Genomic DNA, 51,874 nt, shown 5'->3' with positions numbered 1-51,874 from the left:
AACTGAAAACTCAAAAGACAACTTACATATCTGGAATGCAGTTAAGCAAACGCCTACCAATTTTCTTAAGAAAATTGAGTTTGGTTATTTAAAAGGTAAATCAGATATTAACCCTCAATGGCGATTAATGGCTATGACTCAGGCCTTTGGTCCTGTTGGTCATGGCTGGACTTATAGACATGTACGTTTATGGTCTGAAACCGCGCCAGATGGAACCATTATGGCTTTTGCTGAAGTAGCAGTAAAAACCAAGATTGATGGTGTTTGGGGTGAGGAATTTTTCGGCAACGGCGGTTCAGCAATTGTTGAAGTTCAAAAAGGCAAATTAGTAGCGATTGATGAAGGTTATAAAAAGGCCGTTACTGATGCTCTTGGTGTAGCGTTTAAGGCTATTGGTGTGGCAGCTGATGTTTACCTCGGTAATTTTGATGGTAGTAAATATCTATACAACTATGACTATGCTTATCAAGAGCAAAATGCCTCTACCCCAGCAGGTCAAAATACAAATCAGAATAACCAGACAACCGCTCAGGGTGGTAACCAGAAGCCACCTCGTACTCAGGATCAACTATATCAAGATGCTTTGAAAGCAATTAAAGATGCTCCAGACACTAACATCTTAAATGCTGCAATTAAGAAGTTTAAAGGCACTACTTATGAGGCGGGTATCAATAGAGCTTGCCAAGCACGTGCTGATCAGATGGGTTGGGCCCCTAAAAACAATCCTCAGCAAGTTCAGCAACAACAGTCGTTACATCACTAAAAGGAGAGCTTTTCATGTCTAACTTAATAACTGCAGCTGAAGCATTTGCAGCTCTTCAAAAAGGTAAAACTGTACTTTGTCGTCCTATTGGAGACATGTTGGACTTTTCTGATTTAGATCAATTCCCCGCTTCTGTGTTTGGTAAACCAGGTTTTGAATTCTGCATCAAAATCGAAACTATTGAACTGGCTGGCATTACATTCACAAAGCCATTAACTATTGATGAGTATGAAGACGGTCAGGAAGTTTTTGTAATCAGTACATATTCACCTACGGTCTATGTTTTAGATTTCAAAACTAACTCATTAATTGATTCTATTAACAGTGGCTTCGTTCAACGTGATGCAGAAAACGCCAAGCTTCAATTAAAAGCACTATCTAAAGCGTTAGGTTTTGAAGTTAGTGACGATTTAAGTGTTATTCGCCTAGGTGAGGAACCAAAAAAACAGCGTGGTAAAAAATCAAAAGCTGAGACACCAGCTAAAGTAATACCTTCTGAAGTTTTTCCTACCAATAATAAGTCAACGATTGTTATTACAGAACAAACTAATGTCACAGCTTCCGAGGATCTATTAACTCCAGTATCTAATGAACTTGAATCAGATCCAGAATATCAGAAGACATTAGATACCCTTCTCCAGCGTGTTAAAGAGTCAAAAACACCAGCTGAGGTAAATGCTGTTTATCGATACACCCGTACATGGTCAGATAAACAAATGGAGCCTTTGCTCAAAGCTACTCACAAACGTTTGACTGAGCTTGCAGATGAAAAGCCTGTAGAGAGTGAACCACCTTCATTAATGGTCCAGATCCAAACTGCACCGGACCTTACTACGTTAGATGCTTTGGAAATAGATGTTGCCGCACGAGATCCACAGATTCAATCACGACTCATGGATTTTGTTAAGAAACGCCGCTTTGAGTTAGAAAATGCAGCATCAAACGAACCTGATTATTTACTGGAGGAACCTTTCTAATGTCAAAACAAACTACTCCAGAGTTTCTTTTCGAGCCAAAGCTGCTACCAATGCAGCTTTTCGAGAAGTTCATTGTGTTCAACGTAAATGCCGGGTATCGCGGGAAAGGCACACCGCACGGCGTGAACTTAATTAAAGGTAATAAAGGCACCCTTTCAGTAAGCAACGAAGGTGTGATGAACAAAGCAGCTCAAGAGCGATACAAACTAATGCTTTTGAAATATTTCAAAGAAGGTCGCTCTGCAATGGATGAGCTGGACCATGAAGTTAAACGTATTTATAGAATGGTGGCGTGAATGCTAAAAGATTTGAGAAATCTTTCTGAAAAAGAACAGCAAGAATATTTGGATCGTTTCATTATGGCTAATGAAGAGCAAAAATTCCCCCAAGAAGTTGTGGCTCTTTATTTAGATTGCTCACCATGGACATTAGCTAGAATGCGTTGTGATCAATCATCACTGCCTTTTTCGAAAATTGGAAGACGTGTTTCATATAAAAAGAAGGACGTTTTGAAGTATGAGCAAAGCAAGACTGTGCTTAATACAGCACAACTTGCAACAGTTTAAGGCGGTTAAACCGCCTTTATTTCTTTTAATCTTTCTGCCCAAACAGATTGGTAATTAAAGCAATCAATCTTGCCTTGATACACCGCTTCAATCATGTTCATTGAAGCTCTTAATTCCTCATCTGGAATTTGAACATATCCACCTGTGACATCAATTCTTGGTTTAGCCGTGTGATTAAGAAGTCTTTTTGTCACATAAATATTAAATCTTAAAAGGTTGCATATAGTGGCAAATGTACGACGGAAATCATGCATTGAAACGTAATAGTCAACTTCCTTACCCACTCTATTCAATAATGTATCTACCTTAGTTGCATGCATATTCCACGAAGTAGGCATTTTAGTAGCTGGGAAAACCCAATCGTTTTCTCTTAATAACCAACGTTCACGCAAAATACTGTGTAGATGATCACCAATAGGAAAAGTATGATCTGAACCATTTTTGGTATCTCTAAAAGTTAAGGTACCATTTTTAATATCTACATCAGACCACTTTAGACAACATGCCTCCTGTTTACGGCATCCCGTATACATGCACATCAATACGATATCCCGATGCGTGTTTGACCTAGCAGTATTTTCCAGATTTAACTCATCTTCATAATGAAGCACTGCATTGTAATATTTGTGAATGATGTCTTTATGGAGATGTCTATCCCTACTTGCTATTTTATTCCAACCTCTTGTTACGGAAATAATGTCAACTGGATTACTTTTAAGAATCGGGTTCTCATCTGTTGAATAAAGAACATGAATATACTTCCATAAGGTACCTAAAAGAGATACAGCACCATTTGCTGACGACTCACTTACTTCTGATACCTCAATAAATCGATCCAGTACTTCTTGCTTAGATATCTGGAAAAGCTTTTTGTTGCCCCACCCCAAATATAAATCAAAGTACTTACGGTACTGCCTAATTGTTTTTGGCCTAAAGTCATTTCTATCAATATAAATTTGAAGAGCTTCATTCACTGTAATATCTAAAGGATTAGCAACATTCTTTAATTTGATAGGCTTTTCATATTCATTGTTTGAAATTTTCGCCAGAATCATCTGAGCTTTTGCTCGAGCATTTGTTGCAGGAATATCGGTAGTTTTACCAATTGTCACTCGATAGAGTTCACCTTCATGCCTCCTTTCAACAATATAGGTTTTACTTTTATTAGTTACCCGAACAGCAAAACCGATCAGTTCTGCATCTCTATATATTTTTTGACCTTTTTCAGTTAATGGAATAGCATCAACAGTAGATTTGTTGAGTTTCATGTCTTAAACCTGTTTTAGCGAAATTTGATTTAACCATGTTTCTCAACAGTCTACAAATAGTCTACAAGCTTTTTCAGTTAACAATAAAATACGTCATTTTTTGATTATAAATTATTGTTTTCATTTACTTTAATAAAAATACAAAAACCACAGGTATATTATAAAAAAAGTAGAATCCACCGAGTCTGGTTTGAATTGTAAGTGATGGGAGCAACTGATAAACCTTATATCTTCAATAAGTTAGAATTTCAGATAATTGTATGTATATCTACATTAGCCTTACTCGCAACTCAACAATCTACACACAACCTCAAAAGGATGCATCATCAATTGCATATTAAGTAAGAATACACATCAATTTACTGACCGGCGCAATTCTATCATCTAGATAAAAAACTAATAGCTTTATTGCTTTTTAAAATACAAAGCATAAAGCTATCACTATCAATCTTTAATCAAATTTTAATCTCACTTCTTCAATTTTTAGGTCTAGATAATCAATTTATTAAAAGGCTTTTATGTGAAAAGTTTGGCTATAGATAATTAAACAATGGGTAACTTTATTTAAAAGTAGATATACTTCACGCCAAAGTTTGTTCGATACTTCTCAACATGCCTAACACCCCTAGCTTTTGGCGCAGTCTTTTCCGTCTCGTACATATTTACGCTGGTATTTTTATTGCCCCATTTATATTTATTGCGGCATTTACAGGTCTTCTATATGCAGTTACTCCTCAGATAGAACAATCTATCTATAAAGATGCACTATATGTTCAGCCTTTAAATAAAGATATGCACCCACTAAGCCAACAGGTTGAAGCAGCAAAAAAAGCGATGCCCGAATCTGCACAAATTACAGAAGTTAGGCCGGCACCAAGTTCCATACAAACAACACGAGTTATTTTTTCTGATAAAGCTCATCATTTATATAATGAAGCTATTTTTGTAGACCCTTATACCCTTTCTATCAAAGGTCAGCTTGCTGTATATGGAACCAGTGGAGTATTACCATTTCGCACATTCTTAGATCAATTGCATAGTAATTTATTACTTGGAAAATGGGGACGTTTTTATAGTGAACTTGCAGCAAGTTGGCTCGGCATTTTGACTCTGACCGGACTATACAGTTGGTGGAAACGTCGTCAAAACTTCAAAATTAGACAAACGCGGAAAAACTATTTATTAAAGTGGCATAGTTCTATTGGCTTGACCTTATTACCACTTTTATTGTTCATTGCGATTACGGGCCTTACATGGTCCCAGTGGGCCGGTGATAATATTCGTATTGCTCGTCAATGGCTAAATTGGCAAACGCCAACATTAGCCACAACTTTAAATAATGCCCCATTACCAAAAATGTCTCATGATGAGCATAAAGAACATCATGGTATGGTCATGGAAACTTCGGATTTAGAGATCATGCCAACCGAATTCGATTCTGTATTAGCAATTGCTAGAGCAAATGGAATTCATTCAGCCCAAATACAAATAAAACCACCAGTTGATGCAAATCAGGCTTGGACTGTTACTGAACTACAGCGCAAATGGCCAACACAGGCAGACAGTGTGGCTATTGATTTACATCAACAAAAAGTCATCGATAAATTAGCTTTCAAAGATTATTCATTATTTGCAAAGCTTACACGCTGGGGAGTCGATGCTCATATTGGCGTGTTATTCGGTTGGGTCAATCAGCTTATACTGGCTTTATATGCACTTGGACTATGCGCCATGATTATTTATGCATATAAAGCTTGGTTTAAAACATCTAATTTAAAACTTACGACTAGCCATTTTGTTAGCCAAACTTTGTTGGTCTGGAAGCGTGCAAGCAAGCAACAAAAAATAATCACAGCACTTACACTTATTATTTTAGGAATTAGCTTGCCCATTTTCGGATTTAGCATATTGATCACACTGTTTATATTGCTAATACGAAAACAAAGCTCTCTAAAAACCAACTAAAAACCTATGATACTTGCCAACTCACCTTCTTAATTAAATAAATAGTGAGTTGGCAAATAATTAATAAGTCACTGTAACAACTATGCTATCTGAATAGTTACCAGGCGTACTTGAAATAGCGGTTCCTTGCGGAATTTTTCCATATACATTTGAAATTTGACTAGTGCCAGATCCCGTCTTTGATACTCCTCCAGAACCACCCACAGCAGTTATACCACCTGTAGTATCCCATACTGTGCTATAAGCAGTATCTTTGTATAACTGATAAGGAATGTATTGACTACTTCCATTGGTCATACGTCTAAATCCACCGCTTATACGATTATTGCCGTCCCCCAAGTAAATGCTATAAGGTGTTCCATTGTTGCAAGTTGCATTAATCGCACCTTGAGCCGTGTAGTCACGACTTGTTGTACCAATATCACCAATATTGCCAAAATCGACATTTGATGTGGAATCTAACTGACAGAAACTTGGTACTACATAGTTAGCTGTAATCGTCATATTACCCGAGTCCCAGCCACCGCCACTATCACCCTCACATACACTGCTTGAATTTGCTTACATGTCCCAAAATACTTGAACGGAGCCAATATAAGTCCCTACCGGATAGGCTGTTAAAGAGCCCGATCTTGCTGGAACTTTAATACTTACTGAGTAACTAATAATATTATTTGGTGCCACCGTAGTCACAGGACCATACCAAAAGTTTGAAGTTTGATTTGCAGTAGAAGAACCTGCTCCGCCTACAGTTGCAATAACCGTATAAGGTAATGAAACATTACTATTTGAAGTAGTTGCTCCAGTAAATACTGTCTTCATGCACATATATCTTGATATTTGAGCAGTACTCCCAACATTCGTACACCGAATAGTTCCAGTATAAGTAATGGTAGCGTCACTATTAATCGTTGCTGCTGTATAATTATAAGTACTATTTGTGGTTCCAGTTACCGTACAGCCAGCATGTGCTGAACTAAAAAAAGCATAAAGCACAAATAACAGTAAACTAGCTAAAACATACTTTAAAGTAGATGAAATTTTTTTGGCTAGCATGTAGGAACTATGACTTACAATACTTATTGACATACATAAGGCCCCAATTTTTTAGCACTGTATTGCTTACTTTCATAAGTGAAATTAATTTGACAAGTACCATGATCGAGAAGATCTACTTCAAGTTTGTTTTGTCTTAATAAGTTTGGAACGAATACTTCACCATCGTAGCCCACTACAGCATCTTGCTGTCCATTAATTCGAACGCTATAGCCTGGTAATAATGGCGTGTTGTTTTTATCAACTATTCTCACCAAGCCTGAAATAACCCGATGTGCACCAAAGTCAACCAAGGTTCCTTGACGATAGCCCACAAGTGCGGTCTGATTGGTAGTCGTCACATCCCATTCCAATGGTAAATAAGATGGATCTAGATAAATATTATGAGATTGATACGGTCTTAAATTCGCAATTAAGAATCTTCCAGACTTATCAGTCTCTCCTAAATTTACTCCACCATTTATAATCTGGCTTTGCGGTCCGGCATTGGTAACAACAGCATAACCATCCCCTATTTCATTGGCCGCAAATATACGTCCTGCCGCCGCAACCAACGATCCGGTCGCTGAAAGTGCAACCTGGTCATTATCCCCAATTCGGTTATAACGACCTGTCAGGTACGCAGCCCTTGCTCGGTACGAACCATAGATCGATGCATTGTTAGTATGCGCATCCTGATCTCGCTCTACATATCCACCCCATCCAAATGAGCCAATGTGTGGATCACTAAATCCATTTACTTCTTGTCTATACGTTGTTTTACCACTGTCATTAGAAAAACTTGTTATTGCATTAACTTTTATAGATGGCGTATAGCGCAGCGCAAAGTAAATGCCATAGTCCTTATGGTTTTCATAATCCTTATAAGCTGAACTATAAAAACCCCAGTTCTTGTTTAAACTTCCGCTTAAGTTCGCAGACAGTAACTTATACGAGTTATCACTGTACTTGATCTGGTTATAACCGACATAAACACCATAGCCTGCATAAAAGTTATAGTTAATCCCTGCCCTAATAATCTCATCTGCCAGCGCGCTATAGCTAAGATAGTTCTGTGGCTCACCACTAATCTGGTTATCTTTTAAATACCGGATTTGAGACACACGGGCCAGATCAAAGTAGTTATCAAATACTTTGCGGTAACTGGTGTTAAATGAAATGTTCTTGCTAATACGCCCCTCTAAACCAACCAGAGCCGAATAGCCGTTTTCATCCTTATACTGACTGGCGGCAATGTCGGCATTAATCACCCCCACACCAAACAAATTCTTGGCGAAACCTGTGCCGAGATTCGTCAAACCATCTGTTGAGGCTTCCACACCCCCACTTAAGGTTAGTGAATTGCTATAACCATAACGAATTGCACCAGAGGCAAAAGTGACATCATCATAATCGTTTGAGTACAGCCCATAGTTGTAGCGTGGAACCCCAACATCTACTGAAAACTCATTTATGCTTTTTGCCAGAATCTTCGATGAAAAGTAGTAAGGTTTTTTAGTAATGATTTGCTGACCTGTGGCATCAGTCGTTACCAATGTGACTTCATTTCCGGAAATAAACGGCAGCTGCTTAATGTCAAACGGGCCTGACGGAACAAGTCCTGAATAAATCTTTTGCTGGTTAACGTATAAGTCCAGTGTTGAAGGCAGTGCTGCCGAACCGGAAAATTGCGGCAACGCCGAGGTAACAATATCACCACGCTGGGTATAGGCACTCGACCACTGGAAACCGGCAAGACGAACACTACTGCCCCAGTCCGAGCTGTTAGAAATAAAGTCACCTAGGGTATATATCCTGACTTTTTCAGGGTCTACATATTGCCATTTACTTTCCAGACGCACCCACTTCTCATGGCTATAACTGTTTTGATTACTACCGTTATATAAAACGCCTGATGAAAAATTACCGAGTGCACTATTAAAAATTCCTTCAGCTGAACCTGAGAAAATACTCTCATCATTGGTTATGGTGTGGTACAGGCTATAATTCAGGATTGCAGCATTTAAGGGTTTCATTTTCAGCAAGTTAGTGTTTGTAGTCGATTGACCATTTAAGTCAACGGAATAGTCACTCAACATGCTCGAAGGAACTTGTAAGTTCAGAGACTGCTCATTTTCCAGATATTTAAACTGGATTCCTTTAAGTTCATTAATACATACCCATTGGCTATCTGGAATATGCTCATCCATTTTTAGCCTTAAAGCTTTTAGGTCACGGGCACGAACATATAACTTTTTATCTTGATCTTGGTGTACCGATATTAAATCAGTAGATGTATTAGAATTGATCGAAATATTTAAAAATAGCTGAATATAGCCTTTATCAGAACCAGATGCCTGAAAAGCGGAGTTTGTTACTTCCGGAATATTGGGTAAAGCAGCATTGGTGTTATCTTGTAATGATTCAGCAAAAGCATGAATCGGCAAGTACATAACACATAAAGCACTTACGAGATATTTCATATGTGCCTCTTTAAAGAGATGCTGGCTTACCGTTAATATTCAATGAAATATTATATTTATGATCAGCTTGAAATTTAAAATCAGAACTAATATTAAAGTTTCTTGATTTTCCGGAAAGAATATAACCATTTACGGTATTTACTTTAATCGGATAACTTTTGTTTGAAGTAGTATCTACAAGCGTTAAATTATTTAACAGTGCATGGCGATTGCCAATATTATTAATGGAAAGATAAGCACTATTTTGTTCTTGTTGTATTGACCAAGTCAGCTTAGTCATCGCATCTTTATTGACTACAAACACAGGCAATGATAAGCGAAGCAATACATTTACACCTTGAGAAGCTTTTCGGCTATCAATAGGCTTAGGTAATTCATCAATAATAATACGGTAGGTTTTTTCACCAGAAATTGGTTCCGGCTTAATTCTAACTACTCGTAAATTATAAGAATCATTAGGTTTTAATTTTAAAAAAGGTGGGCTAATTGCAATATCATCTGTAGGAATTAATTGATCTTGCCCAGCATTTTGGGTCCATTCAAATATACGTACCTGTAAATCAGCACTTTCATTTGACTGGTTATACAAGCTAATTGAAGATGCAGTCTGATCACTCAATATTTCAACATTTACAGGAGAAAGACGTATTGAGGCAGCATTTAACATACTAGGCAAAAATAATAATAAACTTGTAGCAACAAAGATTTTTTTTCTCATGATTTGCCCAGAATTACTTTTCTCAAATTAAACTTAAGGTAGCTCTTTCAAATAAGAGCTAGCGTCAACAATGAATAGAACTTATTTAAAATTAATAAGTAACAGTCACAGTCACAGTATCAACATAACTACCTGCACTTGGCAAAGTTGAGCCAGCAGGAATACGGCCATACACGTTCACTGTTTGTACTGCGCCAGTACCTGTACCACTATAGGCTGTTGTTGAGATACCGATTGCTGTTGCACGGTTAGTATCAGAGAAAAGGTTATAAGGGATATATTCGTTACTTGTTGCGCCGCCAATCATACGGCGTTGAGTTGTTTGAGCATTTTTGCCTGCATCAAAAGCTAAAGTCCATGGCACAGTATTGTTACATAACACTTTAATAGCTGTACCGCCCGTAGTAGTCGTATCTGCATCTACATTGCTAGCAAGAGAGCTTAAAGTACCAAAATCTAAAACAGCATTAGCAGTGGTACCCGTAGCTGATGTATTCAATACACAACTATTTGTAATTGTTGCTTTAACAGTTAATGTACCTGTAGCCGTTGCAGCATTTGCGGCATTGATAGACATTAACCCCATAGCAATTGCTGTTAAACCGATGAGAGATTTTTTCATGATTGAAAACCTTTTTACATTACGCCAATAAGAATTAATAGATGTAAAAACTAGCCTTCCCCAATCCAATCACTAGCTTTTCTGACTGTTTTTTCAAAGCGTCTTTTTTTTTACTCTACTGTGGGCGCATCATACAAAAAAACAACAAAAATACTGATATTAGTTTCATTTTAAATATCTATTAATAATTCAAAATCCGATGGATTTCTCAATTATGTGTTTTTATATGGTCTATACCACTTTTTGTAGAAATTTCCGGTAATTTTATTCACTTTTTTATTAGTTTTAATAAAAAATCATAAAATTTCATTAGTTAAATTTTACCATCATTTTTTATAGTTTATCATTTATTAAAATTTCCCTTCCACTAGGAGAGCAAAATTTAAGCTTTTGTTTGTTCTATATATTTTAAATGAATAAGAAAATAATATTCTATGAATAAGAATTCTAAGGAAGTGAAAGGTGGTTTAATCACTTTTCCCAAAATTGAGGTAAGAAATGTCATCTAGCTTTAGCAAAAAAGATAAATATGCTTTAAGTATTTCTAAAGACTAAATGAAAAATGAATCCTAAAATTCCCCCTACCATTGCAAAGCCCAGTTGTACATAAGCTTTACCATACCAAGCAAGTCTATTTAATTGATAATTTTCTTCATTTACATTAATCATCCACATATTTTTAATATCCCAACTATGGAATCCTTTTGGTCGTTCTGCAAAAAAATCAAGAATAGGTGTAAATCCTAAAATGAATAAAATGCCCAACAATGGATAGACGATACAACCAGGAAAAATAGGTTTCTTCTTTTGTTCCATGGAATCAAATATTAGGGCAATAATAACTAGTAAAGTTTCAGCTAAAGCTACTTTTTTAAAAGTTTCGAAGTCATAGCCAAGATAGAACATTAAAAACAATAAAAAAATATCAGTAAAAAAAACAGAAAATGTTAAAAATTTCCAGCTCATTTCAAACCCTTACTTGATTTTTTAGAATGCTATATAGTTGTAATAAAATCTATTGAAAATATCCTTTCAATTGACAAATACTATCAAAAAATGTTTAAAAAAACATAAAGCCATTAACTTAAAAGCTAGATTTTTGATCAAACTCATACAAGCAAATTTCAGACTTGATTAAATTTATAAAGTTAAAAAACTGTTTAGATTAATTCCCAGATTTATTTAGATTTTTTTTATTAACTAGCTTTTTAAGTAATAGCAGGCTTATTTAAAAAATCTAAACCATAAAAAACTCTCATATATTTTATAATCAAAGCAATAATTATAAAAGTTCATTATTTATAAAACCAACTTTATCTTAAAATTATTACGCCCCAGCTTATAGAAAATTAAATACACTCTATTCAATTTAATCTTAAATATAATCATTTACTATTGATATATGCTCTTATAGCTAACAATTCCCTACTTGTAGTTTAAGCTGCTTCTTGGCAAGGTATGTGCCAGTAAAACATTAGGAATTTGTTCACATATGGCGAGTCCAGCACAAATCATTCGACATAAATTTCTCAATACATTCTTTTCACGCCATTCACTCTGGTTCTTGTGTATTTTTACGGCACTTAGTATCACATGGTTTAGAACCGTATATACGCCTCATAGTATCTATTATTTTATTTCAGATACTCTACTCAATGGTTTATGGGTCGTTACTGGTGCATTAAGCTTATTGGGTTTATATGACGTCTTACAAAATAGACACTCTATCTTAAGAAATTACCCAATTATGGGTCATTTTCGTTTTTTATTTGAAGATATACGTCCAGAAATTCGCCAATACTTTATTGAAGCCGATCAAGATGCTCTACCTTTTTCGCGTATGCAAAGAAGCTTAGTTTATCAACGTGCAAAAAATGAAAATGCCGATAAACCTTTCGGGTCAATCATAGATGTCTATCAACAAGATTATCGCTTTATTGTTCACTCAATTAGTCCATGCCCACCAGCAGATCCTAAGAGTTTTCGTATTCAAATTGGTAATGCACAATGCCTTCAACCCTATAGTGCATCTATTATGAATATCTCTGCCATGAGCTTTGGTAGTTTAAGTGCAAATGCAATACGTGCATTAAATAAAGGTGCACAGTTGGGTGGGTTTTATCATGACACTGGTGAAGGAAGTCTCAGCCCTTATCATTTAGAAAATGGTGGTGATATTGTCTGGCAAATTGCCAGTGGCTATTTTGGTTGTCGAACTTTAGATGGAAAATTTGACGAACAAAAGTTTGCTAAACAGTCTCAATTGCCACAAATCAAAATGATTGAGTTAAAGCTTTCACAAGGTGCTAAACCCGGGCATGGCGGTATTTTACCTAAGCATAAAATTACTGCTGAAATTGCCGAAATTCGTGGTGTTTCACGTGATCATGACTGTATTTCACCAGCAAAACATTCTAGCTTCTCCACACCAATTGAAATGATGCACTTTTTGCAAAAGTTACGCACTTTATCTGGCGGCAAACCTGTTGGTTTTAAACTATGTATTGGGCAACCTTGGCAGTTTATGAGTATTGTAAAAGCAATGCTTGAAACAAAAATTGTGCCTGATTTTATTGTGGTAGACGGTTCTGAAGGTGGTACTGGTGCAGCACCAATTGAGTTTAGTGACTATATTGGTACTCCCTTACGTGAAGGCTTACGTTTTGTACACAACACGCTTGTAGGTGCTGGACTAAGAGACCAAGTTAAAATTGGTGCAAGCGGTAAAATTATTAGCGCATTTGATATTGCTAGTACTTTTGCATTAGGTGCAGATTGGGTTAACTCAGCACGCGGTTTTATGTTTGCAGTTGGGTGTATTCAAGCGCAAAGTTGTCATACCAACCAATGTCCTGTAGGTGTAGCAACCCAAGATAAAGATCGTCAAAAAGCACTCCATGTACCTACCAAAGCAGAGCGCGTATTTAATTTCCATAAAAATACATTACATGCTTTATCAGAAATGATTGCTGCTGCCGGTTTACGTCATCCTTCAGATATTAAAGCCCATCATTTGGCTCAACGAGTCAATGACCGTGAAATCAAGAACTATGCTCAATTACATTTCTTCTTGAAAGAAGGAGAACTTTTACAATCTGAACTAAAAAATGATGATGATAATTTTTATTATCGTATGTGGAATATGGCTGATGCCAATCATTTTTAATTCATACTAACTTAATAATTTGAGCATCATATTTAAAATGTGATGCTCTCTCATATTTTAAATTTATATGTGATTTTTGCTTTAAATAGCCTCTTCTTTTAGTTTGTATTTAATATATTTTTCACCTACTATAAAAGTATAAATAATATACACGCTTTAATTTTATTAAATAAATATCCTCAAACTGTAATAACAAGAAGGTATTCACTCATGTTTAAAAAAACATTCATTCCCACTTTTATTGCTCTTGCTGTAGGGTTAAGTAGCTATACATCGGCTTGTACACGTGCGGTATATTTAGGCAACAATCAACATATTATTACAGCCCGTTCAATGGACTGGAAAGTTGATACTGGCACAAATTTATGGATTTTACCGAGTGGTGTTGCTCGTGATGGAAGTGCAGGACCAAATTCAATTAAATGGACTTCTAAATATGGCAGCGTTATTGCAACAGGTTATGAAGTCTCTACGACCGACGGAATGAATGAAGCTGGTTTAGTCGCTAATGTCTTATGGTTAGTCGAATCTCAGTATCCAGATGTAAAAAATTCTAATAAACCATTATTAAGTATCGCAGCTTGGGCACAGTATGTACTCGATAATTTCGCCACCGTTGAAGAAGCCGTTAAAGCTCTTGAAAAAGACCCCTATACTATCGTGACAGACAGCGTGCCTGGCGAATCAAGACTCACAACACTCCATCTGTCTATTTCCGATAAAACAGGTGATAGTGCAATCATTGAATATATTGGCGGAAAACAAGTGATTCATCACAGCCGAAGTTATCAAATCATGACTAACTCTCCTACATTTGATAAACAGCTTGCACTTGCTGAATATTGGAAACAAATCGGCGGTACCGTTATGCTTCCTGGTACTAACCGCGCTTCTGACCGTTTTGCACGAGCATCATTTTATATTAATGCAATTCCAAAAAACGACGATATGAAACAAGCTCAGGCTTCTGTATTTAGCGTTATTCGAAATGCCTCTGTTCCATATGGATTAAATACACAAGAAGAGCCTAATATTTCATCGACCCGTTGGAGAACTGTTGCAGACCATAAACAGATGCTTTATTTTTTTGAATCCGCTTTATCCCCCAATGTATTTTGGGTGGACTTGAAGAAAATAAATTTTAAAGATGGTAAAACCCGTAGACTGGATCTCGGTCCCGAGCAGAGCCATATCTATGCTGGAGATGCGACTTCTGATTTTAAAATTGCAAAACCATTTGCTTTTTTAAGCCCAAAAACTCTTTAATAAAGGGTAAAATTTATCACCTATAAGATAAATAATATCTGCTTTCTTGGAATTACATTATGAAAAAAGCCCTATTTTTATTAGGTACTTGTTTACTTACAACAGCTTGTAGCACGACCTCATATAAATCTACTACCACGACAGCAACATCTGAGCTAAAAACAGCGGGTCAGCTCAATTGCCTACCTACAGAACTTTGTCCAAGCTTACTTGTTAAATGGGATGAAAAACAGAAAAACCAAGTCCGTGTAGATGTACATTTAAGCAGTAGTTATAACTTCTATGATATTAATTCATTAGTATTTGATATTGATGGAAAACAATTTAGCTATAACCCAGCTCAAGCCACTGAGAAAACTACTGTTAGCAGATTTGTTCCTAAACACTCGACCACGTACTTTATTATTCCAAGTCAGTTCTTACAGGAATTTAAAAATGCAAAAAACATTAATGTGTTAGTTAAGACTGATAAAGGTATTATTGAGCGAAATATGTATTCACCGCAGAAACAATCTTCAGTGTATAAAAATTTCGTAGAACTTTATCAAAGTTTAAAATAATCATCTGATTTGATTAACTGATGCACTCAATCTATTGACTAGAGTGAGTGCATTATTTTTTTAATAATAAAAATGCTTTGGCTTAGCATGTAAAAAGGCTGGAATTAAACCAGTTAAAGCTGCACGTATATCTGCACGTTCATTAATTAATTGATGAGACCCCTCTTCAAGCATTAACAAGGTTTGAAGTCTAAATTTACGGCGAATAAACTCAATGTTATAGCGCCAGTCTACCGTTTGGTCTAATGCCCCTTGTGCTAACCAAACAGGAATACGACAAGCTGGACGCTCTTCCATTTCTTGCATCCATTTTGACATTGCTAAAATCCAGTCCATCCCCATCATGCGTGGTTGTAATGGATCTTTTAAACGAACAAAACGTAAAAATTCAGGATTATGATTGTTACGTCTAAAGTGTCTTGGTACTTGGCGTTTAATACGACGAATAATGCCCAGTCCCACTGGATTATGCCACCATGCTGTTTTAGCTGGTCGAATTAAAGGTGAAAGTAGCAAAACTCTATCAACAATTGGATCTTGTCTTTTTTCAGCATACTCGAGCAAGTGATGCATCCAGATTGCTCCACCCGTACTTTGGCCGATACCCACCCACGGTTTTGGTAACTGATCTGCATGTTTGACATACTGATAAACCGCCATTAGAACTTGCTGGTAATGATCAAAATTTTGAATACTTGCAGGTGAACCATTACTTAAACCATGACCAGGTAAATCATAAGTAATTACACTGAAGCCTTGTTCAAGAATTTCACGGATAATAGGTTGATAAATCCCGCTATGTTCAAGATAGCCATGCAACAAACATACAGTCCCCTGTACTTTGTCTAATTTAGGCTTAAAAACTTGGACATGCAGACGAAATAAAGGCATTTGAACATAGCCTTGCCAATGGTCACAGTCGAGTAAATGCAAACCGTATAATTTGCGGTATGCTAAAAGTTCACGAGAAGGCTCTTCTAATGTATTTAAATTGAGTGGACTTAAAACTTGTGGAGTGAGATCACGGTTAGGTACCGGTAAATCTAATTGTTTTAATACGGCAGGATTGAGAAATGGAATCTCAGACATTAAGGCACCTCTCGACAATCACTTGAACCAAATAACATGTCACGAATTGTCGCAAGTAATTCATAATTTGCACGACGACTATGATCGTAGTTTTGTATACTCGGTTGCCAACGTGTAAGCGGTGTTGGCATAGGGGCAATAACTGGAATCGTTTCGATACCATTCAGAGCAAATAAACGGCGCGTACGCGGCATATGATATTCATCTGTAACTAACATTACTGTAGGCGCACCGCCTTTCTTTTGAAGCAGTAATGAACTAAAACGAGTATTTTCACAAGTATTCATACTTCTTTGTTCTAATAATTTTGCATCGACACCACGTTTTTTTAACCATGCTTGCATATATGGTGCTTCAACACCACTTAATACAATTGGTAGATGGTTTTGCTTTTCAACTTCTAACGTTTTCTCTAGTCTTAAGCGGGTATAACTATTAACTACAATATCTTTGCCATTTTTATCTAAAGTTAAACCGCCACCTAGTACTACAATAGCATACGGTTCTGTTAACTTTTTAGGTTGAGTTGGCAGAGGATTTTTACGGACATATTCAACTTTTTGCTCAGGCTCACTTACCGCTTTTTGATGTTCAGGTACTACAGGTTTTCTTGCTAAAAACTCGGTATATTGTTCAGTAAGAGCCTTGTTTTCAGAACTGTTAATAAAAAGCGCTTCATCTATAGGGCTACTTGTTTCATCAGCTGCATCAATTTCTGAGTTTTTCGCGACTAATGGAACACTTACAGCTGAAGTTTCTTCCTCTTCTTCCATCTCTTGTTCTTTTTCTTCTAAAAGAATAATTTGCTGCAAAGCTTTATAGTTTTCTTGTATGTAGCCCAAGTCTGCTGTCTTTTTTTCACGTATAGCATCTTCGGTAAGCTTTAAATAAGCCTGACGAGCAATCCATAAGTTTGAACCAGGCTCTAAGTTATCATGTTCACTTAATGCAGCTTTTCGCTGGCTTTCCGCTGCCACTTCATTCACATCTACTGGAACAAAATAGTTAAGTCCAGCTACAATAAGTTTTGAATAAAATGGCGAATATAGAAAAACCACGAAACAGCCCAATAGTACAAATAGCACAGTAACTACTTGTACAAAACGTACCATCAAGTGTACTTTTGGCATAGAACTATTCCGTATGATTTTCAATTAAACCTAAACTGTTATAAAGCACAGGTTCTGGTTCTAACATAACATGGAAACGCTGATCAACATCGTGTTGTACAGCTTGATAAGTTTTCTTTACATCAGCAAGAGATGCATTGGCATAATTCACCAAAACCAAGGCTTGTTTATGAAACATCCCCACCACACCAAGTTGTTTACCTTTCCAACCTGCTTGATCAATTAACCAACCCGCTGCAATTTTAACGTTACCGTTGGCTTGAGGATAATGTGGAATTGTTGAAAATTGTGTGATTAAGCGTTCAAATTCTTGAGCACTTACAATCGGGTTTTTAAAGAAGCTTCCTACATTTGGATATTCTTTTGGATCAGGTAATTTACTTTGACGAATACGGATGACCTGATTTTGTAAATTTTCAGCAGTGAGATTGTCTCCAACGGCTTCCTTTAAATCACCATAATTCAACTTTAAATGAGGTTGCTTGAGTAATTTAAAGGTGACATGCGTGATGATGTAACGCGTCGGATCATCTTTAAAAATGCTATGTCTATAAGAAAAATGACAGTCGGCCGCTAAAATTGATTGTGTCTCTCCAAGTTTACGGTCATAGACCTGTACTGACTCAATAAACTCACCAACTTCAACGCCATAGGCACCAATGTTTTGTACTGGTGAAGCACCCACCAAGCCAGGAATAAGGGCTAAATTTTGTAAACCAAACCAGTTCTGCTGTGTACTATATAAAACAAAATCGTGCCAAACCTGTCCTGCACCTACTTTGACACGAACAAAATTCTGATCTTCTGATAAAACTTGTATACCTTGAATATCAAGGTGAATGACTAACGCATTAATTTGCTGTGGCAGCAACATATTACTACCGCCAGATAAAACAAGTACATTTAGCTCATGCTGTTTAGCAAAATCCAAAGCTTCTTTAATATCTTCAACAGATGTAATCTTAGTATAATGAGAAGCTGTTACATCTAAACTTAAAGTATTGAATGGCTTAAGCTGTACTTGATTTTGAATTTGCATTGTATTGATAAACCTATTCTTAAACTTTCAATTGTTTTTTCAAAACATTAATCCATGCGAGAGTACTCGATTCACATTGGTCAAGTACACGCTCGAAGCCATCATCACCACCATAGTAAGGATCAGGCAAAGCTTGCTTTGGATATTGGGGATCATGTTCACTCATTAATGCGACTTTTGCTCGAATTTGATGGCTACCAAATTGAAAGATAGCGCTTTGTAGCAAATCATGAATATCTTCAAAGTTCTGATGATCCATTGCCAAAATCAAATCAAAATCTAAAAAGTCTTGAGTTGAAAGTTGTCTGGCACGTAAAGATGATAAGTCATAGCCTCTTTTCTTCGCATGCAGTTGGCTACGCTGATCTGGTGCTTTATTTGGATGATAATTGCTCGTTCCAGCTGAATCGACAATGACATTGAGTTGATGTTTATCACAATAATGTCTGAAAACAACTTCAGCCGTGGGAGAACGGCAGATATTTCCTAAACAGACACATAACACCTTATACTGCGTTTCCATTAGAAATTTATTCCAACCACTTGAATTACATATGAATAAGTATTTTGCACGTAAAATCTTGCAAAACCCTGACTAAACTATCAATTGTTGTCAGGTTTGAGTTGACCATTGTGACATGTTGCATTTTGTCAAAACTCAGATGGCTTGAAAAGGAAAATAATGTTTATCAATAGATTAAAAGTTGATAAATCAGTCGATAAAGTAGCTAAACTTGTATTTTTATTTTCATTAGATACGCTAAATATATTTTCAGCAAAACCATACTCAATTATAAAAGCCCTACTCATAGGGCTTTAAATAAATCACTTAGATGCAGTCATTAACTCAATCATTTGTTTTGTTGGACTTAAGCTACCTAATTGCCACTGTTCAGGTGGATATTCATCAATTCTTATCCAAACATGCTCTCGAAAAGCAGGATTACCCTTACCCTCTATTTCTACAAATAAGTCTGTTATCCGTTTAAAAAGTTCGGCCTTACTGTCTTTATCGAGTAAACCTTCTATAGTTTGTATATTTATAAATGGCATAATGCTACCTGAATTAATTCTAGGTCTAAATTATAGACCCATCCTAATTGGAGCTTCCTCTAATGTCAAATCAAATTATTCCAGACCATAAATTTCCCGCAGATGTATGTGGAATCTTTAAAATTACTGAAATAATGAATGACAGATGGACAATCCTCTTGTTAAGAGAAGCTTTCTATGGAGTAACAAAATTTAATGATTTTTTAGTAAATACAGGAATATCAAAACAAATTTTATCTAATCGTCTCAAACATCTTATTGAATTAGAAATATTTGAGTTATCTATTTATAAAGAAATAGGTGTAAGGGAACGTAAAGAATATTTACTTACCAAAAAAGGTAAAAGCCTAAATATTGTTTTGCTTGCTATGCTTGAATCTGGCGGTAATTTTATTGAAGCAGATCGGGATGTCGTTAAAGTTTTTAAGAAAAATTCAGATGATGAACTCAAATTGAAACTTGTTGATTCATCTGACCAAGTTATAGATTTTAATCATTTGGAACTGAAACTAACTCATCGTAGCCATAAGAAATAAATTTTTGTATGTCCCCCTCTTTTATGTTTAAGCCTAAACCAAAGATATTTATAGATAATATAAAAAAAGCCTACTCTTTCAAGTAGGCTTCCCCTTATGACTTTGCGCTGATCATTAAGGTTTATTGTTGTTTAAGGCAACATCTCAATTTTACAGAAATACTTAACAATTAAAACCCTACCAATAGCTAATAATCATTATTTAATGGAAAAACTCTTCAGTAGTTTTTACCTTAGCAAAAGCATTGTTTAAAACTTGGTTATGATGATCAATTATGTGCTGCGCATCTAAAACCGTAGAATCAAATGTTGTATGGGCATCAGAGATTAAAGTTACTTTGTATCCAAACTCTGAAGCAGCTCTAATAGTCGCATCTATACAATATTCCGTTTTCATCCCAGTCACTATGATTTCATCAATATCAAGTTTCTCTAATAGTTCTTTTAAGACAGTATGCTTGAAACTGCTCGGGTAGATTTTCTCAATGACAATATCTTTATCTGGATTGCAAGATAACTCTGTTATCAACTGAGTAGTTAGACTATCGGGATCTAAAGGCGTATCTTTTTCGCCAACATGACGGACAAAAATAATTGGCTTGTTATTGGAACGGTGATAATTAATCAACTTAAGAATATTTGAAAGTACAAATTGATGGTTATATGGCGTCGACTTTGCTTTGAATAGTCCATTTTGCATATCAATGATGAGTAAAACTGATTTTGAGTTATAACTTTGGTCCATAATCTTTCTCTTAAAAAAGCCAATAATGAGCAGAGAAAAATAAACCCAGCCATTATTGGCTGGGTTGGGGTATCTTATTAAGTTGCTCTAATAAAAAATCACACGCAGCCTTTTTTAAAGGTCGTGGTGGTGGTATTGATTTTTTTTGGTAAACAGTTCATGAATTAAACTTGCTCATCATTAAAGCGTATTTAAACATAGCATAATTTTTTCTTAAAACACAAAATTTTGTCTTTTAAGTTATTGATCGTTTTAGTCAAACCTTATTTAATACAGGAAAATTATTTATTTTTGAATAATTTATCAGTCATATTTTTATCAATTTTGCTACGATGCCCATTTTGAAAGTATCGATCGACATGACATAGCTTTGTTTTGGTATCACAAAACACACCATTTGAGAATGTAAATGCTGAAGTATCAAAATCGCCTTGAGAGAAAGCTTTATTCGCTTTATAAGGACCTAAATATTTAGCTGTAAGTTTTTTAGAGACGCCTTTTTTATCCGCACAAATGTATTTATCACAAATGACACCCTTTTGAGGTGAATATACACCAGAGTTAGTTTTCGCCATCGCTGCAGAGCTAAGCATGAAGCAAGTACATCCAATAACACTAAGTAAAGTTTTAGAAATTTTCATTTTTAGAACCAAATAAAATTATAAATTGTTAAGACATTATATAAAATTACTAGCCTGCTCGAAAATCTACACAAGGCCACAAATAACAAAAAGCCCACGGTTCAATGGCCTTTTAAATAACTTGTACACCTGTTAAATATTCCTCTTCGAGCACATACAAACAGTGCTCACCTCATACAACCCTCAACATAATTGCCTCAGAACTACTTTATTTTAAAGCGTCTTATGCTAAGTTACTTAAAGATTGAATAGAACCGTTCAACAATAATTTTCAAGAATAAGGAAATAATGTATATGAGCCATTTTCAATTTCAAACTGTTCCAAATATCATCTCTGGCTTAGGCTCTATACAAGAATTACAGAATGTTTTGTCTTCAAAATCTTACCGTAAGTTATTGCTAGTCACAGATGCTGGTATGGTTAAAAACCAATTACACCGTCCCATCCTGCAAATTTTAGATACCCTCAATATAGAATATGTCATTTATGCAGATGTGCAGGCTGATCCGCCAGAACAAGTCGTTTTAGATGCGGCCAATTATGCAAAACAGCAAAATGTAGATGTCATTATTGGTTTTGGAGGTGGTAGCTCTTTGGATGTGGCAAAAGTAATCGCTTTGCTCTCGCATCCTGATCAAACTCAAAGTTTGCAAGAGATGTATGGCGTAAACCAAGTAACCACCACTCGCCTACCACTTATATTGATTCCTACTACTGCGGGCACAGGTTCAGAAGTAACGCCTATCTCAATTGTAACTACTGGCGAGACAACAAAAATGGGGATTGTTTCCCCAGTACTATATGCTGATACAGCAATTCTTGACGCAACTTTTACTCAAAACCTTCCAGCACATATTACCGCTGCAACTGGTATCGATGCTATGGTCCATGCCATTGAGGCATATACTTCTAAACACAAAAAAAATGTTTATACCGATATTTTAGCCAAACATGCACTGAAATTATTGAACCATAATTTACCGAAAGTTCTTAAAGATGGTAATGATTTAGAATCACGCCAGAACATGCTGTTCGGCTCAATGCTTGCAGGTCAGGCATTTGCTAACTCACCTGTTGCAGCTGTGCATGCTCTAGCTTACCCACTGGGTGGACATTTTCATTTATCGCATGGACATACCAATGCTTTAGTGCTGGTTGAAGTTTTAAAATTTAATGCGCCGAATGCAAAAAAATACTATGCAGAACTTATGCAATGGCTAGATCCATATAGTAATGGCAGCACCGATGGGTTATGTGATCTGTTTATTGACCATATGCAAAATCACTTAGACCGTAGCGGTTTGACTTTAAAACTTAGTGATTTGGGTATTGAAGAGTCTAGCTTACCAAGACTTGCTCAAGATGCCATGTTGCAAACCCGCTTACTACAAAATAATCCACGTGATATGACAGAAGCCGCTGCTTTAGCAATTTATCAGGCGATTTATTAATGACTAAACCCGTTTTAAAAACTCGTGATCAATTTAAATTCTTTTTAGATATTCAAACTCGCTGGGCCGATAATGATATTTACGGTCATGTAAATAATGTGACTTACTATAGCTACTTCGATACGGCTGCCAATGCTTTACTCATCCAGAAAACAGGTTTTGATATTCATGAAGCAAAATCAATTGGTTTAGTCGTCGACTCAGCTTGTAGCTTTTTTCAAGAGTTATCATTTCCAGAAGTTATTCAAGTAGGTGTAGCGATTGGTAAAATTGGTACAACATCTTTACGCTATGAATTGGCAATCTTTAAACAAGGTCAAGACCAAGCGTCAGCTCAAGGACATTTTGTGCATGTGTTTGTTGATCGCGAAACACGCAAGACTGTGCCAATTTCCGAGTCAGTTCGTGAAGTTTTAGATAATTTTTTATTATAAAAAGATGAGCCAAAAAGAAAATAATTTGCTCTTTTTGCCTCGTCTTAACTTACATCATTGCAGGATCACTAAAAGAGTCTTCCCCTGTTTCGACTCGGCCAGCAAAACGTCGGTAAAAATACGGATCACTTTGGCTCATAACTTCAAAATCATACCAATGCCCAACATCAGCCAACGACCAATGTTGCTTAACCACTTGTCCCGCTTTTACGGTCAGTTGTAATGGCGCATCTTGTCGATATGCACAAGGTTTTACCGTCAGTATTGTATCCTTGGTTCCCTCATTCATGAGTTCGACATAAACATCACCATTCGCGATGTCATAGCACACTCGAATTTCAGGTTTAACACCACTATCGATAATACGTTGAGTATCCCCTTTAAAATGACGATGGTAGCCATTTGGACCAAGTACCCATAGGTCATAACGGCCTAAGTTATCTTTTAAAGCATCCCATTCATCATCTAGTGTTTTATTCGGCTCGACAATATACCGCTTTGGAATACGGTCTAAGTTAAGTTTGTCATAAACATGAAAAACCGCTGCTTGCGTACCTGTATTAGAAAAAATTAATTGCACTTTGCCATCAATGCTACAACGTGCACTGGTATGCAACTCATAAGGTAGCGCACGCGACAGACGTATGCCACTTTGCTGAATTGGTAATTTAATGTCAGTTGGTACGGGAACAGCTGGCAAAGCTTCTTGATTTTCCCTTAGCGCATCTGCCTGCACACGGGTTTGCTTACCATTAAGCTGCGGTAAAACATCTGCATTTGGTGTTTTAAAGTTAAATGCACTGGTCAAATCACCACACACTGCACGGCGGTATGGACTGATATTCGGTTCTTTTACACCAAAACGTTTTTCTAAGAACATGAGCACGGACGTATGGTCAAACACTTGCGAGTTTACCCAACCCCCACGGCTCCATGGAGAAATCACATACAAAGGAACACGCGGGCCCGGACCATAAACACGTCCATCAGGTGTAGGCTGAGAATGGCTTCCTTCAGGCGCAGCATGATCAAAATATTCATCCTGCATATCAGCACTACTTAATGTTGATTTACCAGCATATTGTCCATTTGCAAGTCGTGATGGAGCAGATGGTGATGGCATATGGTCAAAGTAACCATCATTTTCATCGAAGTTAATAAGTAGTGCTGTTTTACTCCACACCTCTGGTACAGCAGTTAATGCATCAATAATTTCTTGAATAAACCAAGCTCCTTGAACCGGACTTGAAGGGTCCGGATGTTCACAGTAAATTGATGGCGCATTAATCCAAGAAACTTGAGGTAACTTCCCTTCACGAATGTCTCTTTTAAAAGCGTCAAGATACTCTTCTGGTTTATTGCCCGGTAGCGTATTGGCAATGCCTTTATATAGTGGATTTTTGGCATTATCAGTAGCCGCATCATAGGCTTTATACGGTAGTTTTTGACCCGTATCGGCATACGGTTTATTCGGCTCTCCACCGCTTGAAACGGGATAACCGGATGCAATGTTGGCCTTTCTAAAAGAACGGAACGCACCCAACATATTATCGCCCCATTCATCTGGCATATTTTGATAGCAAATCCAGCTAACACCTGCTTCTTCTAATCTTTCGCCATAAGTTTTCCAAGTGTAACCACGGTCTGCCGTAGCGGGATTACCATCAATCCAGTCCCATTCGTTATTTACAAATGAACGCTTAGTCGGCGTTGCCCCATTGGTACCGGTTAAATGAAAAGATCGGTTCGCATCTGTTCCAGTGTGCATGGAACAATGGTAGGCATCACAAATCGTAAAGGCATTGGCAAGTGCAAACTGATATGGAATTTCTTTTTCTTTAAAATAGCCCATGGATATATCAGTTTTATGGGTTGGCCAGTTCGCCATACGGCCATTGTCCCAAGCCAACTGACTATCATTCCACGTATGCGGCGTACCATCTGCGCGCTGTGCATTATTGGCTGTACCGTCTAAATGAAAAGGCGTTAAAACTTGCCCATTGCGTCTAAGCTGCTCCCAAACCTTACGACCATTTGGCAAAGGAATTGTAAAGCGGTCAGCAAAACCTCGAACGCCTTTTAACGTACCAAAGTAATGATCAAAAGATCGGTTTTCCTGCATCAAAATAATAACGTGCTCAATATCTTGAATGGTGCCCGTTTTATTATTTGCAGGAATTGCTAGAGCCTTTCGAATACTTGATGGGAAAGCCGCCAACGCTGCAGCACCAAAGCCCATATTTAAAGAGTAATTTAAAAATTTACGACGTGTAATCATGATCAAATTCTTTTTATTATTTAAGTTTATGGAGCACAGCGCATGACAGGCTTTTTACCTGTGTCGGGTGTATTCGAATTATCATTTGCCGAGTCGTTACAACCACTCAGTAAGAGTGCACCGATTAGTAAGAAATATGAATATTTAAAGGAAGTTATTCCCGTACATTGCCTTTTCATGACGATATATAGTCCATTTTAAAATCTAAAATGGCTAACATAGAAAAGTACAATGACAGTGGCGTGACCTGAATATTTCAATCCAATGAAAAATATGAAAATTCTATCATTTACATATTTTTCACCAAATCAAAACTCAATTGGAATTAAGGCTTTAATTGAATATTTTGTAACTCACCATCAAAAGTCTCTATAAGGCTTTTAATAACGGGTTGTTGCTGTAATAGCTCTGTCGCTCTATGGAAAGCTTTTTCTTTACGAATGCTTTGCATAACATAAGGTGTAGATGTATGAACTGCACCATATTCAACTGTAAACTGTGTATCTGCCCATTGTTGCTTTAAAGCGTCAATTAGGCCTTGCTGTAATTGGGTTAACATATTTTCATATTCTTGAGGAATATGGAAAATCGTATTGCCTCCAATTTCACCAGTCATCACACCATGTTGAGCAAGTTCTTGAACGGCTGGGGAAAGCTGACTATTTCTAAACCAATATTCCCACTTTTCAAGTGTCCACTCGCCTTCTAAAACTTGAGCAGAAAGCTTCAAAATATCCTGAGGCATCAATTGCGCGTTATCAGTTGCACTAGACTCTTTGATAACTGTAGCAGTTTCAACAACCACTTCGGCTTGCACCAATGTTTGCTGCTCAATAACAGGCTCAGAAACCAAATCATGAGTTACAGGTGCATCTTGATCCAGAGAAAACTCAGTATCAGATGTTTCAAACAAACCTTGCGGCTCAGCAGTAAATGTTGGCTCAGGTTCAGTTTGTTTGGTTTGGATTTCAGCCTGAACATGTACTGCCTTTTGTTCTGGTACCGGAATAAAATCTTCCTCTAGAACACTAATCGTTTCTTGAACAGGTACTGACTCAAGCCCAATCAGCTCATGATGATTTGGGTCAAATACCATTAAATCCTGATTAGACTGTGGTTCAGGTTCAGGTTCAGGTTCAGGTTCAGGTTCAGGTTCAGGTTCAGGTTCAGGTTCAGGTTCAGGTTCAGGTTCAGGTTCAGGTTCAGGTTCAGGTTCAGGTTCAACCATAGCGGGTTGGCTAATAACTTCAACAGGCTGAACAGTACTTACAGGTGTAATCTCCTGAGCAGTTTGCTGAACTTGTTGATTTAGCCCTACCACTGCTTGCTCATTTTGTTGAACAGGCTCTGAAACTAAAATTTCATTTGGTGCTAAAGGACGGAAAGCCAACAAGCGTAAAATGCACATTTCGAAACCTTGCTCTTGCGTTACGGCAAGTTGCAAGTCTGAACGGCCTTTACATGCGATTTGGTAGTAAAGCTGCAAATCTTGAGCAGAAATTAACTTAGAAAGTTGAAGAATTTTGGCATTAATTTCTTCACTATACTTTAAGCCAAGCTCTGGTAAATACTGTAATAAAGCTAACTCATGTAATGTTGAAATGAGCTGATCGAGCACTAACGATACATCTAAGGCTTGATATCTAAATTGGAGTAATAACTGACTCACTTTTTCACGTTGGTTTTGATGAACCGCTAAAATCAAATCATAAATGATCGTACGGTCAATCAAGCCAAGCATTTCTTTCACATCTTGGTGATGTATAGAACCCTGGCCATAAGCTATAGCTTGATCAGTTAAAGATAGCGCATCACGCAGTGAACCCTGAGCAGATTCAGCAATTTGCCAAATTGCATCTTGATCAGCAATAATCTGTTCTTTTTCAAGAATAGCGCCAAGGTGTTTGGTAATTTCATCTACCGCTAAAGGTCTTAAAGTAAATTGTAAACAACGTGAAATAACCGTAATTGGTAGCTTTTGCGGATCAGTCGTTGCAAACAGAAATTTAACGTGTTCTGGTGGTTCTTCTAGTGTTTTTAATAACGCATTAAAAGAATGCGTAGAAAGCATATGTACTTCGTCAATCAGATAAACTTTAAAACGACCTTGCGTTGGCGCATAAGGAACATTATCTAAAAGTTCACGCGTATCTTCTACTTTTGTTCTTGAAGCAGCATCAATTTCGATTAAATCAATAAAACGGCCTTCATTTACCGCCTTGCAGGTTGCACAGACTTCACATGGTGTAGCAGTCACACCTGTTTCACAGTTCAAACACTTGGCTAAAATACGGGCGATTGTAGTTTTACCTACACCACGCGTTCCTGTAAATAAATAAGCATGGTGAAGACGACCGCGTTCCAATGCACTACTTAATGCACGAGAAACATGGTTTTGTCCCACTAACTCATTGAAATTACGTGGACGGTATTTTCTAGCAAGTACTTGATACATGTATGCTCCTTGTTACAGGCATAAGCATACTTTGTTTTTAAAAGAGTGTGAACGCATAAAGCTCATATCCGTACAGATAAACTGCGAACTGACTTCTTTTCCCTACCAAAATCATTTATTCCTCTATGGATGATCATGATGTAACTCCTGATCTGTAACACCCTCATCCATAGTTTGCACCAACCCAACACCATCCTTAATTTCAGCCGAATAATTTCCTTTCTCGGTAAAAATTTGCATGATCGTATAGTGGTCTTTTTGACTTTGGGTAATGGTAAAGAAATTCTGGTTCGGATCGCCTTGGTCAAATCTACCAGTCCATCGAACAATATCCTGATCAACAGGTTCGATCTCTACAATTTTCCCTGTACGGTTAATGCCATATTCCAACATCTGAAATTTAACAGTGTCTCCGACTTTTTTAAGTTCGATCACATTTGGATCATATTTAATGACCATACCTTTAGCATTTTTAAGCAAGGGAAAATTAGCTTTAGAATGCAATTGATCTTTTTCTACTTCATTAAAAACAATTTGTTGCTGAGACAACCTTTCTTTTTCTGACGGACTCAAATTCAGAATATTTTGACTCTCTATCATTTTTGCCCCAGATTGTTGCCGACTTTCTGGAGAGAACGTTAAAGCAGAAGAACTTTGCTGTGAAAAAGCAAACCAGACTAAAACTGCTAACGCCACACAAGCGATAGCAGTTCCTATTAACAACTTATTTTTCTTCATTATTTACAGCTAAAAATAGAGATTAGTTATATAGAGAAATTTTTTGTGCGTTCAGGTTAATCACACTAACCGCATCAATTTTTCCTTCTTCACCCAAACGAACACCATATTTAGGATTGTAAAGGTATGGACTAGAATAAAAATTAATATTATTGCCACCCATTGCAGTACTACCTAAGGGATGAGCAAAACCTGAACCGATATTGGTTGAGCCATTATGATATAGACCAAGATTATGCCCAACTTCATGACGCATGGCTGCAAAAGAACAACCTGCAATATCATTTGCACCAATCATGTTATATGCCGAAGCATTAATCCAAGCCCAGCCACAACCGCCATCCCCTGGTTCATTACCTTGATAATAAACACCGTCTGCCAATACACGTTTACGCTCATTTTGTACCGTCGTGTCATCTCGTCCAGTCGAGATTGCTTCTTTTAAAGTAGTAGCTGGGATTTTATAAGTTAAATAGCCCACATCTCTTAAGTAAAAACGTGCATTTGAATTTTCAGCGGTTAAGTTTGTTAAATTTACGCCTTCAATCATTCTAAGTTTTGCTGCACTTTCACCTAAAATTGAGTTTACTTCTGGGCTAGAAACCAACAACATATCAATTGTATAACTATCTACTGTCCAACCTTGAGCGGTGTAGATAAAACGGCGGTTTTCACCATTTTTAATTGCTGTCGACAAACCATTAGCAGCATTAATATAGGTGTCGGCCGATGCATTCGACACAATAACCACCTTATCTCCGACTTGAGCTTGAGCTGGTAGCTGCAAGGTCGGCTGCCAATTGGATGTAGACAGTTTTACCTTTAAAGTGGGTTGGGTCATATTCGGTAAAATTGCAGGAATTGTTGCCGTTGAATCAATCACTTTTGTTGGTGAAGAGATAAGCTGCCAATAGCCTTTGTCGCTTACATACATAAACTCATACTGATCGCCTGTTTTAAGGGTTAAGGTCGCTTGGCTATTAACATTGGTATTATTAATTTTTGCAGACCAAGTTGCAGTAGACTTGATAATAATCCTATCCCGATCATTTGCAGTGGTAGGTAAAGTGAAATTAGAAACCCAATTTCCATCTCCAAATGCAATTTCGGTAAGTGGGCTATTTACTGCTGCTAAAGATGTTCCAATTTGCTGAACATTTAGCTTCTGAGGTTTTATATATTCTGGCACCCATTTTCCTAAAGCAGAATAATATTTAAACCAATATTCAGAACCATTTTTTAATGTAAAACTGCTCGGGAATAGTAAGTTGGTTTTATCAATATCCGAACTTACACTTGCTGTAGAAACAACTTGTACGGTTGTTCCGTCACGCACATCACTTGGTAAAGCAATGGTTTGTGCCCATTTGCCATCTTGAATAAGTACTTTTTGCATGGTTGCAGGCGTTAACGGTATTAACTCATAGTTAGCCCCAGTAGTAGGACTAACCGTTGCTAGCTGAGCAATCCATTTATTTTGACTGCTATTAAAAATGAATTGATAGATATCTCCGCTATTTATCTTCAACACTTCTAACGGAATATTCGTATTAGAAGTGTCTAAATAACTACTATAAGCAGCACTAGAACGAATTGTAATTTTGTCTGAATTATTAGCATTTGTTGGTAAAGAGAGATTTTTTACCCAATTTCCATTAGCTAAAGAAAACTCTAAATCTGAATAACCCGTCGGAATTGATCCACTATTATTATTCTGATTTGGTGAGAGTACGGTTGCAGCATATACAAGTGAAGATGCAACAATTGCACCAATAATAAGTGATGTTTTTAATTTAAAATTCACCGTAGCCTCTTTTATTTGTTTTTAGATTTTCGAATAGCAGGTTAACAAACCATTTTTTTGCAGTCAATTTTCAAATCATTAATTTTTTATTAAATTTCAATAAGATGATGCTTGAATCATTTTGAAATAAAAACATGAAATTCATTAAATAATAGTTTGGTTATGAGAATTAAATAACTAAATTGAATATAAAGAAAATATTAAAAAGACATTTGAGGGTAAAAAGAAAGATAAATCTCTCTTTTTACCCTTTATTTTAGTTTACTTTCTTAGGAAAACTAAACCAGACAAATACAGTTAACAGGAAGAAACAAATGGCTGAGATAGTAAGCACCCAACTATGTGCATAGCTAAAAGCTTGCTGCGCAACCGCAACTAATTGCTCTCCTAAAGGTTTTTCAAGGCTAGATGCTAATTGCATAGTTTCACCAATTGAAATACTCGCTTTTTCAATTAAGTTTGACGGAAGCTCGGCCGGTAAACTAATTGAGCGACTATAAAACCAAGACAACATCAAACCAAAAATAGCGACGCCTAAACCAGCGCCAAGCTCATAGGCCATACCTTCAATCGCACCTGCTGCACTCGCCTTTTGTGGGGGTACAGATGACATAATGGCAGCAGTTGAAGCCAGTAAGGCAATCTCAATACTAAAGCCTAAAAAGACCATACACGTCCACGCTAAAAAGTGATCAGTCGAAAAGTTAAGTTGGGCAAGTCCCCAGAGACTGAGTGCACTTATTAAAATACCAACAGCAGATACAAGTCTAAGTCCCCATTTATTTAAACAGATTCCTGCTAGTGGACCACCTAAACTAATTGCGATCATAAATGGAATAATAAACATGGCTGCCTGTAATGGAGAAAACCCATGCACAAACTGCAACTCTTGAGACAGTAGTAATTCAAAGCCAACCAAAGCAATCATTGAAACAACTGCCATGACAATGCTGGTAGAAATCACTGGATGTTTAAACAATTCCAGATCAATCATTGGCGTGGTCGTTCTTTTTTGGCCTCGAATGAAGTGAATTAATGTGCTTATACCCACCACAAACATCACGACTGTAAGTACCGAGAAGTTATACATAGCCGATTTGATTGAATAGATGAGGCTTAAAATGGCTACCACTAAAACTAAAGCTTGTCCTAAGTTAATTGGCTGATCAGTTTTTTCTTGCTGTTTAGGAATGATCATTACGATCATAACTAGAACCACTAAAATAATCGGAATGTTAATGAGGAATACAGCTCCCCAATGGAAATGTTCCAGCACAAATCCACCAACTAGCGGGCCAAAAGCTGCCCCACCGCCACCTACTGTAGACCAGAGACCGAGTGCAAAATTTCTCTGCTTTTCTTCGGTAAAAGCATTACGGATGCCTGATAAAGTGGCCGGAATAAGCATCGCTGCCCCTAGGCCTAAAACAGCACGTGAAGCAATTAAGGCATAGGCCGTTGGAGAAAAAGCCGCAGCTAGAGAACCAATACCAAAAACGGCAGTTCCTATAAATAATAATTTTTTAAAGCCGATACGATCACCAAGTGCACCCATCGGCAAAATTAAACCCGCCATAATCAGTGAATAGATATCAATGATCCATAAAAGCTGATTGGCAGTTAAATTTAATGCTTCACTTAAAGTCGGTGTAGCAACATGCATCACTGTTGCATCAATTGTCACAGGTAAATAAATAAGGACGATAATTGTCAGGATTAACCATTTCTTTTGCATAACATTCTTCTAATATCCAAAAATTGGACATGTGTTCAAATCATGGTTATTATATACACAATTGGACACTTGTCCAATTTTTAAATTTAATGTAGTTTGTGTCGAATTCAGTCAGGTGAAAGAAACATGGCCTATCTTAATCGCGATCAACGCAGAGAAATGATTTTGCAAGCTGCCATGCAAGTTGCTTTGGCTGAAGGTTTTACAGCCATGACGGTACGTAGAATCGCAACAGAAGCACAAACCTCTACCGGACAAGTTCATCATCATTTTTCTTCCGCATCTCATTTAAAAGCTGAAGCTTTTTTAAAGCTGATGGAACAACTTGATGAAATTGAACAAACTCTTCAAACAACCAGCCAATTTCAAAGACTCTTCATCTTATTAGGCGCAGAAAATATAGACAGACTTCAGCCCTACTTACGATTATGGAATGAAGCTGAACTCTTAATTGAACAAGATGCAGAAATACAAAAGGCCTATAACCTTGCTATGCAAAGTTGGCATGAATCTATTGTGCAAGCAATTGAACTCGGTAAGAAAGAAGGTGAATTTAAAAATATATCTAATTCAACAGACATAGCATGGCGACTCATTGCTTTTGTGTGTGGATTAGAAGGGATTTATCAACTTGGATTACAAGGTTTAGCTGAAAACGACTTTAAGCGTCATACCGAAGCAATTATTCGTCTAGAATTATTATAAATGGGAGCTGGCATTTATTAAAAAACACCAGCATTTATTGATTACATAAAATTTAGAACCAACCTTTACGCCCTTTTAAAACTTGGTCAGTGCAGCGTAAGGTTTCTTGAGTCAATCCCCATAAACGATAGTCACCCGTGATTGAACCAATCTGGAAGTTATGTGTATAAGCAAAGCTAAGATCACGCTCAGGGTCACACCATGCGCCTGAACCATTGTAACCAATATGTCCAAATCCATTTTTAGCGCGTTTACCCATCGTAATAATGCGGTGATATCCTAAGCGCCAATTCATCGGAATTGGCATAACACGATCACGTGCATAACTTTGAATGGTACTGAGTTCTTTAAATACTTCTGGGCGAATGAGTTGTTGTCCATTCCATTCACCTTGATTTGCTAGCATCGCATAAATTTTAGCAAGACTATTTGCAGTAAATGTACCGTTTGCTGCCGGAATAACTGCTTGTAATCCCTCATCACTAAAGAAACTAAAATTCTTCATTCCTTTTGGAATCATGGCATCCTGAAAATCTTGCGGGTCTTGTCCAGTCCAAGTAATCATTTTTTCAGAAAGTGAACTTTTGCGCGGCTGAGGTTTGTTAGGTTTTTCAGCTTGAGTAGGTGCTGGTTTTTCTGGTTTTGGTTGAATAATTAATCGTGCTACTCGATCCAGTTCGCTTGCAGGTGTACCAAAATAAGCACCGTCTAACTGCAACGGTTCAATGAGATATTTTTGCATGAGCTGATCTAAAGATTGACCAGTTGCTTTTTCAAGCACGCCACCGACAAGCCAACCAAATGTTAAGGCTTGATATGCATTGCCCTGTCCTGCAAGGAATCTTGGCTTGGTGGCTGCCATCACATCTAACATATGTGACCAGTCCAGCATTTCCCTCGCACTTTCAATAATATTTCGAATATCAAACATACCACTTTGATGGCTCAGCACATGGCGTAAAGTCATTTGCTCTTTACCATTTTGAGCAAACTCAGGCCAATAAGTCGCAATCGGTTTATCGTATTCTAAAAAACCTTCACTGACTAAAATATGCGCCAAGGTTGCAAGTACACCTTTCCCTGTAGAGTAGCAAACTGCCAAAGTATCAGGTTGCCAAGCTTCAGTTTGTGATTTTAGACCGGTGTAGATATCTACAACTTTCTGACCTCTAAAATAAACCGCTAAAGCAGCTCCACCTTGTCCTGTTCTAGCATCTTGAAGACGACTGAACTGGTGAGCTAAATCAATAAAACGTTCATCTAAAATACCGTGATAGTTATGGGTATCGGCCAGTAAAATCTCTTTAATCACATGAAGTTCCTTGCATTTTTTGTTATTTTGCTCAAAAGCAGCCCAAACCTGTGTTCAGGCTGCTGATATTTTTATAATGCTTTTACTGTTCCTGCAACATGCGGTTTTTGCGATTTTGCATTACGAATCAAAAAGTCAGTCTTTTTGTCTGTATTGGCAGTTAAAAACTCAACTTTTGATGGTAGGAACATTGGTAGCTTAAACCAGACATCTGCTTCATAAGCATTAGGTAATTCAAGATTCGCTAGTGCTTTAGCTTTGCTCCACATACCATGTGCAATTGCTTGCTTAAAGCCAAATGCTTTTGCAGTAATGGCATGAATATGAATTAAGTTAAAATCACCAGACACTTTCGCGTAACGGCGGCCTGTGTTTTCTAAAATATCCCACTCTGCCTTTGGAACATAAACTGGTGCTTGTTCTTCTTTGGCTTTCTCACCCACTCTTTTCTCGACTTTTTGGCGAGATAAATAAGTCGTTAAGCCTTCCATCACTACTTCATTGCCAACTTTTGCCGTGGTAATAAAGTCAAACTGAACGCCTTTATCATGCGGTTTTAATTCCCCAAATTTGCATGACAAAGTTAGTTTTTCAGTTACACCAATAGGTCTAGTCTGTTTAATCTGGTTACGGATATGCACTAAACCTAAAATTGGAAATGGAAAGGCTTCTGCTGTCATCATGTGCATTTGCAAGCTTTGAGAAAGTACCGCTAAATAAATTGCCGGTACAAAGCCATTATTTTGAAAGCCACATACTTCGTTATAAGCCTTGAGATGGCTCTGATCAATTTCAAGACGGTCTACCACATATTCAACTTGTGGTAAGATTTTTGGCCCCTGTGGCTTTTTAAAAATTAAGCCTTGTACTACTTTTGGATAAGCCAATGCCGCTTTTGGTAGTTGGCTAAAATGACGAGTATTCATACCTAACCTTTTATAATTTATAGATTCTTGAATAAAAAAGGGATGCAGAAGCACCCCTATTTAGCTAAGAGTGCTTAAGCGCCCAACAAGCTTTGACCACACACACGTACAACGTTGCCATTTACACCTGTAGAAGCAGCTGATGCAAACCATGCAATTGTTTCTGCCACATCAACAGGTAAACCGCCTTGTTGCATTGAGTTCATACGACGACCTGCTTCACGAATTGCAAACGGAATTGCCGCAGTCATTTGAGTTTCGATAAAGCCAGGTGCTACTGCGTTAATGGTAATACCATTTTTTAAGATAGGTGCAGTAAATTTCACTAAACCGATTACACCAGCTTTTGAAGCAGCATAGTTGGTTTGACCAAGGTTACCCGCAATACCACTAATTGATGATACACAAACAATACGGCCATTTGCATTTAAACCATCGTTTTCTAATAAGTAGTCATTTACGCGTTCAGCAGCAGACAAGTTAATGTTAATGACTAAGTCCCAAAGCTCTGGCTTCATGTTTGCCAAAGTTTTGTCACGTGTAATACCTGCGTTATGAACAATAATATCTAAACCGCCTTGTTTTGCCGCAGCAGCTTTAATTTTTTCGCCCGCATCAGCAGCTGTAATGTCAATTGCCAATGTAGAACCGCCAATATCAGCAGCTACACGGTCAAGGTCAGCTTGTTGTTGTGGTACATCTAGACAAATAACATGCGCACCATCACGTGCAAGCACATGTGCAATTGCTTCACCAATACCACGGCTCGCACCAGTTACCAATGCAGTTTTTCCAGCAAGTGGTTTTGCCCAATCAACATCCACCACATCTGCTTTAGATACACGAATTACTTGGCCAGATACATACGCTGAACGTGGAGAAAGCAAGAAACGTAATGTTGATTCAAGATTTGCAGCAGCACCTTCATCAACATAAACAACTTGAGCAGTAATACCCTTTTTAAATTCTTTACCTACAGATTTGATAAAGCCTTCAAGTGCGCGCTGAGCAATTGCCTGTTTTACAGTTTTTGTAGTTTCAGGTGTTGTACCAATCACAATCACTCGACCAGAAGTCGCAACTTGACGTGCAATCGGATTAAAGAATTTATAAAGTTCGTTTAACTGTTCTGAGTTTTGAATACCAGATGCATCAAATACAACTGCTTTGAATTTTGATTCTTTATCGCCCGCATTGAATGGACGTAAATTTAAACCAACTTTTGCAGCTTCTTGTTGTAATGCAACATTATTGCCTACATAGCTGTCAGCATGAATATTGCTAAGTACTTGTGCAATCGCACCAGACAAAACACTTGACGGCGCTGCGCCAACCAATACTGCACCATTCACTACTGGCTGAGCACTTTCAAAACGCTCTAATACAACTGGTGATGGTAAACCCAGATTTTTAACAACGAATTTACCAATAGGAGATTGTGTAAATGCTTGGTATTGATCAGTCATGATTATTATCTCTCAAAGAAATGAATTTTCTACGACAGGCTTCATTATGTTATGAGATGGACAGAAACAATATGAAATCAGCCGTTCATTAGAGTTACTCCAAATCATACTTGAGTTCATCTTTGGATGTCTTGACCTGAATACTATCTACAATGTCATTCTAGTCAATACAGGTCTATTTGAATTGTGTTAAGGTAGCTTACAAGAATATCGTTATTATGCTTGGAAAAGCCTTATGAGCAAAACAACTCAAGAAAATCCAGCAGTCGAGAATTCTGCTCAGGAAAAAGTGTCAAATACATCAAAGTCGGCTTCTAACACGGCTAAGCGTAATAGCACTACTCCTAAAGCAGCAACTAATACACCAAAAACGACACGTACTCGTTCAACGACTGCACCTGCACGTAGCCCTCGTAGTAAGAGCGCTGCTTCAGCAACCCCGTCTACATCTTCAAATGTAGCTGCAGCACCAAAAGCAACAAAAACCAAAACTTCTGTTCAACAGGATAAAACCATGAGTCAAAACACTGTTCGCCGCGTTGCAATCCTTGGTGGCAACCGTATTCCATTTGCACGTTCAAATACGGCTTACTTTAAAGCGTCTAATTCTGACATGCTGACAGCAGCATTGAATGGTTTGGTTGAGCGCTTTAATTTACAAGGTAAGCGTATTGGTGAAGTTGTTGCGGGCGCTGTTTTAAAACACAGCCGTGATTTCAACATGACTCGTGAAGTTGTATTGAGCACAGATCTTGCTCCTGAAACTCCTGCTTACGACATTCAAATTGCATGTGGTACAGGTTTACAAGCAGCATTTGTTGTTGCCAACAAAATTGCGCTTGGTCAAATCGACGTAGGTATTGCAGGTGGTGTAGATACCACTTCTGATGCGCCAATTGCTGTAGGTGATGGTTTACGTAAAGTTTTACTTGAGCTCAATGTTGCTAAAACTGGTAAAGACCGCCTTAAAGCTTTAACAAAAATTGATTTTAAAAAGCTTCTTGATGCACCAAGCAATGGTGAACCACGTACTGGCCTTTCAATGGGTGAGCACCAAGCAATCACTGCTTTAGAATGGGGTATCACTCGTGAAGCACAAGACGAATTAGCTGCAAGCAGCCACCAAAAGCTTGCTGCTGCTTATGACCGCGGTTTCTTTGATGACTTAATGACTCCATTCTTAGGTCTTAACCGTGACAACAACTTACGTCCTGACAGTACAGTTGAAAAACTTGCTAAGTTAAAACCAGTTTTCGGTAAAGGCGAAACTGCAACAATGACAGCAGGTAACTCAACTCCGTTAACTGACGGTGCTTCTGTTGTATTACTTGCTTCTGAAGAATGGGCAAAAGAAAACGGTCATGAAGTTTTAGCTTACCTTTCTTTCTCTGAAACAGCAGCTGTTGACTTCATTGGTAAGAACGGCCCTAAAGAAGGTTTGTTAATGGCTCCTGCTTATGCAGTGCCTCGTATGCTTAAGCGCGCTAACCTTAAACTTCAAGACTTCGATTTCTACGAAATCCATGAAGCATTTGCATCTCAAGTACTCTCTACCCTAAAAGCTTGGGAAGATGAAAAATTCTGTAAAGAACGTCTTGGCTTAGATGCACCATTGGGTTCAATTGACCGCTCTAAACTGAACGTAAATGGTTCCTCTTTAGGTGCAGGTCACCCATTTGCTGCAACTGGTGGTCGTATCTTGGCTACTGCTGCTAAATTAATTAATGAAAAAGGTTCAGGCCGCGCATTAATCTCGATCTGTACAGCAGGCGGTGAAGGTGTGGTTGCGATTGTAGAAAAATAATTTCTATTTATCGACCTAACAAAATAAGCACCCATTTGGGTGCTTATTTCATTTCAATCTATGTGAATTAATGAAGTGATGCTGCTTTAGCATTTGGGAAAAACTTATCTTCAATATGGTCATAGCACCACTGGAAAATAAAGGTATAAACCAAAATACATAAGGTCAAACCTATATCTAAAATAAATGCATCAATCACTGTCATCTGCATCATATATGCAATCATTGGAACAGTCGCAATCAGCAAACCACCCTCAAAACCAATCGCGTGTAAAATCCGCACAGGGATCGTTCTTTCCCAATTAAATTTATGCTCTACTTTTTCAAAATAGTGGTTAAAAATCATATTCCAGAAAACTGAAACCACTGCCATAAACACACCGAGTGTTCCAGTCACTTCCATCGGCATGTCAAAAATAAAACTTAATGCAATCGCAATGATGACCAACAAAATTCCTTCATAACTGATTGCATGAATGAGTCTTCTCTTGGAAATCAACATTTTTAAATACTCAATAATAACTTGGATAATGTGCATTTTATTTTTATAATTTTGATTAATCCAATTAGGTTCTTTCAATTTTTTTGACAGATGAATATTAATCAAGAACAACTTCTCATGTTCCAAGCCGTTATGGAAACAGGTTCATTTTCAGCAGCAGCACGGAAACTCGGTAAAGTCCCCTCTGCTGTGAGCATGTCGATTGCTAATTTAGAAATCGATCTGAACCTGACTTTATTTGAACGTAAAGGCCGCGAACCTACTCCTACAGCCGAAGCACGAGTGCTATATGAAAAGACAGCACAACTATTGATTGAAATGAATCAATGGAAACAGCACGCGCATGCATTAAGTACTGGGCTGGAACCTAATCTTACTATTGTTGTAGTGTCTGAACTGCTACATACCAATTGGACCGACTATGTTTGCCTGCTAGAAAGTCGCTTTCCCGATCTACAAATTAATATTGTGTCTGCCCCTCAAGAAGATGCGCTTCAAATGTTATTAGATGGCTCTGCTCAACTGGCCCTTATGTTTGAACGTGAGCATTTAGACAATAGAGAACAGTTTGTTGAACTCAAACGTGAAGCCTTAATTCCTGTTATTTCAAAAACCCATCCTCTTGCAAACCAAGAACATGTTTCTTATGAGCAGATTTTGGGTACAAGACAAATTGTGGTAGCAAGTCGAGATGAAACATTAAAACCCGAATTATTATTTTCAAAACATTACTGGCGTACAGACAACCACCACTCTGCTTGCTTAATGATTTTACGTAATTTGGGTTGGGGAGTACTGCCGCAAGAGATGTTTAAAGAAAACCCTGAGTTAAACAACAAGCTTAAAGCATTAGATGTATTTGATTTTACACCGCGCTTTGAATATTACGTTGATTTGGTCTGGAGTCGTGAAAGTGAACTCGGTGCTGCTGCACGCTTCCTGATTGACTATATCCGTAATAAGCGAATGCAGCAGCTTCCTTAAAATAATTTCAATTTAGATGCACAACATAAACGTTTTTCTTTGAAACATAACAATTGATATATCGACAGTATGGATAGAGTTTGTGCTATAAAGAAAACATAAGATTTATTACTGAAGATGTTGAATATCAATGACTCATACAGCACTTGACCAATTAAAAACATTAACGACCGTTGTTGCTGACAGTAGCGACCTCGATGCTATTCGTAAATTTCGTCCCTTAGATGCTACAACGAATCCTTCATTGATTACTGCGGCAGCAGAACAACCAGAAAGTAAAGAGCTCATTGAAGATGCTTATTATCAAGCCAAAGAAGAAGGCTATAAAAATGATGAGCTGATCGAAAGAACCATTGATATTTTAACCGTAAAATTTGGTGTAGAAATTTTAAAACTCATTGAAGGCCGAGTTTCAACAGAGGTTGATGCTGCCCTTTCATACGACACTGAAGCAACCATTCAAAAAGCACATGAATTATGTGAACTTTACAAAGGTTATGGTATTGATCAGTCACGTATTCTTATTAAAATTGCGTCGACTTGGGAAGGTATTCAGGCTGCTAAAGTACTCGAAGCTGAAGGTATTGCCTGTAACCTCACTCTTCTTTTCGGTTTACACCAAGCTCAGGCATGTGCAGATGCGAAAGTGACTTTAATTTCACCATTTGTCGGCCGTATCTTAGACTGGTACAAAAAAGCTGAAGGTGTCGACGCTTACCCAATCGAGAAAGACCCAGGCGTAGTTTCAGTTAAGAAAATTTATACCTATTACAAACAGCAAAATATTCCAACTCAAGTGATGGGTGCAAGCTTCCGTAGTATCGATCAAGTGCTTGGCCTTGCAGGATGTGACTTGCTAACAATTTCGCCGGGACTACTCACTCAACTTGAGCAAGATACACGTGCTGTTAAAGCTGCACTTGATGCAACTCAAGCAAAACAGGCAGAAGCGATTGTTAGACCTGCTCAGAACGAACAAAGTTTTAAAGACGAACTCAATCATGACTTAATGGCTTTCCAACTTTTACAAGGTGGTGTTGATGGCTTTATTAAAGCGCGAGATCAATTAAGCCTTTTGTTACGTCAATCCTTTGGAATTGATGCAGAAATTAAATCTTAAAAAACTGCACTTTTCATACAAAATTACCGATTTTTGTTATCATGACAAAAATCGGTTTTTTATTGAGTTTCTCGTGTTCGGCATAACAGATCTAACAACATATATTATTGGTACACTCCTAATTGTGTTATTACCCGGACCCAATTCCCTTTATGTGATGTCAATTGCTTCACGCTATGGTATTAAAACTGGATATATGGGTGCACTTGGTATTTTTACTGGTGATCTTATTTTAATGTTATGTACCGTATTAGGTGCAGCTTCTTTATTAAAAGCATTCCCTTGGGTTTTTATTATTCTTAAACTCGTTGGTGCACTTTATCTGTCCTATTTAGGGTTTAAACTTTTACAAGGCAGTATTCAACGCTGGAAATTACGTAATCAACCACAAGCCGAAATGGCTGATTTACCTGCTTTAGATAAAATTCATCCTTATAAAACCGCCTTAAGTATTAGTTTACTTAACCCTAAAGCATTTTTATTTTTCTTATCTTTCTTTGTTCAGTTTATTAATCCAGATTACGCTTATCCAGCTTTAAGTTTTTTAATCTTAGCGGTGATTTTACAAATTATTAGTTTTAGCTATTTAACAGCGCTCATTTTCTCTGGAATTAAACTCTCAGCATTTTTTAAGCAAAATCATAAAATTGCAGCAAGCGGAATTTTCTTAGTTGGTATTTTATTTTTTGGGTTCGGTTTAAAGCTGGCCACTTCAACCATGTAATTTACTAAGGCAATAAAGTTAAAACTTATTAAATTATTAAAATGCCAGCATGCCATCTGTTTTGACTTCATTAAGTACAAAGAATGTTCTCACCTGCCTTACTCCCGGTAAGGCAATAATTTTTTCACTATGAAATCGGTTAAAAGCAGCTAAGTCTTTAACACGAATTTTTAGAAAATAATCGACTTCTCCGGCAACCAGATAACACTCTAGAACATTCTCCAAATCACCTGCGGCTTGTTCAAAAGCTTGAAAGCTATCGGGTGTAGAACGGTCCAGCACTACCCCAACCAAAACAATGGTCTCACGCTGCACCATACTGGGATTGATTCGAGCACGAACATCTAAGATGGCTCCAATTTTAAAAAGACGTTGCGTATGATTCCAACATGACGAGGTACTAATACCAACAAGTTTTGCTAGTTCGGCATTACTTAAGCGTCCATTTTCTTGTAAACAACGCATAATTTTCAGCTCAAGCGGTGTCAAATTTTCAGCTTGCTCATTCATAAAAATAATATCCAAATTTAATTACTTATTATGAAATAAATAATAGCATTTATAACCATATAAAAAATATTATTTCATTTTGACACCCAAAATAGGAAGCACCTTCTTTAAAAAAATTGTTAGATTTATCTGGCTGAAAATATAGGCAGAAACATATTAATTTTTCAGGGACTTAGAACATTTAGCCATGCAAAAGATTCTTCAAGATTTTTCTATTCCAGCCGTATTCGCGGGTTTCATTACCTTTCTAATTGGTATTAGTGTTTCGGCTATTTTAGTGATTCAGGCAGCCCAAGCTTTAAATGCTTCACTTGAACAAATCACCTCATGGTTTTGGGCTTTAGGTTTGGGTCTTGGTTTATCAGGACTCATCCTTTCTTGGAAATTTAAATACCCTGTAGCAACAGCTTGGTCTACTGCCGGTCTCGCTTTAATTATTGCAACTGGCGGTGGATATAGCATAAATGAAGCAATTGGTGCTTTTTTAGTTGTTGGTGTACTGACTGCGGTTTTAGGTTTTTCAGGAATATTTCAAAAGGCGCTTTCATATATTCCTCAAAGCTTGACCAGTGCCATGCTTGCAGGCGTTTTACTCAAATTTGGTATTTCACTTTTCGCAAGTTTGCAAAATGATTTGGCATTCGTTTTATCTTTACTCTTCATTTATATCTTTACCAAAAGATTATGGCCGCGTTATAGCATCGTGTTCACAGCACTTGCTGGTGTTGTGCTCTGCCCTGTGTTTTTAGACTTTCATATGCCTACACTTCACTGGTCTTTGGCTAAACCTGTTTGGATTAGTCCTGTTTTTAGCTGGTCAGCAGTTTTAGGCTTAGCGCTACCACTGTTTGTGATTAGTATGGCTTCACAGTATTTACCCGGTATTGCCATGATTAAAAGTTATGGCTATAAACCACATGTCAATCAACTCATTGGCTGGACCGGTTTAACCCAAGTTTTGCTTGCGCCTTTTGGTTGTTATAGCGTCAATATTGCCGCGATTAGTGCGGCTGTATGCCTTGATGATCAAGTTCATCCTGACCCAAGTAAACGCTATATTGCTGGCATAAGCTCTGGTTTTTTCTATGCATTGATGGGACTATTTGCAGCAACACTGACAAGCTTACTCATGTCCTTTCCTCATATTTTTATTGTAGCTTTAGCAGGTATTGCATTACTTGGCACCATTAGCCATAACATTGCGCTTGCCTTTGGCCCAATTGAAGACCGTGAAGCAGCACTATTTACCTTTTTATGTAGTGCTTCGGGTATCCAATTTTTCGGTATTGGTTCGGCATTTTGGGGACTAATTGTCGGTATTATTGTATTTGTAGTCCTTAAATTTAAGGTTAAAAAATAACACCTACAATAGAAACTTTGCGCTTAACCATTTAGAGCATTTCATAAACAATTGAGTGCAAAGTCTCATTAAATTAATTAATTGCGTTTTTATCCCAAAAAGCCTGTCTTATTTGTGGCATCGCATTTAAGTGGTTAATAATATGCTGCGCTTCTTCCGCTTCAATTGAAGTCGCAATTAAGGTCACTTCTATTTCAACCTCTTTCTCTCCAAAAGGTGTTACATCAATGTCTTTGGGAGGGTAATTGTGGTGCTTCAACGTTAGATTTAATTCATCCATAACTACTTTGCTCTGACTTCGGTCACAGATAATATAAATTACATGTAAAACCTCTGTATCATCGTCTAATGGACGACGGTCAATGATATGAACAATCGGTCTTAACAACGTATTAGCAGATAAAATAAAAGCTGTTGCCAGTATGGCTTCAATAATTAAATCAGAACCCGCAGCGGCCCCTACCGCAGCAGAACACCATAAAGTTGCTGCGGTATTTAAGCCATGGATGTTACCTTCTTGACGCATAATTACACCTGCGCCCAAGAAACCAATACCCGAAACCACATAAGCAATGACCCGAACAGCGCCATCTGCTCCAGTAAGATTTGTTGCAACATCCACAAAAATTGCAGCACCTACAGCGACCAGTACATTGGTTCGAAGACCAGCAGTCCGTTGCCTATATTGCCGTTCAAATCCAATTAACGCCCCTAAAATAAAAGCAACTGAGAGACTAATTAATGTATCAACAATATTGGATAAATCTGCATGTTGTAGAAATTGCAACTTCATCTTGCACCTATAATTTTATTGCCAGCCGTAACGGCGGATATAGATTTTTTTCACCCATTGAGTAATACACATATAAGCAATTAAAATTAAAGGCAAATATAAGAAATAACTTAATGGTAAAGCTTGCAGTTTTAAATAACTTGCTAAAGGGCCCATTGGTAAGAAAATACCAATACACATAATCACTACTGTCATGACTAACAAAGGGGCTGCAGCACGACTCTGAATAAATGGAATCTTAGCCGTACGGATCATGTGCACAATTAACGTTTGAGTGAGTAACCCCACTACAAACCAGCCAGACTGGAATAAAGTCTGATGTTCAGGTGTATTTGCCGAAAACACAAACCACATTAAACAAAAAGTGATAATGTCAAAAATAGAGCTAATCGGTCCAAACACCACCATGAAACGGCCAACTTCTTCAGGTTGCCAACGCTGCGGTTTTGCAATTAACTCTTCATCAACGTTGTCAAATGGAATCACGATTTGTGACACATCATAAAGTAAGTTTTGAATGAGTAAGTGAATAGGCAGCATTGGTAAAAATGGAATAAAAGCACTCGCAATTAATACCGAAAAAACATTACCGAAATTTGAACTTGCCGTCATTTTGATATATTTCAACATATTGGCAAAAGTTCTACGGCCTTCAATTACACCTTTTTCAAGCACCATCAAGCTTTTTTCAAGCAAGATTAAATCTGCTGATTCTTTAGCAATATCTACTGCCGTATCTACTGAAATACCAATATCGGCAGCGCGTATAGCCGCGGCATCATTAATACCGTCTCCCAAGAAACCAACCACATGACCGTTGGCTTTTAACTGCTCAACAATACGTTCTTTATGTACAGGGCTAAGCTTTGCAAAAATATGGTATTGCTCTACTGCTCTTTTGAGCTGCTCATCGGTTAAGGTTTCAATTACACCGCCCAATAGAACTTGATCATAGTTCAGACCAATTTCTCGGCACACTTTTTGAGTGACAAACTCATTATCACCAGTAAGTACTTTTACGGTTACACCATGAGCATGCAAACTTTGTACTGCTTCTCGAGCAGACTCTTTAGGTGGATCAAGAAATGCGACGTAACCAATTAAAATTAAATCACTTTCATCAACAACCGAATAATTTTCCTGATTATTATCAAACTCACGATACCCTACAGCAACAACACGTAAGCCATCTCGGTTATAACGTTGAGTTAATGCTTCAATTGCGACTTCACGTTGCTTTGTTAAAGGCTCTACTTTGCCATTTACCTCGACATAACGGCAAACCTTTAACATTTCCTCAACTGCGCCCTTGGTAATCATCCGCACTTTTTCTTGAGGGGTTTTTACAACAACCGACATACGGCGGCGATCAAAATCAAAAGGAACTTCATCTAACTTCTTATAACGTAACTTTTGAGTTTTGATCTGATCATCAACAGCTTCTAACACAGCCACATCAAGCAAATTTTTCAAACCAGTTTGATAGTAACTGTTTAAAAATGCTTGCATGAGTACAAAGTCTGATTTTTCCCCATGAACATCAATATGTTGGGATAAAAAGATTTTGTCTTGAGTTAGCGTTCCAGTTTTATCGGTACATAAAACATCCATTGCACCAAAGTTTTGGATCGCATCTAGACGTTTAACGATTACTTTCTTTTTAGATAAGAAAACCGCACCCTTGGCTAAAGTTGAAGTCACAATCATCGGTAGCATTTCTGGAGTAAGCCCAACAGCAACCGATAATGCAAATAAAAATGCCTCTGTCCAATCACCTTTAGTGAAACCATTAATAAAAAGTACAACAGGTGCCATCACCAACATGAAACGAATAAGTAACCAACTGACTTTGTTGACACCCATTTGAAATGCTGTGTTACTTCGATCAGTAGCTGTAACACGGTGAGCGAGTGCACCCAAATATGTTTGAATACCCGTACTTAAAACAACTGCCTGAGCCGAACCAGAAACAATATTGGTCCCCATAAATACAATGTTATCTAACTCTAAAGCACTCGTTTCTTCGAGATTTTTCTGCAATGGAAATTTCTCGACAGGCATTGATTCACCAGTCATTGCAGCTTGAGAGACAAACAAATCTTTGGCATTTAAAATTCTGCAATCAGCAGGAATCATGTCACCTGCAGATAATAAAATCACATCACCTGGCACCAAATATTGAATTGGCATTTCAAATTGGTGATTGGTTTGTTTTTTAATATCAATGCCATAACGCTCATGCATAAGCTCTAAATCTTCTGCACTAACTTGATGACGCAGTACTGTAGCGGTATTACTTACCATTGCCTTTAAAGCATCTGCAGCTTGATTTGATTTTGCTTCTTGCCAATAACGAAGTAATGTCGAGAGAATAACCATCACGCTAATAATGGTTGAACCCGTTAAATCATCGGTAAAAAAAGCAATTAATGCCAAAAGGCTAAGCAAAATATTGAACGGATTGCGGTAGCAATACCAAAGATGTTGCCACCAAGTTAATGGCTTCTCATGAGTGATCTCATTAAGCCCCACTGCCATTTGCTGGGTATGTGCTTGTTCTTCTGTAAGCCCTGTGTAATGAGTATCGAATTGTTTTAATAAATCACTTGATTGGGCTCTTGATGCATCGAGCAAACGCATAGATAAATTTTTGCTAATTTCTTGAGCATAGCTAGATTGATGTAGCTCTTTAAAAGATCGATTACGACCAAAAAAACGCATCAAATGAAATCTTTGTAAAAATGCTGTGAAGAGTCGTTGCCAGAATTTCATCGCGAAATCCTCCATTTTTTAGGCGTACAAAGCTCTCGACCTTATTGATAAATAAAGTCTATAAAAATTTAAAATTTAGAAAGGGATAGGAGATCGTAAAGTTACGATGAAGAAGAGAAAATTAGCCCAAAGCCGAACCAACGCTGACGGAAAGTCACGCGCTTGAACATAGCTCGAATACTTTGAATCGTATGAGACGAATTATTTACCAAAATTGAATTTTGGTAGTTATAGCAGTGTGTGGAAGCATATAAGAACATTGGCTTCTCCCCATTTCTAGCGAGAAACTAAATAGATAAGTGCTTGAAGTACTTAATTACAAAAAATAATTTGTATAGGTTTAATCTAATTTTTTACAAAGCTATCTCATTGCAAGATAGCCCGTTCCTAATGGTTATCTTGCTCAGTATTGGCTTTGGTTTAATTGATAATTAAACTCGAACCTCGAACAACTACCCATTTAGGATCTCCATTAAATAAACTCGCGGCAAGTATATGTTTTACTCTATAACACACAAGAATTTTTTTGTAATTTTTTATTAACAAAATTCCAGCTTAAAATCACAGCTCTTTGACTACCACAGTTTTCGCCATTTTGTCATGCCAGCCTTGTTTTTTAGGATCAAATGCCACCCAAATAAGACCAATACAAAATACTAAGATGGATGGAATATATCCAATATAACGAATGATAGATTGCATCAAAGTTAACTTATTTCCCGTTTTTTCATCGAGAACTTTTAAACGCATAAGGCGTTTACCTGGTGTACCTGCAAAGTAGAGCCAACATAAAACGGTATATAAAAATGGAAAAGCATAATTTACAATCAGATCAAACCAATAGTTTTGCGGTTTACTACTCATTCCTGTCGCAAATATCAGATCATAATCTCCACGATAAAAAACCCATGCAGCTGGAATAATTGCTAAAAAGAGAATAAGTGTATCAATAATCATTGCACCAAATCGTAACCAGAACCCTGCATATTCGTATTTATAGCTCATGCGTACACCTCTGTTTTGTTATCGTTTGCCTTATACTAAAGAGACAACTTCATTTTACTTTAATCCTAAAGGAAATCTTTTTATTTTTAAATACTTGAAATAATTTTTAATTTTCTATTTTACTTAGAATTGTAATAAATACTGTTGAGACCAATAAATTATAATATCATATATAATATTTAAGTATTTTATATACACCTCACTCTAGATGAGGTGGTTTAATTATTTTTATTGAATTAATAATATATAACGGCTGATTATTTCCAAAACAAAACATCGATTTTAAATTCTTTCTTCAATAGTAATGCAGCACAGATTAGTCCTAAACCAATAATTATCAAAAAGAAGCTTAAAGTTAATACACCGCCTAGTATAGATAAAACACCTAGAATAGCGAGTAGATAAAATAAAATTATAATTAACTTAAACATTTAGTTTATTCAACCATTTACGATAAAATCAACTCATTCTAGCGCTTTTAGGAATAAATACTGTTCTCAAATGTTGAATACACACCTTCTTTGTATTAACTCAAAAACAATATGTTAATAATTCTTGCTAAATGTTAATAATAAAAAATAAACTGTGACAAATATCACAGTTATAATTTATTTAACTTCAAAATAGTGCTTTTCAGTAATAAGTTTTATTTTCAGATTTTTATATAAACGATCTTTTGAATTTTCCAGTGAAGGTACTACTTTTTCAGCAAACTTATCGTCCGCCATAAGTCTTGCATAAGTTTTATATCCAATTACTAATTTTTCCGGTTCTTTACCTGTTTGGCGAAATTCTTCAATAAGTTTACTTACTTTCTTTGCTGTTAAATCTGCCATTCTTATACTCCCCCACTCAATATACTATTTGGTTATACGAGTTCTGTATGACAAAAATATGAAAAGTAATTTATTGTAAAGTTCATCTAAAAAATAAAATTTTCACTCTACTCTATATCGATCAAGCAATTTCATTTTAAAAGCAATAAAAATCAATTATATATTTCATTTTTATTTAATTTAATGACAACTTAATTGAATTGATTTCTACCTTTAAACAAATGTGTTAATCTTTAAGTAAGAAAAGCTTCATACATATAACAACTTGTAAATAAGAGGAATAACATTATGAATTATCAACATATTATTGTACCTGTGGATGGTTCCGAGATTTCTTTGGCAGCAGCCCGACAAGCTGCCCATATTGCTAAAGCTTTTGGTAGTAAACTTACAGCAATTAGTCTTGTTGCAGTAGATCCATTTAGTGGTGTTGATTTTTATTACATCTCTCCTGTTGTAAAAGATTATTTTGTTGAAGCGCGTGCGAATGCTGAAAAAACGCTTGCCAAGGTAAAAGCCTTATGTGCTGAAGAAGGCGTTGATATTGATACACAAATTATTCAAGGTGAAATCTCATCTGATGGCATTTTAAAAGCTGTAGAAGACTTAAAATCAGACCTGATCGTTATTGGTTCTCATGGTCGCAAAGGTTTCCAAAAACTTATTTTAGGTAGTTTTGCACAAGATGTTCTAAACAGTACTAAAATCCAAGTTTTGGTGGTAAAAGAATAATTGATTAGGCAAATAAAAGCCTAATCTAGTGATTAGGCTTTTCATCATAAAAAAATGCATAAGTTTTACACAGCTTAAAAAACGTTATAAACTATTAGTCTCTTTCCTCTTCTATTTTGTGAGTCACGCCAATGAAGTAAGTCTTTTTTCTCATCAATTTTCTCTTTTTTGATGTGCAAAATAGACTATTTTTAGTGACTTAACGTCTTTATTTAAAGCTTAACTTTCCTATTTTGTACATCCTGTATTTATGAGGTTTTTTATGACTCAGCAGGCATGTGTAGTATCGCAGCTCACTTTAGAATTTCCTTCAAAAGTGATGTTTAAAGAATTAAATTTTTCACTTGAGCATCATCAAGTATCAGCTTTAATTGGCCGCAATGGTCAAGGTAAGTCTTTACTTATGCAGTTGCTCCAAGAGATTTCGCCCACCAAAGAGATGCACATTAGTGGTCAAATTACTTGGCTGTCTAAGCATGCGTATTTAGCTCAATTAACGCGCCTTTCTTCATCCACCATTGCAGAAGAGAGGTGGTCCCACATGTTTGAACAACTAAAAGCTTATTTATAAGTGATACTCTGCTCTAGTTAAGCTACCTTATTTTGTTGTGGTAGCTGGTCATAGTAAAACTCATCTGGAGTCATTTTGTCCAGACTCGAATGAGGTCGTTTCAAATTATAAAATTCAAAATATGCGTTTAATTGCTTCTTCGCATCCAAAACATTGCTGTAGGCTTTGAGATACACCTCTTCATATTTAACGCTCCGCCATAATCGTTCAACCATCACATTATCAACCCATCGACCTTTACCATCCATGCTGATTTGGATGTCATTTGATTTCAATACATCAATAAATGCATCACTGGTAAACTGACTGCCTTGGTCTGTATTAAATATTTCAGGTCGACCATATTTTTCAATAGCTTCATTTAATGTTTCTATGCAAAATGTAACCTCCATACTAATCGATACTCTATGCGCAAGTACCTTGCGGCTATGCCAATCAATCACAGCACATAAATAAACAAAGCCTTTTGCCATAGGGATATACGTTATATCCGTAGACCACACTTGATTACTGCGCTGAATAGCCAATCCTTTGAGCAGATATGGATATTTGCGGTGAGCTTGATTAGCCTGGCTTAAATTTGGTTTGCAATATAACGCATTAATGCCCATTTTCTTCATTAAAGTACGTGTATGACGTCGTCCTATATGATGTCCTTGACGATTCAACAAATCACGCATCATACGGCTACCTGCAAAAGGGTATTGCATATGTAACTCATCCATACACCGCATCAGCTTCAGATCTGATGCACTCACAGGTTTTGGGCGATAGTAATAACAACCACGGGAGACTTTCAGCAGCTGAGCTTGCTTAGATACTGAAATCTGAAGTGAGTCATCGATTAACTTTTGTGGTTGAAGCGGCCCAGTTTCTTCAACACACCTTCTAAAAAATCAATTTCTAATGCCTGCTCACCGATTTTTGCATGTAGTTTTTTTAGATCGATGGGTGGTTCTGTTGGAGCTTTTGATTGATCGAAAGCTTGCGAGGAAGCTGAAATCAGTTGATTTTTCCAGTCGATAATTTGGTTTTGATGAACATCAAATTCAGCACTCAATTCAGCAAGTGTTTTTTCTGCTTTAATCGCAGCAAGTGCTACCTTAGCTTTAAAATCATTTGAATGATTTCTTCTTGGTCTACGTGCCATAAAATACTCCATATATTGATGTTTATAACATCATTTGGGGAGCAAAATATCACTTATAAGTGTTGTTCAAATTTCCTGATCCACC

Annotated in this window: 47 protein-coding genes and 2 pseudogenes; 20 read left to right on the top strand and 29 right to left on the bottom strand. The window is 37.1% G+C overall.

The features are described 5' to 3' along the window. From J576_RS20250 to J576_RS17540, 4 genes are all read left to right on the top strand, one after another. Positions 1-763, top strand: a 763-nt coding sequence (locus tag J576_RS20250) for a hypothetical protein (protein WP_033855708.1), incomplete at its 5' end; no start/stop codon positions are given. 14 nt (positions 764-777) lie between these two features. Continuing rightward, positions 778-1,740, top strand: coding sequence for a hypothetical protein (locus J576_RS17550; protein ID WP_033855707.1), 963 nt, complete (start codon positions 778-780; stop codon positions 1,738-1,740). After that, positions 1,740-2,036: a hypothetical protein gene (locus tag J576_RS17545; RefSeq protein ID WP_000043827.1), complete on the top strand. Its 297-nt coding sequence runs from the start codon at positions 1,740-1,742 to the stop codon at positions 2,034-2,036. The genes J576_RS17550 and J576_RS17545 overlap by 1 nt, the downstream gene beginning before the upstream one ends. Further along, on the top strand, positions 2,037-2,306 hold the full coding sequence (locus J576_RS17540; protein ID WP_002055027.1) for a hypothetical protein: 270 nt from the start codon (positions 2,037-2,039) through the stop codon (positions 2,304-2,306). A 5-nt stretch (positions 2,307-2,311) separates the two neighbouring features. Here the strand turns inward: J576_RS17540 and J576_RS17535 are convergent, their stop codons facing one another. Beyond that, positions 2,312-3,574, bottom strand: a complete 1,263-nt coding sequence (locus J576_RS17535; protein ID WP_000773629.1) for a site-specific integrase — start codon at positions 3,572-3,574, stop codon at positions 2,312-2,314. A 612-nt stretch (positions 3,575-4,186) separates the two neighbouring features. Between J576_RS17535 and J576_RS17530 the strand changes: the two genes are divergently transcribed. Then, on the top strand, positions 4,187-5,539 hold the full coding sequence (locus J576_RS17530; protein ID WP_002053048.1) for a PepSY-associated TM helix domain-containing protein: 1,353 nt from the start codon (positions 4,187-4,189) through the stop codon (positions 5,537-5,539). A 60-nt stretch (positions 5,540-5,599) separates the two neighbouring features. On the opposite strand, the pseudogene J576_RS17525 reads toward J576_RS17530, so the two are convergent. From J576_RS17525 to J576_RS17505, 5 genes and pseudogenes are all read right to left on the bottom strand, one after another. Next, positions 5,600-6,628, bottom strand: a pseudogene (locus tag J576_RS17525) (Csu type fimbrial protein). Further along, complete coding sequence (locus J576_RS17520) at positions 6,619-9,027, bottom strand: fimbria/pilus outer membrane usher protein (protein WP_081404078.1); 2,409 nt, start codon at positions 9,025-9,027, stop codon at positions 6,619-6,621. The pseudogene J576_RS17525 and the gene J576_RS17520 overlap by 10 nt, the downstream one beginning before the upstream one ends. A gap of 40 nt (positions 9,028-9,067) precedes the next feature. Further along, positions 9,068-9,775 (bottom strand): fimbrial biogenesis chaperone, encoded by a 708-nt coding sequence (locus J576_RS17515; protein WP_002052098.1) that lies wholly within the window; start codon positions 9,773-9,775, stop codon positions 9,068-9,070. Between the two features lie 91 nt (positions 9,776-9,866). Next, positions 9,867-10,397 (bottom strand): Csu type fimbrial protein, encoded by a 531-nt coding sequence (locus tag J576_RS17510; RefSeq protein ID WP_002052096.1) that lies wholly within the window; start codon positions 10,395-10,397, stop codon positions 9,867-9,869. A gap of 534 nt (positions 10,398-10,931) precedes the next feature. Next, positions 10,932-11,363 (bottom strand): hypothetical protein, encoded by a 432-nt coding sequence (locus J576_RS17505; RefSeq protein WP_002052103.1) that lies wholly within the window; start codon positions 11,361-11,363, stop codon positions 10,932-10,934. 526 nt (positions 11,364-11,889) lie between these two features. On the opposite strand from J576_RS17505, the gene J576_RS17500 reads away from it, so the two are divergent. The 3 genes from J576_RS17500 (at position 11,890) to J576_RS17490 (ending at position 15,389) form a co-directional block, all read left to right on the top strand. After that, complete coding sequence (locus J576_RS17500; RefSeq protein ID WP_002052116.1) at positions 11,890-13,563, top strand: FMN-binding glutamate synthase family protein; 1,674 nt, start codon at positions 11,890-11,892, stop codon at positions 13,561-13,563. A 210-nt stretch (positions 13,564-13,773) separates the two neighbouring features. Then, positions 13,774-14,829, top strand: coding sequence for a linear amide C-N hydrolase (locus J576_RS17495; protein ID WP_002052123.1), 1,056 nt, complete (start codon positions 13,774-13,776; stop codon positions 14,827-14,829). Positions 14,830-14,885: 56 nt separating this feature from the next. Next, positions 14,886-15,389: a hypothetical protein gene (locus J576_RS17490; protein ID WP_081400993.1), complete on the top strand. Its 504-nt coding sequence runs from the start codon at positions 14,886-14,888 to the stop codon at positions 15,387-15,389. 60 nt (positions 15,390-15,449) lie between these two features. Here J576_RS17490 and J576_RS17485 read toward each other — a convergent pair whose 3' ends face one another. The 5 genes from J576_RS17485 to J576_RS17465 all read right to left on the bottom strand — a co-directional run bounded on the left by J576_RS17485 (position 15,450) and on the right by J576_RS17465 (position 19,700). Then, positions 15,450-16,478 (bottom strand): alpha/beta hydrolase, encoded by a 1,029-nt coding sequence (locus J576_RS17485; RefSeq protein ID WP_002052112.1) that lies wholly within the window; start codon positions 16,476-16,478, stop codon positions 15,450-15,452. Continuing rightward, a complete protein-coding gene (locus J576_RS17480; RefSeq protein WP_002052109.1) occupies positions 16,478-17,608 on the bottom strand; it encodes a YdcF family protein in 1,131 nt (376 codons plus the stop codon). Before J576_RS17480 ends, J576_RS17485 begins: the two co-directional genes overlap by 1 nt. Before the next feature lie 4 nt (positions 17,609-17,612). Further along, positions 17,613-18,647, bottom strand: coding sequence for a UDP-N-acetylmuramate dehydrogenase (gene murB, locus J576_RS17475; protein WP_002052088.1), 1,035 nt, complete (start codon positions 18,645-18,647; stop codon positions 17,613-17,615). 19 nt (positions 18,648-18,666) lie between these two features. After that, the gene (locus tag J576_RS17470; RefSeq protein WP_002052119.1) at positions 18,667-19,170 is read right to left on the bottom strand and encodes a low molecular weight protein-tyrosine-phosphatase; all 504 of its coding nucleotides are present in this window, start codon (positions 19,168-19,170) and stop codon (positions 18,667-18,669) included. Between the two features lie 302 nt (positions 19,171-19,472). Further along, positions 19,473-19,700: a tautomerase family protein gene (locus tag J576_RS17465; protein WP_002052114.1), complete on the bottom strand. Its 228-nt coding sequence runs from the start codon at positions 19,698-19,700 to the stop codon at positions 19,473-19,475. Positions 19,701-19,762: 62 nt separating this feature from the next. On the opposite strand from J576_RS17465, the gene J576_RS17460 reads away from it, so the two are divergent. Further along, positions 19,763-20,236, top strand: coding sequence for a winged helix-turn-helix transcriptional regulator (locus tag J576_RS17460; protein ID WP_002052120.1), 474 nt, complete (start codon positions 19,763-19,765; stop codon positions 20,234-20,236). Between the two features lie 201 nt (positions 20,237-20,437). Here the strand turns inward: J576_RS17460 and J576_RS17455 are convergent, their stop codons facing one another. Both J576_RS17455 and J576_RS17450 read right to left on the bottom strand, forming a co-directional pair. Further along, positions 20,438-20,980, bottom strand: coding sequence for a cysteine hydrolase family protein (locus J576_RS17455; protein ID WP_002052100.1), 543 nt, complete (start codon positions 20,978-20,980; stop codon positions 20,438-20,440). Positions 20,981-21,261: 281 nt separating this feature from the next. Beyond that, positions 21,262-21,621, bottom strand: coding sequence for a YcgJ family protein (locus J576_RS17450; protein WP_002049049.1), 360 nt, complete (start codon positions 21,619-21,621; stop codon positions 21,262-21,264). A 294-nt stretch (positions 21,622-21,915) separates the two neighbouring features. On the opposite strand from J576_RS17450, the gene J576_RS17445 reads away from it, so the two are divergent. Beyond that, positions 21,916-23,073, top strand: a complete 1,158-nt coding sequence (locus tag J576_RS17445; RefSeq protein ID WP_002053664.1) for an iron-containing alcohol dehydrogenase — start codon at positions 21,916-21,918, stop codon at positions 23,071-23,073. After that, the gene (locus tag J576_RS17440) at positions 23,073-23,507 is read left to right on the top strand and encodes an acyl-CoA thioesterase (RefSeq protein WP_002053618.1); all 435 of its coding nucleotides are present in this window, start codon (positions 23,073-23,075) and stop codon (positions 23,505-23,507) included. The genes J576_RS17445 and J576_RS17440 overlap by 1 nt, the downstream gene beginning before the upstream one ends. Before the next feature lie 49 nt (positions 23,508-23,556). Here the strand turns inward: J576_RS17440 and J576_RS17435 are convergent, their stop codons facing one another. Continuing rightward, complete coding sequence (locus J576_RS17435) at positions 23,557-25,785, bottom strand: phosphocholine-specific phospholipase C (protein ID WP_033855705.1); 2,229 nt, start codon at positions 25,783-25,785, stop codon at positions 23,557-23,559. 42 nt (positions 25,786-25,827) lie between these two features. Between J576_RS17435 and J576_RS20245 the strand changes: the two genes are divergently transcribed. Further along, positions 25,828-25,986, top strand: a complete 159-nt coding sequence (locus J576_RS20245) for a hypothetical protein (RefSeq protein WP_002053611.1) — start codon at positions 25,828-25,830, stop codon at positions 25,984-25,986. 124 nt (positions 25,987-26,110) lie between these two features. Here the strand turns inward: J576_RS20245 and J576_RS17430 are convergent, their stop codons facing one another. The 4 genes from J576_RS17430 to amvA form a co-directional block, all read right to left on the bottom strand. After that, on the bottom strand, positions 26,111-28,240 hold the full coding sequence (locus J576_RS17430) for a DNA polymerase III subunit gamma/tau (protein ID WP_033855704.1): 2,130 nt from the start codon (positions 28,238-28,240) through the stop codon (positions 26,111-26,113). Positions 28,241-28,363: 123 nt separating this feature from the next. Further along, positions 28,364-28,978 carry a metalloprotease secretion chaperone CpaB gene (gene cpaB / locus J576_RS17425; RefSeq protein ID WP_002053612.1) on the bottom strand — a complete coding sequence of 205 codons (615 nt, stop codon included), beginning with the start codon at positions 28,976-28,978 and terminating at the stop codon, positions 28,364-28,366. A 22-nt stretch (positions 28,979-29,000) separates the two neighbouring features. Next, positions 29,001-30,782, bottom strand: coding sequence for a metalloendopeptidase CpaA (cpaA, locus tag J576_RS17420; RefSeq protein WP_002053623.1), 1,782 nt, complete (start codon positions 30,780-30,782; stop codon positions 29,001-29,003). A 256-nt stretch (positions 30,783-31,038) separates the two neighbouring features. Beyond that, positions 31,039-32,517, bottom strand: a complete 1,479-nt coding sequence (gene amvA / locus J576_RS17415; protein WP_002053609.1) for a multidrug efflux MFS transporter AmvA — start codon at positions 32,515-32,517, stop codon at positions 31,039-31,041. A 126-nt stretch (positions 32,518-32,643) separates the two neighbouring features. Here amvA and J576_RS17410 point away from each other — a divergent pair, with 126 nt between their 5' ends. Next, positions 32,644-33,222 carry a TetR family transcriptional regulator gene (locus J576_RS17410; protein ID WP_002053659.1) on the top strand — a complete coding sequence of 193 codons (579 nt, stop codon included), beginning with the start codon at positions 32,644-32,646 and terminating at the stop codon, positions 33,220-33,222. A gap of 52 nt (positions 33,223-33,274) precedes the next feature. On the opposite strand, the gene J576_RS17405 is transcribed toward J576_RS17410, so the two are convergent. The 3 genes from J576_RS17405 to J576_RS17395 all read right to left on the bottom strand — a co-directional run bounded on the left by J576_RS17405 (position 33,275) and on the right by J576_RS17395 (position 36,926). Further along, positions 33,275-34,534, bottom strand: coding sequence for an EstA family serine hydrolase (locus J576_RS17405; protein WP_002053615.1), 1,260 nt, complete (start codon positions 34,532-34,534; stop codon positions 33,275-33,277). 71 nt (positions 34,535-34,605) lie between these two features. After that, positions 34,606-35,460 carry a MaoC family dehydratase gene (locus J576_RS17400; protein WP_002053622.1) on the bottom strand — a complete coding sequence of 285 codons (855 nt, stop codon included), beginning with the start codon at positions 35,458-35,460 and terminating at the stop codon, positions 34,606-34,608. A gap of 74 nt (positions 35,461-35,534) precedes the next feature. Beyond that, positions 35,535-36,926, bottom strand: coding sequence for a 3-oxoacyl-ACP reductase (locus J576_RS17395; protein WP_002053633.1), 1,392 nt, complete (start codon positions 36,924-36,926; stop codon positions 35,535-35,537). A 235-nt stretch (positions 36,927-37,161) separates the two neighbouring features. Here J576_RS17395 and J576_RS17390 point away from each other — a divergent pair, with 235 nt between their 5' ends. Then, positions 37,162-38,730 carry an acetyl-CoA C-acetyltransferase gene (locus tag J576_RS17390; RefSeq protein ID WP_002053671.1) on the top strand — a complete coding sequence of 523 codons (1,569 nt, stop codon included), beginning with the start codon at positions 37,162-37,164 and terminating at the stop codon, positions 38,728-38,730. A 67-nt stretch (positions 38,731-38,797) separates the two neighbouring features. Here J576_RS17390 and aceI read toward each other — a convergent pair whose 3' ends face one another. Then, positions 38,798-39,232, bottom strand: coding sequence for a chlorhexidine efflux PACE transporter AceI (gene aceI, locus J576_RS17385; RefSeq protein ID WP_002010078.1), 435 nt, complete (start codon positions 39,230-39,232; stop codon positions 38,798-38,800). 90 nt (positions 39,233-39,322) lie between these two features. Here aceI and aceR point away from each other — a divergent pair, with 90 nt between their 5' ends. From aceR to leuE, 3 genes are all read left to right on the top strand, one after another. Then, positions 39,323-40,216 carry an HTH-type transcriptional regulator AceR gene (gene aceR / locus J576_RS17380; protein ID WP_002053653.1) on the top strand — a complete coding sequence of 298 codons (894 nt, stop codon included), beginning with the start codon at positions 39,323-39,325 and terminating at the stop codon, positions 40,214-40,216. A 130-nt stretch (positions 40,217-40,346) separates the two neighbouring features. Beyond that, a complete protein-coding gene (gene tal / locus J576_RS17375) occupies positions 40,347-41,336 on the top strand; it encodes a transaldolase (RefSeq protein ID WP_002053629.1) in 990 nt (329 codons plus the stop codon). Positions 41,337-41,409: 73 nt separating this feature from the next. Then, a complete protein-coding gene (gene leuE / locus J576_RS17370) occupies positions 41,410-42,060 on the top strand; it encodes a leucine efflux protein LeuE (protein WP_033855710.1) in 651 nt (216 codons plus the stop codon). A gap of 36 nt (positions 42,061-42,096) precedes the next feature. Here leuE and J576_RS17365 read toward each other — a convergent pair whose 3' ends face one another. Then, positions 42,097-42,570 (bottom strand): Lrp/AsnC family transcriptional regulator, encoded by a 474-nt coding sequence (locus J576_RS17365; protein ID WP_002053657.1) that lies wholly within the window; start codon positions 42,568-42,570, stop codon positions 42,097-42,099. A gap of 187 nt (positions 42,571-42,757) precedes the next feature. On the opposite strand from J576_RS17365, the gene J576_RS17360 reads away from it, so the two are divergent. After that, positions 42,758-43,930 (top strand): benzoate/H(+) symporter BenE family transporter, encoded by a 1,173-nt coding sequence (locus J576_RS17360; RefSeq protein ID WP_002053634.1) that lies wholly within the window; start codon positions 42,758-42,760, stop codon positions 43,928-43,930. Between the two features lie 73 nt (positions 43,931-44,003). Here J576_RS17360 and J576_RS17355 read toward each other — a convergent pair whose 3' ends face one another. From J576_RS17355 to J576_RS17335, 5 genes are all read right to left on the bottom strand, one after another. Next, positions 44,004-44,723 carry an MgtC/SapB family protein gene (locus J576_RS17355; RefSeq protein WP_002053619.1) on the bottom strand — a complete coding sequence of 240 codons (720 nt, stop codon included), beginning with the start codon at positions 44,721-44,723 and terminating at the stop codon, positions 44,004-44,006. Positions 44,724-44,738: 15 nt separating this feature from the next. Beyond that, positions 44,739-47,495 (bottom strand): magnesium-translocating P-type ATPase, encoded by a 2,757-nt coding sequence (gene mgtA, locus J576_RS17350; RefSeq protein WP_002053649.1) that lies wholly within the window; start codon positions 47,493-47,495, stop codon positions 44,739-44,741. Positions 47,496-48,056: 561 nt separating this feature from the next. Then, positions 48,057-48,500 carry an RDD family protein gene (locus J576_RS17345; RefSeq protein ID WP_002053613.1) on the bottom strand — a complete coding sequence of 148 codons (444 nt, stop codon included), beginning with the start codon at positions 48,498-48,500 and terminating at the stop codon, positions 48,057-48,059. Positions 48,501-48,757: 257 nt separating this feature from the next. Next, positions 48,758-48,931: a hypothetical protein gene (locus tag J576_RS20500; protein WP_002053667.1), complete on the bottom strand. Its 174-nt coding sequence runs from the start codon at positions 48,929-48,931 to the stop codon at positions 48,758-48,760. A gap of 177 nt (positions 48,932-49,108) precedes the next feature. After that, the gene (locus J576_RS17335) at positions 49,109-49,336 is read right to left on the bottom strand and encodes a hypothetical protein (RefSeq protein ID WP_000774578.1); all 228 of its coding nucleotides are present in this window, start codon (positions 49,334-49,336) and stop codon (positions 49,109-49,111) included. Between the two features lie 288 nt (positions 49,337-49,624). Between J576_RS17335 and J576_RS17330 the strand changes: the two genes are divergently transcribed. Both J576_RS17330 and J576_RS17325 read left to right on the top strand, forming a co-directional pair. Beyond that, positions 49,625-50,068 (top strand): universal stress protein, encoded by a 444-nt coding sequence (locus J576_RS17330; protein ID WP_002053669.1) that lies wholly within the window; start codon positions 49,625-49,627, stop codon positions 50,066-50,068. Positions 50,069-50,330: 262 nt separating this feature from the next. After that, positions 50,331-50,594, top strand: a pseudogene (locus tag J576_RS17325) (ATP-binding cassette domain-containing protein); the annotation flags it as partial. 62 nt (positions 50,595-50,656) lie between these two features. On the opposite strand, the gene J576_RS19930 reads toward J576_RS17325, so the two are convergent. Then, a protein-coding gene (locus J576_RS19930) for an IS3 family transposase (protein ID WP_085944219.1) occupies positions 50,657-51,801 on the bottom strand; the annotation gives its coding sequence in 2 pieces (ribosomal slippage) (positions 50,657-51,537 and positions 51,537-51,801; 1,146 coding nt in all). Between the last annotated feature and the right edge of the window lie 73 nt (positions 51,802-51,874).

This window comes from Acinetobacter sp. 766875 (genome assembly GCF_000582055.1).
Classification (GTDB): Bacteria; Pseudomonadota; Gammaproteobacteria; order Pseudomonadales; family Moraxellaceae; genus Acinetobacter; species Acinetobacter nosocomialis.
The sequence above is the reverse complement of the archived record's forward strand: the minus strand, read 5'-3'. Positions and strand labels throughout refer to the sequence as shown.

What these genes read in the sequence shown, in the direction of transcription:
- J576_RS17530 (WP_002053048.1), top strand. Translation starts at nt 4,187, where the DNA reads ATGCCTAACACCCCTAGCTTTTGGCGCAGTCTTTTCCGTCTCGTACAT.
- J576_RS17520 (WP_081404078.1), bottom strand. Translation starts at nt 9,027, where the DNA reads ATGTACTTGCCGATTCATGCTTTTGCTGAATCATTACAAGATAACACC.
- J576_RS17390 (WP_002053671.1), top strand. Translation starts at nt 37,162, where the DNA reads ATGAGCAAAACAACTCAAGAAAATCCAGCAGTCGAGAATTCTGCTCAG.
- cpaB (WP_002053612.1), bottom strand. Translation starts at nt 28,978, where the DNA reads ATGAAGAAAAATAAGTTGTTAATAGGAACTGCTATCGCTTGTGTGGCG.
- J576_RS17485 (WP_002052112.1), bottom strand. Translation starts at nt 16,478, where the DNA reads ATGTCTGAGATTCCATTTCTCAATCCTGCCGTATTAAAACAATTAGAT.
- murB (WP_002052088.1), bottom strand. Translation starts at nt 18,647, where the DNA reads ATGCAAATTCAAAATCAAGTACAGCTTAAGCCATTCAATACTTTAAGT.
- amvA (WP_002053609.1), bottom strand. Translation starts at nt 32,517, where the DNA reads ATGCAAAAGAAATGGTTAATCCTGACAATTATCGTCCTTATTTATTTA.
- J576_RS17545 (WP_000043827.1), top strand. Translation starts at nt 1,740, where the DNA reads ATGTCAAAACAAACTACTCCAGAGTTTCTTTTCGAGCCAAAGCTGCTA.
- J576_RS17540 (WP_002055027.1), top strand. Translation starts at nt 2,037, where the DNA reads ATGCTAAAAGATTTGAGAAATCTTTCTGAAAAAGAACAGCAAGAATAT.
- J576_RS17335 (WP_000774578.1), bottom strand. Translation starts at nt 49,336, where the DNA reads ATGGCAGATTTAACAGCAAAGAAAGTAAGTAAACTTATTGAAGAATTT.
- J576_RS17465 (WP_002052114.1), bottom strand. Translation starts at nt 19,700, where the DNA reads ATGCCATTTATAAATATACAAACTATAGAAGGTTTACTCGATAAAGAC.
- J576_RS17430 (WP_033855704.1), bottom strand. Translation starts at nt 28,240, where the DNA reads ATGTATCAAGTACTTGCTAGAAAATACCGTCCACGTAATTTCAATGAG.
- J576_RS17360 (WP_002053634.1), top strand. Translation starts at nt 42,758, where the DNA reads ATGCAAAAGATTCTTCAAGATTTTTCTATTCCAGCCGTATTCGCGGGT.
- J576_RS17460 (WP_002052120.1), top strand. Translation starts at nt 19,763, where the DNA reads ATGTCAAATCAAATTATTCCAGACCATAAATTTCCCGCAGATGTATGT.
- J576_RS17505 (WP_002052103.1), bottom strand. Translation starts at nt 11,363, where the DNA reads ATGAGCTGGAAATTTTTAACATTTTCTGTTTTTTTTACTGATATTTTT.
- J576_RS20245 (WP_002053611.1), top strand. Translation starts at nt 25,828, where the DNA reads ATGACAGGCTTTTTACCTGTGTCGGGTGTATTCGAATTATCATTTGCC.
- J576_RS17410 (WP_002053659.1), top strand. Translation starts at nt 32,644, where the DNA reads ATGGCCTATCTTAATCGCGATCAACGCAGAGAAATGATTTTGCAAGCT.
- aceR (WP_002053653.1), top strand. Translation starts at nt 39,323, where the DNA reads ATGAATATTAATCAAGAACAACTTCTCATGTTCCAAGCCGTTATGGAA.
- mgtA (WP_002053649.1), bottom strand. Translation starts at nt 47,495, where the DNA reads ATGAAATTCTGGCAACGACTCTTCACAGCATTTTTACAAAGATTTCAT.
- J576_RS17515 (WP_002052098.1), bottom strand. Translation starts at nt 9,775, where the DNA reads ATGAGAAAAAAAATCTTTGTTGCTACAAGTTTATTATTATTTTTGCCT.
- J576_RS17495 (WP_002052123.1), top strand. Translation starts at nt 13,774, where the DNA reads ATGTTTAAAAAAACATTCATTCCCACTTTTATTGCTCTTGCTGTAGGG.
- tal (WP_002053629.1), top strand. Translation starts at nt 40,347, where the DNA reads ATGACTCATACAGCACTTGACCAATTAAAAACATTAACGACCGTTGTT.
- J576_RS17365 (WP_002053657.1), bottom strand. Translation starts at nt 42,570, where the DNA reads ATGAATGAGCAAGCTGAAAATTTGACACCGCTTGAGCTGAAAATTATG.
- J576_RS17455 (WP_002052100.1), bottom strand. Translation starts at nt 20,980, where the DNA reads ATGGACCAAAGTTATAACTCAAAATCAGTTTTACTCATCATTGATATG.
- J576_RS17550 (WP_033855707.1), top strand. Translation starts at nt 778, where the DNA reads ATGTCTAACTTAATAACTGCAGCTGAAGCATTTGCAGCTCTTCAAAAA.
- J576_RS20500 (WP_002053667.1), bottom strand. Translation starts at nt 48,931, where the DNA reads ATGTTTAAGTTAATTATAATTTTATTTTATCTACTCGCTATTCTAGGT.
- J576_RS17345 (WP_002053613.1), bottom strand. Translation starts at nt 48,500, where the DNA reads ATGAGCTATAAATACGAATATGCAGGGTTCTGGTTACGATTTGGTGCA.
- J576_RS17395 (WP_002053633.1), bottom strand. Translation starts at nt 36,926, where the DNA reads ATGACTGATCAATACCAAGCATTTACACAATCTCCTATTGGTAAATTC.
- J576_RS17480 (WP_002052109.1), bottom strand. Translation starts at nt 17,608, where the DNA reads ATGCCAAAAGTACACTTGATGGTACGTTTTGTACAAGTAGTTACTGTG.
- J576_RS17330 (WP_002053669.1), top strand. Translation starts at nt 49,625, where the DNA reads ATGAATTATCAACATATTATTGTACCTGTGGATGGTTCCGAGATTTCT.
- J576_RS17400 (WP_002053622.1), bottom strand. Translation starts at nt 35,460, where the DNA reads ATGAATACTCGTCATTTTAGCCAACTACCAAAAGCGGCATTGGCTTAT.
- J576_RS17510 (WP_002052096.1), bottom strand. Translation starts at nt 10,397, where the DNA reads ATGAAAAAATCTCTCATCGGTTTAACAGCAATTGCTATGGGGTTAATG.
- J576_RS17500 (WP_002052116.1), top strand. Translation starts at nt 11,890, where the DNA reads ATGGCGAGTCCAGCACAAATCATTCGACATAAATTTCTCAATACATTC.
- J576_RS17445 (WP_002053664.1), top strand. Translation starts at nt 21,916, where the DNA reads ATGAGCCATTTTCAATTTCAAACTGTTCCAAATATCATCTCTGGCTTA.
- J576_RS17535 (WP_000773629.1), bottom strand. Translation starts at nt 3,574, where the DNA reads ATGAAACTCAACAAATCTACTGTTGATGCTATTCCATTAACTGAAAAA.
- aceI (WP_002010078.1), bottom strand. Translation starts at nt 39,232, where the DNA reads ATGTTGATTTCCAAGAGAAGACTCATTCATGCAATCAGTTATGAAGGA.
- J576_RS17470 (WP_002052119.1), bottom strand. Translation starts at nt 19,170, where the DNA reads ATGGAAACGCAGTATAAGGTGTTATGTGTCTGTTTAGGAAATATCTGC.
- J576_RS17435 (WP_033855705.1), bottom strand. Translation starts at nt 25,785, where the DNA reads ATGATTACACGTCGTAAATTTTTAAATTACTCTTTAAATATGGGCTTT.
- J576_RS17450 (WP_002049049.1), bottom strand. Translation starts at nt 21,621, where the DNA reads ATGAAAATTTCTAAAACTTTACTTAGTGTTATTGGATGTACTTGCTTC.
- J576_RS17355 (WP_002053619.1), bottom strand. Translation starts at nt 44,723, where the DNA reads ATGAAGTTGCAATTTCTACAACATGCAGATTTATCCAATATTGTTGAT.
- J576_RS17440 (WP_002053618.1), top strand. Translation starts at nt 23,073, where the DNA reads ATGACTAAACCCGTTTTAAAAACTCGTGATCAATTTAAATTCTTTTTA.